This window comes from Mesorhizobium sp. WSM4806 (assembly GCF_055811635.1).
Window position 1 is genome coordinate 1 of sequence record NZ_JBVVQZ010000002.1, and the last position, 53,487, is coordinate 53,487.

Below are 53,487 nucleotides of genomic sequence, written 5' to 3' on the forward strand. Positions count from 1 at the left end.
TATCACCGCCGCCGTCACCATCGCCGTCACCATCGCCGTCACCATCGCCGTCACCATCGCCGTCGCCGTCGCCGTCACCATCGCCGTCACCATCGCCGTCGCCGTCACCGTCGCCGCCATTGCCGCCATTGCCGCCGCCGCTGCCGCCGTCACCATCGCCGCCATCGTTCAAGGCGGCGGTGATAAGGGCCGTGGTAACCGGCGGGCACATGTCGATTTGCGCGGCGGAAAGAATGCTGGTGCGGTTGGCTGCAATACAGCAAAGCGCGAAATTGGCTTCAGTGAGAGGTTGGCACTGTGCAGCCGCAAGCCGAGGACGTTGACTCTGCTGTGCGGTTGCCGGTGTGATCATTGCCACCGTGAAGGCAGCGGATGAAAGGAGCAGTATTCTTAGAATCGTGCTTGAGACGTCAGGGTACAGGTGCATTTTCTTCCTCCTTGAGGGAAAAAAAGGCGCTCCCGTCCCCTTTGGTTGCGCGAAGAGTCAATATTACCGACCATCGGTAACACTTTGTTAAGTATGGCAAACAATTTGTTCCTGCGCAATCGCGATTCTCAGGATTGATTTACCAACCCCCATAAGGATTATGACGACCCACCAAAAGGGGACACTCAGTGATTCGTTCAGCGGCGCTTCTCGCGGCGGCCATTTTGTTGGCCGGCTGCAGCAATCAAACAACTGGAACAGCAACGAAGATGGCCACGCAAGGCTACGCCTTTGCACCGGCCGCCTTCTACAAATTCTGCGCCAGCGATCCGGCGCTGTGCAGCACCCGCGGCAAGGTCAAAGCGGTCGAACTCACGCCGAGGCTGGAAGCGGAACTTGCGAGCGTGAACAAGTCGGTCAATCGCCGCATCAAGGAGAGAGGCGACAGAGACTCCGCAGGCCGAGCCGACGTCTGGGGCTTGCCGACCGGCGAAGGCGATTGCGAGGATTTCGCCATCCTCAAGAAAGCCGAGTTGTTGAAACGCGGGTGGCCCGCATCCGCCATGTTGCTGACCGTTGCAACGCTTGGCGGCGCAGGTCATACGGTCCTGACGGTGCGGACGAACCAGGGCGATCTGGTGCTGGACAACAGGACGGGCGCGATCAGGAATTGGTCACGGACGTCGTACCGTTATTTTGCTCGGCAGTCCCAGTCCGAAAACGGCAAGTGGACGCGGATAAGAACCTGACACCCGTGCCTTGATCGCCCCGCGTCGATTTCACTCGCCGATTTTCCCGGGGCGCAAACCAGGTCTATCTTCGATCTGGCGTCCTCAGCCCGGCGGTTGGCCGCGACCGTCACCAGTTCCAGTTCTGCGCGATAATGCGTCCACGCAGACGTCACGGCGGCCCGATCGTGGCCTAGTCAACCTCGATGCGCGCGTCACAGGACAGCGACAGCGTTCAATGCGGAAAGGAATGGCTTTCGACGACCCGCCAAATATCCTTGTTGATTGCGCTGATCGCCTGGATGGAGGCGCTGATCCGCTTCATCTCGGAATCGTCGAGCTCCTCGATCTTCCCATATTTGATTGCATCCTTGCTGTCGAAGATGCGCATGAGTTGCGTGCTCGCATGCGTTCCCGTTTCGTCGAACGAATAGATGCAGTGGCTGTATTTGTTGCGCAGCTTTCCCTGCCGGGTAAGCTGGCTGGCGATCTCCAGGACCTGGCGTCGGCATTCAACCGGTGTTCCCGCCATCTTCGCCAACCGCTCGACCAACTCGATCCGTGCACGCGTGGTGTTCAGCGTCAGGAAAATGACGATCGCAGTCTCCTTGTCTACTTTCGCCAGACCGGCAATCAGGTAAATCAGCAAGCTTTCTGTGTTGGTCCATGTGTAGTTCAATTGACCAACAAGCAGTAAAATCTCCTGGAAGCGTGGCATCGACCTGCTCACGTGAGAGTTGAGATCACCGGGCGATCCGCACCGGGAACCATTCCAGCGGCCGCAACCCGTCTGGCATGAAAAAGGGCTGCGGCTTCAGTCCTGTTGTGGGCGCCCAGCTTGTTGATGATGTTGTGCATGTGAATTTTGACGGTGTGTTCGGAAAGGCGAAGTGCGGCGGCTATGGTTTTGTTCTGAAGTCCCTGCGACGCCATCTCCAGGATCTGAATCTCTCGACATGTCAGTTGGCCAGACTCCTCGAGTGCGGCTTGCCGTTTGATGGCGGGCTTCGCTTCCTTCGCGTCGCTATGCGGCATGCCGTTGTTCAGGTACGGCTGAAACATGGCCAAGGGAAAATACTCGCCTCCGCGCAGCATGAGCCTGATCACGGAAAGCCACACATCCAGCTTCAGGTTCATGGGAAGCACGCCTCGCACCACTCGCGACGCAAAGACCTCATCGGGGGAAAGCGGCCTCCTGCCGTCGTCCTGCATCACAGCGGTCATGGCTGCCGGGTGGAAGCGGGCCAGCTGGGCGGAACAGGAATCGATCTCGCTCAGAAACACCGCATCGATCAGAATGAGGGAAACCGAAGGATCGAACGCAGCCCAGGTGGCGGACAGGTCGCGAACGCGCTCAGCCCCGATCCACGGGAATTCCCTTTCGACGGCATGCACCAGGCTATCGGAGATCGTGTCGTCAGGGGCGATGAACAGCAAGGTTCGTCGGGCCCAGGATTCTCTATCGGCTGTATCAGCTCGACCTCGTCCGCTCGCCTCCACCCCATCCACCCCATTCATGGCCCACCCCGTTACTAACACTCGCTAAAGGCCGGGAACCCCTAACCCGGACGACACACGTTAACGACTTCCTAACTCAAAAATAGGCGAAAAAATATAGTCCTGACGAGCTAGGCAATTGCTAGCGCAACCCGTGCTGGCAGCGGCGCGGCGCGCAACTGTCCGCCATTCACGATTGCTGCCGACCTAGTCACCGTCCAGGATTTAACCCTTCATGGCGAGCAGTTCGTCCCAAACGGGCTAGCTCCAACTATCAGCTTACAATTTACGGCTGACGGTCACAGACTTCCAATGTTCCGAATTGGGAGCTTGGGGAACATCCAGAGAGTCACGAGAGCAGCGAGCGACCGCACCGTTGGGCGGCGCAGGCGGAAACTCGTGCGCAACCTGGCTGCCTCGCTCCCCCGTCAAAGGGAGGTGACGCCATACAAACAGACGATGACCGGATCTCCGGCCTTAGTCCCCTAGGCGCAGGCGATCCAAAACCAACCACATGAAAACTTAACGGCCGCGAGCAGCCCAAGACCACGTCAGATTGAATGTGGTTCGGTTGTCGCGGCCTCTAACCGAGGGAACGACAATGACTACTCGCAACAGCAATAACTCCAACACCGGTTGGCAGTTCATCGGCGATGTCTCCGATGACGACACCACAATCGATATCGGAGGTGGCGATGCCAAGAGCGACGCCAGCGCCGACGCCAAATCCGACGCCAGCGCCGACGCCAAATCCGATGCCGATGCAAAATCCACCGCGGATTCCAAGAGCGACGCTGACGCCACCGGCGTCGGCGTAGGTGTGGGTGTCGGAGCAGGTATCGGCATTGGCGACGCTACGGCCAATTCGACCAGCAACAACACCAACAATAACGGCAATAACAATAGCAATTCGAGCAGCAACAACAATAACAACAACAACACCAACACCAACAACGTTAACACCAATGTTAACGCCAGTGTTAGCGCCAGCGCGACGTCGGACGGAAAGCAGGACGACGATTTCGCTGACCTCGACGACGTGAATGTCGGCCTCGGCGGCGTCATGATGTTCAGCCGCGACGGCGACATCAGCTTCGATCCGGGCGATGACGTTAGCTTCTCGGACGTCCTGAACGGCGCGTTTGCCGGGGCTGGCAATGGCCACAGCGCCACCATCATCAACCAGACCGGCGACATGAAGGACAACGACTATCTCGGCAGCGCGACGGTCCAGAATAACGGCTACTTCGGCAACAAGGGCGACGCCAAGGGTGGTTACGCCAAGTCCGAGGAAGGCATTGATGCCGGCGGCGACGGCGGCCATGCTGGCGATTCGGTCGCTTTCGGTGGCTTCGGCGCCAAGGGCGGCGATGCCGATACCGGCAGCGCCAAGGGCGGCGATGCCAAGGGCGGCGGTGTGGCGGTGAGCGTGCCGATTGTCGTCGGCTCCGCTGACGCCAAATCAGACGGTGGCAGCGCTTATGGCGGCGACGCCGTGCCGATCGCGGTTAGCGGCGACGCCAAGGGCGGCGACGCGACCGGCGTGGCTGTCGGCGCAGGCCTCGGCGGTGACGGCAAGGGCGGCGACGGCGACAGCGGCGAAGCCTATGGCGGCTACAGCGGCGACGCCAAGGGCGGCGACGGCGGCGACGGCGTCGGGCTCGGTCTGGGCCTCGGCCTGGGCGTCGGCGTCGGCGGCGACTCCAAGGCCGACGGCGGCGATTCCGACGCCAAGGGCGGCGATGCTGGCGCGCTTGGCTTTGCCGACGCCAAGGGCGGCGACGGCGGGTCCGGCGGCAATGGCGGCAACGGCGGCAACTCGACCGCGGTACCTGTCGCCCTGGCGCTGATGGACGATGCCGAGGCTGGCAGCGACAACGATCCCTGGGGTGGGAACAAAAGCAATGACAACGTCGCCGTAGCTATCCCGATCGCCGCGAATGGCGACACCGATGCCGGTAACACCGGTGGTGGCGGCGGCGGCGGCGGCGGCGGCGGTGGCGGCGGCGCGAATGCCGGCAACTTCGCCGATGTCGATGGCGGTGCTGCAAGCTCGATTGGCGGCGGCGCAGGCTCGACCGGCGGCGCTGGCTCGGGTTCCGGCTCCGGCACTGGCTCTGGCTCTGGCGTCGGTGGCGCCGGCGGCGGCGCGACTAGCGGTGCGGGTGGGGCTGGCACGAGCGGCGACGCAACCGGCGGTGCCGGCAGCGGCGGAGCCGGCAGCGGCGTGGCGAGCAACATCAACACCGGTGGCGCAGCCACCAGCGGTGCGGCCACGGCCGGCGACGCGACTGGCGGCGATGCGACCGGCGGCGCTTCGACGGCGACCGGTGGAACGGGCGCAGTTGCTCTCAGCGGCGCTTGGGCTGACGGAGCGGACGGTGGCTATGCCTGGAGCGGCGACGCCACCGGCGGTGCTGGTGGCAACGGCGGCGCAGCGACTGCGACCGGCGGCGCGGCTGGCGATGGCGGCGGCGGCGGCAGCTGGGGGTCGAATATCGGCCACGACCAGCACATTGAAGCCATAAGCCAGGCCAACGCCAATGGCACCATCGACATGAACGGCTTCAACCAGCAGATCGTGATGGGCGCCAACCTGCAAGGCCACTCGGTCGACATGACTGTAGTGGGCGGCAACCTCACCAGCTCGGTGGTTGGCGAAGACGACGCGACATAACTGGCGTGGCCGGTCTCGCCGAGCGAGACCTGCAAAAAAAGGGGCTGCGCGGGGGAAAACCCCGCGCAGTCTTCCCAACCAGAGAAGAGAAGCGCGACCCGGCAAGGGCGCGGATGATCTCGAAAACCGGAGGAAACTTCCGTGTATATGGACAAGATCACCGAGGCGATCAGCCACTTTGTGGGACTCTTTGAAATCACACTGGAGCAAGCCCGTCTCAGGAAAGCCTATGACGAATTCAAGGCGGCCCAGGCGGTCGAGGAAGAAACGCCGGAGCTTGTCAGTCAAACGGTCAACGTCGACGCAGGATACGATCTGGAGGATTTCGTTCCCTCCATCGAGTATTCGCCAGTTCCACCCAAACTTGTCCTGACGACACCCTGGTCGGATTTCCAATTCGTTCCTCCAGACATCCCCGCGATCCCGCAGCCGGACGTCGCCTATCCAGGTTTCCTGTTCCACCCGGACGCGCCGCCGATGGGGAGTGCGCCTTCACGCCTGATCCTGCCCCAGATCGAGCCCCCTGGCTCGGTGGCGGTCTTTGTCAATCAGGAGCTTCGGCTCTCCGATAACGACTATGTAGGCGCTGGCGGACATGGCCTGAAATTCTCTCCCGCAGCAGCGGACCATGCTGCCGAAATGGCGACCTTGCTGGGCGCGGCGGCGGATCTGTCGCCGATCGACGATCTGGAAATGCCGGGTTCGTCCGAGGAGATAGTGGCTGTCATCAAGACAGCCGGCGAACGGCTCAACGGCTATGCGGAGGAAACGGATGGCGAAGCCGATGTTTTCGTCGTCAAGGCCGACGTCATCGAAGGCACTTACGTCAATGGGCAGTCCGTCGACGAAGCGCCCAAGCTCGACGATCACCTCCCGGAGAAGCACCGTCGAGCCGATGAGGAAGAGGACGAGGAAGAAGAGGCCGAGCAACCCTCCTACACGCCTGGGTCCGGCAGCATCGACATCGATGTTTCGGTCGAGCTGGAAGCCGGCGGCAATCTCCTCGTCAACAGCGTGGCGATGGCCAACAATTGGCTGCAGTCGCCGGTTTGCGCGGTGATGGGCGACCATGTCGAACTCAACGCGATCATTCAGATCAATGTCGCGTGCGACAGCGACCTCGTCAGTTCCTCCATCAACGGTTGGGGCCTGAACGCCACCGATCCGACCCAAGGCTTCAATATCGCGATGTTCAAGCGCATCGATCCGTCGGCGGAAGCTGCGGCGTCGCAGGCCAAGCAGGGTGACTTTCCCAAGCACTGGGTTGTCACCGAGGTCGAAGGCGACCTGCTCATCATGAACTGGATCCAGCAATACGCCTTCATGATGGACAATGACGTTTCCGTCCTGTCGTCATCGGGAGTCAAGACGCTGGTGACAGCCGGCGGCAACACGGCGGCTAACGACATTTCGCTGGACGAACTGGGCTTCAATTACGACCTGATCGTCGTCGGCGGAAGCATTTATGACGCCAACATCATCCATCAGTTGAACGTGCTCCTGGACAACGACCTGATCGGCGCGGTCGATGGTTTCCAGACAACCGGCGAAGGCGCGGCCTCCACCAGCGACAATCTGCTTTGGAATCAGGCCAACATCGTCAATTACGGCGCCGGCGATCGCTTCGAGGCGATGTCTGAAGCTTATCGCAAGGCGTGTGAAAGCCTGCAGAACGGCAAGGGTGACGTTTCCGACATACTGAACGATGGCGCATTCGCGGGCATCGGCGCGATCCGGGTGCTCTACATCTCCGGCGACATCCTCAATCTGCAATACGTTAAACAGACCACCATTCTTGGTGACAGCGATCAGGTGGCGCTGGCCATGAATGCGCTGGGGCATCCGGAGGCGGACTGGACAATTTCGACGGGAACCAACTCGCTGGTCAATTATGCCTACATTGCCGACGTGGATTCCACCGGCAAGACCTATGTCGGCGGCGGCATCTATTCGGACGAGATCCTCATCCAGGCGGAGCTGATTTCCACCGGCCCCGATCTCGGCGGCCAGAATCCCGACGTGCTGGTGAATGAAGCGGTCGCTTTCCTCGATGACGACATGCTGGCGCCGGAAGCCTCTCAAAACGTGGCGTATCCCTCGCTCGTGCCTGAGACCTATTCCGATCCGATGCAAAGCGTTCTCGCGTGATTTTCGAACCGGGGTGGCAGCAATGACCGAAGATCGCGATCAAACCGGGCGCGCTTTCGCCCAGGAACCAGAATGGGATCGGCCGGATGACGGCGACGAAGCAGTCGGGCGAAGCGCCGCCGAACCGATCGCACAGTCTTTGTTTCGTCACAGCAGGGCGGTCGATCGTTCGGTGGAAAAACTGGACGATGTCGTTGCCGAATTGTGGCGCATAGTGGACGCCCGGCCAGCCGAAACGCCGACATCGCTTCGCGACGCGACGCCAGCCAAGGTCACCGAACAAGCGCGCCCTTCAACCGCGCCTTTACCTGGTGATAGAAGCGCTCAGCAACGCGAGGTGCAACCTCCCTCCCCGCAAGCAAAAGCGCCTTCGGCTCCGTCGCCAGCCACGCCCACTGCTCCAGCCGCAGACAGCATGAGAAGGCCCGACCCCATCCGGCCACCGAGCCCTCGGATCTCCGAGTTGGCACAGCGCGCCGTAGCGCCAATGGAAGAACCGGCGCGCAGGCCCGGGCCGGAAATACTGGAACGGAAGACGCCGAACGCACCGAAGGACCCACCCGCCAAGCAGGACCAGCCGAGCGCGCGAGGAGGCGAGCCGCCCACTCAGGAGATCCGGCCACCAAGCCCTCGGATCTCCGAGCCGGCCCAGCGCGCCGTACCACCAAAGGAAGAGCCCGCGCGCAAGCCCGAGCCGGAAATACTGGAACGGAAGACGCCGAACGCGCCGAAGGACGCGCCCGGCAAGCAGGACCAGCCGAGCGCGCGAGGAGGCGAGCCGCCCACGCAGGAGATCCGGCCACCGAGCCCTCGGATCCCCGAGCCGGCCCAGCGCGCCGTACCACCAAAGGAAGAACCCGCGCGCAAGCCCGAGCCGGAAATATTGGAACGGAAGACGCCGAACGCGCCGAAGGACGCGCCCGGCAAGCAGGACCAGCCGAGCGCGCGAGTAGAGCCGCCCACGCAGGAGATGAAGAACAAGCCGGTTCTGCCCGGCGTGACAATCGAGGGCGACCGCGGTCCCTTGCTTGCCCGGGAAGTGCCTGGCGGCGGTGGTCCGACCGGAACCGGCAAGGGGAGCGGCGGCGGCAATGGCGGCGGCGGCGGCGCGTTCCACAAGCGTCTCGGCCCAGTCGATCTCTCGGCAAGCCTCACAGCCGGCCTTCGCGCGGTCAAGAAGAACCTCATCGCGGTGATGATCTTCACGATCGCGACCAACGTGCTGGTGCTTGCGATACCAGTCTACCTCTTCCAGATTTCGGATCGCGTCCTGACGAGCCGCTCGGTCGACACCCTGGTGATGCTGACGATCGTGATCGTCGGCGCAGTCATCCTGCAGTCGGTATTTGACGCCATCCGGCGCTTCATCCTAATGCGCACAGCGGTCGAGGTCGCCGCGCAATTGGGCGGACCAATCCTCAGCGCAGCCGCCAGGGCTTCACTGCACAGCAACGGGCGCGAATATCAGACGCTGGGGGATCTTCAGCAGCTGCGTACGTTTCTGGTGTCCGGCACGTTGCTGTCTCTTCTCGACGCGCCGATGGCCCCGTTGTTCATGCTGGCGATATTCCTGATCCACCCCGACCTCGGCTTTATCGTCGTGGCTACGGCGCTGATGCTGCTGGCCATCACGCTCGCCAACCAGCGCGCAACCGCCAAGCCGTTCGGCGAGGCCAACACAAGCCAAACGAAAGCCAACCTCCACGTCGACTCGATGTCGCGCAACTCGCAGATCATCAACGCGCTTGCGATGATCCCGGAAGCCGTGTGGATCTGGGGCAAGGATACCGGCAACTCGCTCAAATGGCAGGTCATAGCTCAGGACCGAAACATAGCCTTTGCTTCCCTTTCCAAGGGCGTCCGGCTGCTGACCCAGGTCGTGATGCTCGGCTGGGGCGCCTATCTGGCCATCGAAGGCTCGGTCACAGGCGGCATGGTCATCGCCGCGTCAATCATTGCCGGTCGCGCGCTTGGCCCGATCGAGGGCGCGATTGAAGGGTGGAACCAGGTTGTGCAGTCACGCGCCGCCTTTGGCCGCATCAGTGCGCTGCTGAAGGAATCCCCGCTGAACTTCGAACGTCTGAAGCTGCCGCGTCCGGAAGGGCGCCTCGATGTCGAGCGGCTGCTGTTCGTGCCGCAAGGAACCAAACGAGTCGTGCTCAATGGCATCGGCTTTGGCCTGGAGGCCGGAGACTCGCTTGCGATCATCGGCAATTCGGGCGCCGGTAAAACGACCCTGGGCAAAATGCTCGTCGGCTCGATCCTTCCAACTTCGGGAAGCGTGCGGCTCGACCTGATGGACCTGCGGAACTGGGATCAGCGGCAATTTGGTGAAAGCATCGGCTACCTTCCCCAGGACGTGCAGCTTTTCCCGGGGTCGATCAAGGCGAACATCGCCAGAATGCGCGAGGACGTCGACGATGGCGCAATCTACGAAGCCGCCAAGCTGGCCGACGTTCACGAACTGATCGCCTCGCTTCCGCATGGCTACGAGACCTTCGTCGCCGCCGATGGCTCGCCGCTTTCTGGCGGGCAGAAGCAGCGGATCGCGTTGGCGCGCGCCTTTTTCGGCAGCCCGAAATTGGTGGTCCTCGACGAGCCGAATTCGAACCTCGACACCGCTGGCGAGTTGGCTTTGTCGCGCGCTCTACAGCAAGCCAAAGAGCAAAAGATCACGATGGTCACGATCACGCAGCGGCCTGCTTTGCTGCAGACCGTGGATAAGATCCTGGTGCTCGTCAACGGCACCGTGGCTCTTTTCGGGATGCGTCGGGACGTGCTCCAGGCTTTGGCGGCGCGCGGCATGAGCCTCGATGGCGGCCATTTTGCCAATATTCAGGTCAAATGAGAGAGAGCGGCCGTGAAGGAAATAGCCAAGATCGAAGACGCTCAATGGTATGGCGCCGTTCCGCGTTCCATTTGGAAGCAGACGACCGCCGGATTGCTGCTGATGGCCGTCACCTTCGGCGGATTTGGCACCTGGGCATTCACGGCACCGCTCGCAGCCGCGATCGTCGCGCAAGGAAGCTTCGTGGCCACTGGGCAGAACAAGATCATCCAGCACCTCGAAGGGGGTATCATCAAGCAGCTTCTGGTTAGCGAAGGCGACCATGTCGTAACCAATCAGCCTTTGGTGCTGCTCGACGAAACGGCCGCGCGGGCAAAGGAACGGCAGTTGTTCTTCCGCCAGGCGCGCCTTGAAGCGATCGTGGCGCGCTTGACCGCCGAGGTGCACGGGGCGGAGACTATACAGTTCCCGGCCACAATAACCGAAAATCGCGACAACCCGGAAATTGCTTCGATCGTGCATAGCCAGCGTCTCAACTTCGAGGGCTCGCGCACCAAAATGAGCAGCGAGATCCGATTGCTCGACCAGAACATCGGCGCCCTGAAGTTCCGGGCGGGCGGTTATGAGCAGTTGCTGAAAGCGGTCACGATACAGCTCGGTCTGCTACGCGAGGAGTATACCGGCAAGAAGACCCTGCTCGACCAAGGATTGATCCGCGCGACCGAGATCAAGGCGATTCAGCGCGCCATAGCAGATGCCGAAGGGCAGATGGGGCGGCTCTCAGCCGAGATATCCGAGACCGGCGCCCAGGTCATCAAGCACGAACAGGAGATGCGGCAGACAGAAAACGCCTACCGCCAGGCGGCGCTCGACGAGCTCGAGGGCGTTGAAACCGAACTGGACAGCATCCGTGAACAGTCCCGCGAGGCGCAAAACGTGCTGCGCCGAGCGACGATCAATGCGCCGGTTTCGGGCACTGTCGTGCGGTTATTCTACCACACGTCCGGCGGCGTGATCGAGAGCGGCAAGAGCATCATGGAGATCTTGCCGGCGAATGTGCCGCTTATCATAGAAGCGCAGGTGCCTCGCACCGAGATCGACAATGTCAAGGTCGGACAAAAGGCGACGGTACGGCTGGTCGCGCTCAACGCGCGCACGACGCCGGTTCTGAACGGCGAAGTTTACTACGTCTCGGCCGACTCGCTCCCCGACGCCTCCGGCCCGACCGCAAAGGAGGTTTATCTGGCGCGCGTCAACCTCCCAGTCAGCGAACTGGCTCGCGTGCCTGGATTTGTTCCGACGCCAGGCATGCCCGCTGAAATTCTCATCCAGACGGCGGAGCGGACCTTTTTCAGCTACCTGTCCAAGCCGATCAAGGACAGCATGGCTAGGGCATTTAATGAGCGCTGACCGTAGAGGCGGGGGGTAAGTATGCAGATCGACGTCTTGACACGCCCACAAGAACTGAACGGGCTTCGCGACAACTGGGACGACCTCTACGCCAGGGATCCCGACGCGCATTTCTTCGTCTCGTGGGACTTTCTTTCCCACTATCTTCGACGCTTCGACGGTGAATGGTTCATTTTGGCGGCACGCAAGGGGCCGCCGGGCTCTCCCTATGTCGCGCTTCTGCCGCTCCGGCTGCGCACCAGCATGAGGAAAAAAACCGGCGAAATCTACCATGAAGTGTATATGGGGGGAAACCTTGCAGCCGATTATACCGGCATCCTCTGCGCGCCGGAATACGCCTACCGGGCAATCGCGGTTTTCGCGAAGCATCTGAAGACGATGCATTGGGCCAGCCTGCATCTGGAAAACCTGCGGATGTCGGAACGCAGGATAGGCTGGCTGATGGAGCAGCTTTCCGACAATCGGCTGACGATGCGTCGAATGAGGCGCGTCAACCAGGTTGACAATGTTGACAACTGCATATGCCCGGCGATCGACCTCCCGTCCTCATGGGAAGATTATCTTCTGCACAATCTCAGCGCTAACACCCGCCAAAAGATGCGGAGATTTCTCCGGAAGCTGGAGAACTCTGACGAGTTTCGCATAACGCATGCCGACGCCTCTACCATCGAGCGCGATGTCGACATCCTGCTCGAGTTCTGGCGCATCAAGTGGACGCCGCGAAAGGGGAATCTCGTTCCCGGCCTGGTCAAGAGCAACCGACTGCTTTTCAGGCAAGCTTTCGAACGGGGCACGCTGTTTGTGCCTGTGCTTTGGCACGGCGACCGGCCCTTGAGCGCTCTCGCGATCTTCCTCGATCCGGTCAAGAAGAGCATGCTGTTCCACATGGTCGGGCGCGACGAGACGGCCGACATGCTGCCGTCGGGACTGGTCCTGCACGGTTATTGCATCCGCCGCGCGATCGAGAACGGTTTCCGGACATATGATTTCCTGCGCGGCAACGAACTTTACAAATATTCCTTCGGCACCCACGAAACCGTCCTCAACTGCACTCTTGTGCGAACCAAAACCGGCCGGAACCTTGGCGATCAGCTGGACAGGCGATCCTTGGTCGGCGCGTTGCAGCAGGCGGCCGGCCTCCACAAGAAGGGTTGGGTCATCCAGGCCGAAAACATCTATCGCCAGATCCTGAACACCGAGCCGACGCATGATCAGGCTCTGTACGGACTCGGTCACGTTCTGGGCACCAAGGGCGATCACCGTCAGGCTGCGGAATGCTTCGGCGCGCTTGCAGCCATGTCGCCGCAATCTGTAAACGCCTGGCTTTGCCTGGGCATTGCCCAGCAGTCGCTAAACGACCACTCCGCAGCCATCGAGTCGTTTGGGCGAGCAACGGACCTCAATCCAGGCCTCATTCTGGCGCGTTATGCCCTGGGCCGCAGCCTTCTCGCCCTGCAGCGGACGGATGAGGCGGCCCAGGCTTTCACTCTGGTCCTCGAGAATGGATCGCCCGCCGCCGCGGAAACCGCCCTGCGCGCCAAGGCCCGGCGACAATTGCAGCAGTTGAGGACAGCCAAGCCGCTCTACATTCTAAAGAAACCTGAGCGCGAGAAGCCCGTCATCCAGCCGTCGCTGCCGCTGGGGCTGACCACTCTGCTCACGGTTGCGCGGCCGGCAACCGTAAGCCGCTCCACCTCTTCTGTCACTTGACGGGGGCTTCGTTGTCTGCCTGCCGCTGCAAGTCGCTCAAACGACTCGTGCCGCCTCCTCAGAAGCCGATTGAGGCCAGCGCTGTAGCGCAGCACGGCCAACGTCGGTAAGCGCATAAACGCCGCGCTCGGCCCTGGCGAACCAGCCATAGACATTGTGAAGCAGGATATTGGCGGCGCGTGGCGAAATGGTTTTCAGATCGCGCGGGCGTTTTGGGCCGTCGACCATGGCAGCGGCGCAGGCCAGCGCGTCCTGCCGGTAAGCGGTCATGACCGGCGTACGCGAGCCGCCGCCGACTACAGGGTCGCCGCGCCGGCGCCGATGCTCGTCCACCAGGCGCGATCTTCGCCTCGGGTCTCGCCGGGGCGGCAAGGCGGCCGGACTGAGCAGCAATTCGACGTTGCCGGCGGAGCCAACCCCGAGAAGGCCGAAGCCGAGCCGCCGGCACAGCGCACGGAACCGGCGATCGTGCTCGCGGCCCTTGCCTCGACTTGACATCCTCGCCGCGAGCCAGACCTCATCGCATGACGCAGCACGGTCAACACCTTGAAGAATGAGTTCGAGGTTGAACTGCAGCTTCAATTCGCAGATGACGAGCACGGGCGGCTCGCCGTCACGCAGTCCAACGACGTCGCAGCCGCCAACCTCGCCTTTGACAGTGAAGTCCAGACTCTCAAGAAACCGCTTCACCGGCATGTAAAGAGACGTTTCCTGCATGCGCGACGCATAGCCGATTCGTGGCTGGTTGGCACAGCATCACCGACAGGCGTTGCCACCGAGGGCAAGCTATGCATCAAGCAATTTGCTGGGACTTGCCCGCTCGGCGTTAAGCCCTCAGCCCCCTCGCCTCGCCTCCGCGCTTGCGCGGAACCATCATATCCCTGGCCAGCAGGCGGCTCACCCGGCAGAATGCCATGAACGCCCGGCAAGCCTCCTCGGTCTCGATCAGGTCGACGGTGGCGCCGAAGCAGGCGTTGAACGCAGCCTGATAGACTGGGCCCTGGCGGCGAACCGGCCAGCCTTGCAGGAAATCCAGCGCCTGTTCGACGCTGTATATTTCCTCGACTGGCAGGCCAGCCGCGGTCGTGATGCGCACCGGCACCTCGAATTGCAATCTGTCCATTCCTGTCTCGCCAGAACGCGGTCCCGCGGCAACGCCGCTCGTCGCAAAAAGTTGCTTTGACCGGCTTTCCGCTCAGGCCCACATCTTGTTCAGAAATATGTCGTCAGTGCGGACGAACGGCCCGGCATGGGGCCGGACACGCACAAGATGAAGCCGCAAAGCGTGAATATCGCCGGCTTGAGCCCAATCGCCGGCAGTTCGTCCTTGAACCTGGCGCCGTCCGGTGCCAAATCTGAGGGACTTTTCTCGCGGGCTCAACAGAGGCCCTTTCACCCGGCAAGACGGACACAATGGTCACCTATCTCGAAGCCGCCACGGCACCGCTCAGAAACACCGGCCAGATCCGCCTCTATGGCGAAGAAGGCTTTGCCGGCATGCGCAAGGCCTGCGATCTCACCGCGCGCTGCCTCGACGAACTGGTGTCGATCGTCGCGCCGGGCGTCACCACCGAAACCATCGACCGCTTCGTCTTCGAGTTTGGCATGGATCACGGCGCATTGCCGGCGACGCTCAACTATCGCGGCTACACCAAGTCGTCCTGCACCTCGATCAACCACGTCGTCTGCCATGGCATCCCCGACAGCAAGCCGTTGAAGGACGGCGACATCGTCAACATCGATGTCACTTACATCCTCGATGGCTGGCATGGCGATTCCTCGCGCATGTATCCGGTGGGCACGATCAAGCGCGCCGCCGAGCGCCTGCTCGAGGTCACGCATGAATGCCTGATGCGCGGCATCGCCGCGATCAGGCCCGGCGCCCGCACCGGCGCCATCGGCGCCGCCATCCAGACCTATGCCGAAGCCGAGCGCTGCTCGGTGGTGCGCGATTTCTGCGGCCACGGCGTCGGCCAGCTCTTTCACGATGCGCCGAACATCCTGCACTATGGCAGCGCCAGCGAGGGCGTCGAGATGCGGCCGGGCATGATCTTCACCGTCGAACCGATGATCAATCTCGGGCGGCCGCACGTAAAAGTGCTGTCGGATGGCTGGACGGCGGTGACACGCGACCGCTCGCTGTCGGCGCAGTACGAGCACACGATCGGCGTCACCGAGATCGGATGCGAGATTTTCACGCTGTCGCCAAAAAACCTCGACCGCCCCGGCCTGCCAGCATAGTGTTTGCGCGAGGGCCGGATCTTTCCGGTCAAGAAAATGCGGGCGGCCTATGGGAAAGACCAGCGACGATGACGAACGGATCTTCTTTCCCGAAACACCGATAAAACCGCTCGCGAAAGCCAATTCGGTCGATAAGTCGCCCGAAAAGCCGCACTATCTTGGCCATCGCGACCGCTTGCGCCAACGGTTTGCGGCCGGTTCCGACGCCCTCCCCGACTACGAATTGCTGGAGCTCTTGCTGTTTCGCCTGATCCCCCGCGCCGACACCAAGCCCGTCGCCAAGGCATTGCTGGCACGCTTCGGCACGCTGGCCGAGGTGCTTGGCGCGCCGGTCGCGCGGCTTGAGGAGGTCAGCGGTATCGGTCCGGCAGTGGCACTCGATCTGAAGATCGTTGCCGCGGCCGCCCAACGCGCGGCACGCAGCGAGATAAAAGGCCGCGAGGTCCTGTCGTCCTGGACGCAGGTTCTCGGATACTGCCGGTCGGTCATGGCTTTCGAGGAGCGCGAGCAGTTCCGCATTCTGTTTCTCGACAAGAAGAACGCGCTGATCGCCGACGAGGTGCAGCAGGTCGGCACCGTCGACCACACGCCGGTCTATCCGCGCGAAGTGGTCAAGCGCGCGCTCGAACTCTCCGCCACCGCGATCATTCTGGCGCACAACCATCCGTCAGGCGACCCGACGCCGTCGCGCGCCGACATCGAGATGACCAAGCTGGTCATCGAGACGGCCAAACCGCTCGGCATCGCCGTCCACGATCACATCATCATCGGCAAGAAGGGTCATGCCAGCATGAAGGGCCTGCTGCTGATCTGACGCCCTGTTTGGACAAGCATCGGCCCCAAAAGCGCCCTGTCTCGTGTCATGACACGCCAGGCAGCGACGGGCGTGCCGCGACAGCGCGACCTCCGACCGCGACGGCGAGCGCGACGACAATCAGTATTGCCGCGACCGCAAACGTGATCCGCATACCGGTGGCGACGGCGTCGGGCCGCGCCGTTGCGATGTCGATAGCCTCTGACGCGAATGCGAACACGGCGCCCATGACGGATGCGCCGGTGATGAGCCCGAGATTGCGCGACAAATTGAGCAAGCCGGAAATGACGCCCCGCTGGTCCGGGCGGATATCCGACATGACAGCGGTGTTGTTTGCCGTTTGAAACAGCGCATAGCCAGATGTGATGACGGCGATCGGGGCGATGTAGCCAGGGATGCCCGATATTGCCGGCATCACGGATAGAATGAAGCAACCGGCGGCTATCGCGATAAGCCCAATGACGGTCATGCGCCCAGCGCCAAAACGGTCGGCTATGCGACCAGCCGGCACACCTGTCAGCGCGGCGACAAGCGGACCGACCGACATGACGATGCCAACAACAGCGGCGTCGAGCCCGAGCGCACGAGACAGATAGAACGGCCCGACCACCAGTGTCGCCATCATCACCGTCGCCACGAGCGCGCTCGTGGCGAGGCTCGCGCTCAACGTCGTATTGCCGAAAGCGGCCAATCGGATCAAAGGCGACGCCACTCTCGCCTCGACAAGCACAAACAAACCGGCCGCGAAGACTGCAGCCACGAATAGAGCCAGGTTGAGCTGACCAAAACTGCCACGCCCGATCGTCATCGCGAGCGCATAGGCGCCAAGCGTCAGGGCAAGCAGCAGCGTGCGGACAACGTCGAAGCCGGCCCGATCTGTCTTCGGCTCCCGGCGATCAGCCGGCAGATAGCGGTAGGCGAGACAAAATGCCAGCAAGCCCAGTGGCACGTTGACGAGGAAGATCGCCCGCCAACCGGCTCCGGCAATCAGCAGACCGCCGAGCGAGGGACCGAGAGCGGTGCCGATCGCCGACATCGTTCCGAGCAGCCCCATCGCGCTGCCGGTCCTTGCCTTCGGCACCGTCTCACCGACAAAAGCCATGGTCAGGGTCATCATGATGGCCGCCGCCAAGCCCTGGGCCGCCCGGGCTGCAATCAGCAGCCAGAGCGTCGGCGCGACGCCACACAGGACCGAGGCCACCGTAAACAGGAACAGCCCGGCCAGCAACAGCCGCCGGCGACCGGTGATGTCACCTAGTCGCCCGACGCTGACGATCAGGGTGGTGATGGCGAGGAGGTAAGCCAGCACGATCCACTGGACCTCCTGGAACGAGGCGTCGAACGCCTGCGTCAACGTCGGCAAGGCGACATTGGCGATGCTGATGCCGAGCGAGGACAGCAACATCGATAGCGAAAGGCCGGCGAGCGCCCACCGAACCGCAGGTGCCCGTTCTGGATTTTCGGCGACTGCCCGTCCTGCATCGATTGGCTTCAACATGAACTCCGTTTTCTGGCGCGACTCCCGAAACGGAGCTGGCAGACAGGTAGTCCTTTGCTTGAGATGGCGGAAGGCGCATCATTTGCACGTAATCATTGCGTTTGACGCCGTGTCAGATCGTGCCGGCCATGCTAAGATCATCATATGTCGCATCCCGACCTCAATCTGCTTGTCACGCTTGACGTGTTGTTGACGGAAGGCAGCGTGGCGCGCGCCGCCAGAAGGCTGCGGCTGAGCCCGTCGGCGATGAGCCGGGCGCTGGCGCGATTACGAGAGACGACGGGCGATCCGCTGCTGGTCAGGGCCGGACGCGGCCTCGTTCCGACGCCTCGGGCCCTCGAGCTCCGCGAGCGCGTCGGTTGGCTTGTGCAGGACGCCGAAGCCGTTTTGCGCCCTGTTGAGATGCTCGACCTGAAACGGCTTGTGCGGACCTTCACGCTCAGAAACCAGGACGGCTTTGTCGAGAATTTCGGGCCGGATCTCATTGCGCGCGTCGGCGAACAGGCACCGGGCGTGCGGCTGCGTTTTGTGCTGAAGCCGGACAAGGACAGCACGCCTCTGCGCGACGGCAGCGTAGACCTGGAGACCGGCGTTGTCGGAAAGGCCACGGGACCGGAGATTCGCGCGCAAGCGCTGTTCCGTGATCGTTTCGTTGGCGTCGTGCGAATGGGACATCCATTGTGCGAGGTGATGATGACCCCTGCCCGCTACGCAGCCGGACGGCACATCCTCATCTCCCGTCGCGGGCTCGACAGGGGACCGATCGACGATGCCCTTGCGCCGTTAGGGTTGAAACGGGAGGTCGTGACGGTCGTCGGCGGCTTTTCGGAAGCTCTGGCTCTGGCGCGTGCCTCAGACCTGATCGCCAGCGTTCCCGAACGCTATACGGGAAACCTGCGCGATGGAATGTTCTGTTTCCCTCTGCCGGTTCCCCTGCCGGAAATCTCGGTCTCACTTTTGTGGCACCCGCGGCTGGATGCCGATCAGGCGCACCGCTGGCTGCGCGGCTGCGTTCGAGACGTTTGCGCCGGAATAACCCGCTGGATCTCTTAAAGCGCAGCGGTCAAGGCGAGCGTTGCTGATCCGATCGCGGCAACTCGGCGTTGCAGCTGCGGCGATTCCGGCCGACCGCCTCGCTGAACCCGGTTAGGTCGAAATCGGCCTTGCCTCGCCCCGACAGCAGCCCGAACCGTCAGGACAGCAGGAGCCGGTCTGCTCAAAAACCAATCGCCTGATCCCGTCGGCACCATCCCGAACCAGCCTCAGCCCACGCGAGGGGGCGGCCTTTCACGATCCGGCAGAACGCCGTGTTGTTCGGTGGGCCAGCAGGTTTTTTCTTCGCCGCAGCCGTCTTCTTCTTGGGTTCTTCCACATCATCGCCATTGCGTTTTCGGCTGACGGGAAGACCGCACTAGAATTTCGACCGGAAATCGAGCTATGATGCATTTGGCATTTCCTGGGACGGCTTCGCGCCCTTGGAATGCCGGGAGGAACGGGATATGGCCATAGCGCTTGTACTCGTTTTGGTAGTTGTGGGCTCAGTGTTGTTCCACTTCCTGAGCCCATGGTGGTGGACGCCGATTGCCTCTAACTGGGACTATATCGACAACACCATCATCATCACCTTCTGGATCACCGGCGTCGTCTTCGCCGCCGTCGTCCTATTCATGGCTTATTGCGTCTTCCGCTTCCGTCATCGGGAAGGCAATCAGGCGGCATACGAACCCGAGAACAAGCGGCTCGAATGGTGGCTGACGATCGTCACCGCAATCGGCGTCACCGCCATGCTGGTTCCCGGCCTGTTCGTCTGGAACCAGTTCGTCAGCGTCCCAAGCGACGCAACAGTGGTCGAAGTCGTCGGCCAGCAATGGCAATGGAGTTTTCGCTTGCCCGGCAAGGACGGCAAGCTCGGCACGTCCGACACCCGCAACGTCAGCCCTGAAAATCCCCTCGGCGTGAACGCCAGTGACGCCAACGGCCAGGACGATGTCGTCGTCGAAGCCGCCGATCTGCATCTGCCGGTCGGCAAGCCGGTCAAGATGCTGCTCCGCTCGATCGACGTGCTGCACGATTTCTACGTGCCGGAATTCCGCGCCAAGATGGACATGATCCCCGGCTCGGTCACCTATTTCTGGTTCACCCCGACCAAGACCGGAACTTTCCAGGTCCTGTGTGCCGAACTTTGTGGCCAGGGGCACCCGTTGATGAATGGCGTGGTCATGGTCGACACGCCGGAAGACTATCTGGCGTGGCTCGGCGAACAGCAGACTTTTGCGCAATTGTCGGCCCCCCAGCAGGTGGGCTCGGCAGATTAGACGCCGGCAAAGACGGCGATTTGGATTGAAATTGCGGCAGGGCTCGAAACTGTCGAACCTGGCCGAAAAGGACACGGAGGTGTTCCTATATGGTCGATGTCACACCTGCAGATGCGGTACCGCCAGCCGAAGTCGCGGAGATGGAACTCTATCATCCGCACAGTTGGTGGACGAAATACGTCTTTTCGCAGGACGCCAAGGTCATCGCCATCCAGTATTCGGCGACGGCGACGGCAATCGGCATGGTGGCGCTGGTGCTGTCTTGGATGATGCGGCTGCAGCTCGGCTTCCCCGGCACGTTCGACTTCATCACCCCGGAAGCCTACTATCAGTTCATCACCATGCACGGCATGATCATGGTGATCTACCTGCTCACGGCGCTCTTCCTGGGCGGCTTCGGCAACTACCTGATCCCGCTGATGGTCGGCGCGCGCGACATGGTCTTTCCCTATGTCAACATGCTGAGCTACTGGATCTACCTGCTCGCCGTGCTGGTTTTGGTCTCGAGCTTCTTTGCGCCCGGCGGACCGACCGGCGCCGGCTGGACGCTCTACCCGCCGCAGGCGATCATGACCGGCACACCAGGCGGCCAGGACTGGGGCATCATCCTGATGCTCGTCTCGCTGATCCTGTTCATCATCGGCTTCACCATGGGCGGCTTGAACTACGTCGTGACGGTGCTGCAGGCCCGCACGCGCGGCATGACGCTGATGCGCCTGCCGCTGACCGTCTGGGGTATCTTCACCGCGACAGTCATGGCGCTGCTCGCCTTCCCGGCGCTGTTTGTCGCCTGCGTGATGATGCTGTTCGACCGTGCGCTCGGCACCAGCTTCTTCATGCCGGCCATCGTCGAGATGGGCGAACAACTGCAGCACGGCGGCGGCAGCCCGATCCTGTTCCAGCATCTGTTCTGGTTCTTCGGCCACCCCGAGGTCTACATCGTGGCGCTGCCGGCCTTCGGCATCGTGTCCGACCTGATCAGCACCCATGCGCGCAAGAACATCTTCGGCTACCGGATGATGGTCTGGGCCATCGTCGGCATCGGCGCGCTGAGCTTCGTGGTCTGGGCGCACCACATGTATGTCAGCGGCATGCATCCCTATTTCGGCTTCTTCTTCGCCACCACGACACTGATCATTGCCGTCCCGACCGCGATCAAGGTCTACAATTGGGTGCTGACACTGTGGCGCGGCGACATCCACCTCACCGTGCCGATGCTTTTTGCGCTGGCCTTCATCGTCACCTTCGTCAATGGCGGGCTGACCGGACTGTTTCTCGGCAACGTCGTCGTCGACGTTCCGCTGTCGGACACGATGTTCGTCGTTGCCCATTTCCATATGGTCATGGGCGTCGCCCCGATCCTGGTGATCTTCGGGGCGATCTATCACTGGTACCCGAAGGTCACTGGCCGGATGCTGAACGAGGCCATGGGCCAGTTCCATTTCTGGGTCACCTTCCTCGGTGCCTATCTGATTTTCTTTCCCATGCACTACATCGGCCTGATGGGCGTGCCGCGCCGCTACCACGAACTGACCAACACGGCGGTGATGACCGAGTCGGCCCACGATCTGAACGCGTTCATCAGCATCATGGCGTTCCTCGTCGGCTTTGCCCAAATCGTGTTCCTGTTCAATCTGATCTGGAGCATCCGCCACGGCCGCGAGGCCGGCGGCAATCCGTGGCGCGCCACGACGCTCGAATGGCAGACGTCGGAAACACCGCCCCCCCATGGCAATTTCGGCAAGGAACTGCCGATCGTCTATCGCTGGGCCTATGACTACAGCGTTCCGGGCGCCAAGGAGGATTTTATCCCGCAAAACGTGCCGGGCTCCTTCGGATCCTCCAGGGAGCCGGCATGAGCGTCATTCTGGTCTTCCTCCTCGTCATCGTCGGCTTTGCCGGATGGTGGCTTTCCCATCAGCGGCTGATGGCCAAGCCATGGCTCGAGCAAGGTGTGATCGGGGATATTATCGGCCCGGAAGGATCAGCGCTGCCGACCGCCAAGATCGGCCTCGGCGTCTTCCTCGCCGTCGTCGGCTGCCTGTTTGCGCTTTTCACCAGCGCCTACTTCATGCGCATGGCGCTGTCGGACTGGCAGGCGCTGCCGCTGCCGCGCGTGCTCTGGTTCAACACCGGCGTGCTGGTCCTGAGCAGCATCGCGCTTCAATGCGCCTCGGTCGCTGCGCGCCGGGGCGAGATCGACGCGGTCAGACTCGGCCTCGTCACGGCTGGGCTCACCGCGCTTGCCTTCCTGGTTGGACAGCTTGTGGCTTGGCGGGAACTGACCGCCGACGGCTACTTGCTAACCGCCAATCCGGCCAACAGTTTTTTCTACCTGATAACCGGGATGCATGGGCTGCACATACTGGGCGGGCTGGTGGGCCTGGGCAGAACAACTGCCGGCGCCTGGAACGGAGCACGGCCGGAGCGGCTTCGCCTCAGTGTCGAACTGTGCGCCATGTACTGGCATTTCCTGCTTTTCGTCTGGCTCGCCATTTTTGCACTTCTGGCCGGCTGGGCCGCGACTTTTATCGAGATTTGCCGACAGCTGCTGACCTAGGAGGGCCGGACGGATGGCAGACACGACAGTGACGCATACCGGCCAAGCACAGGCGCGGCCAGCTGGTTTGCAAGGCGTCGCCGCCGATTGGTCCTCGGATCAGCGCGCGTTCAAGAACGTGTCCTGGGGCAAGGCCATGATGTGGATCTTCCTGCTCAGCGACACCTTCGTCTTCGGCTGCTTCCTGCTCTCCTACATGACCGCGCGCATGTCCACCCGAGTGCCGTGGCCCAATCCGAGCGAGGTCTTTGCCCTTCATATCGGCGGCTCGAATATTCCACTGATCCTTATCGCGATCATGACCTTCGTGCTGATCTCGAGCAGCGGAACGATGGCCATGGCGGTGAATTTCGGCTACCGCCACGACCGCCGCAAGACGGCGATCCTGATGCTTCTGACCGCAGCACTCGGCGCGACCTTCGTCGGCATGCAGGCCTTCGAATGGACCAAGCTGATCTCCGAGGGGGTACGGCCCTGGGGCAATCCGTGGGGTGCGGCGCAGTTCGGGTCATCCTTCTTCATGATCACCGGCTTTCACGGCACCCATGTGACGTTCGGGGTGATCTTCCTGATCATCGTGGCGCGAAAGGTCTGGCGCGGAGATTACGAAACCGGGCGGCCCGGGTTCTTCACCAGTCGCAGGGGCAGCTACGAGCACGTCGAGATCATGGGGCTCTACTGGCATTTCGTCGACCTGGTCTGGGTGTTCATTTTCGCATTCTTCTATCTTTGGTGAGAGGCAGACATGGCTTTGGTGAGAGGCAGATATGGCTGAAGCAACCGCAAACGGTCTGGGGCAACATACGCTGCACGGAACCCAAGCGCATGATGCGGCAGCAGCAGCAGGCATCGCCCCTGCGGAGGTTCATCAGGAGCACCCGATCAAGCTCTATCTGGTGGTCTGGGTATGGCTGTTCATCCTCAGCGCCTGCTCCTATCTGGTCGATTATGTCGGCCTCCAGGGCTATCTCAGATGGTCGCTGATCCTGATCTTCATGATGCTCAAGGCCGGGCTGATCGTCGCGGTCTTCATGCACATGGCTTGGGAGCGGCTGGCGCTGACCTATGCGATCATATTGCCGCCGATCCTGGTGCTGGTGTTCGTGGCAATGATGGTCTTCGAATCGGAGTACACGCTTATCACCCGGACGCTGTTTTTTGGGACCGAGCCCTGACGCGCAATCCGGGTCGGGCAGCATTTCCCGCCGAGGACCGGAGGGGCTGTTCACGGCCCGCTCCGCCTTGCCTTGAAACGGTCGACAGCTGGCCCATTTTTGTCACCACCGGAAAACGACAGAAGGAGAATGATTTTCGTCGTTTCTCCGTCGCGAACTCCAGGAAGGGAGGCTCAAGATGACGATCGCAAACAGATTGAAGGACTTTATCGACGAGAAAGGAATTTCCTACGATACCGTCGAGCACCACCGCACGTCGACAAGCAGGCAGTCCGCCTTAGCGGCGCATGTGCCCGGCAGCATAATGGCCAAATCGGTGGTGGTTCACCACGACGGTGGCTATGCGCTGGCCGTGGTGCCCAGTACGCACAGGATCGAGCTCGGCACATTGCAGGACGTCATGCACCAGCGTATCGGGCTCGCCTCCGAGGACGAGGTGGTTTCGCTCTTCGAGGATTGCGACACCGGCGCCATCCCGCCGATCGGCGCGGCCTACGATGTGCCGGTGATTGTCGATGAAAGCCTCGGCAATGCCGGCGATATATATTTCGAGGGTGGCGACCACAGGACGCTCGTGCATGTCAGCGGCAAGGATTTCCGCAACCTGACCAGCGACGCACAGCAAGCCCGCTTTAGCTACCCGGCTTACTAAACGCTCTTGCCAACCTGCCGCAGCGGCCTCTCGCTGGTGCGGCAGGGCAGAATTCTTTCTTTCAGTCCGCCGGTCTGGTGGAGGCCGGCGATTCCACGACTTTCCGATAGACGTGCCAGGTGGCGTGACCGAGGATCGGCAGCACCACCGCCAGCCCGGCGAACACCGGCAGCGAGCCTATGATCAGGGCGACGGCGACGATCAGGCCCCAGACAGCCATCACGATCGGGTTCGCCAGGACCACCCGCACCGAGGTATGGATAGCTTCGTAGGCGCCGACGTCGCGGTCGAGCAACAACGGGAACGCGACGACCGTGGTGCACAACACGACCGCGGCGAAGACGAAGCCGATCGCGTGGCCAACGATAATCAGCGTCCAGCCGCGTCCGGTGGCGAATATTTCACTGATGAAGCTGGACAGTGATTCCGGCGGAGCCGAACCGAACACCTGCTGATAAAATATCTGCGCGGTCAACAGCCAGGCGATGAAGATCGCAAGCAGCATGATCCCGACCGCCGCGATGGCCGGCAGCGCTGGAGAGTTCCTGACCTCGAAAGCGTGGCTCCATGAGGCGTCGAGCCCGGCCTCTCTCCGCCGGCTGATTTCATATAGGCCGAGCGCCGCGAATGGACCGATCAGCGCAAAACCAGATACTAGCGGAAACAACAGCGGCAACGCGTTGTTGCCCGACGTCCAGACAGCGAGCACGACGCCGACAAGCGGATAAATCAGGCAGAGGAAAACGATGTGCGACGGTTTGACCATGAAATCATCGACGCCACGCTTGAGCGCGTCGAAAAGGTCGGAAACGCCTATCTTTCGAATTCTGGTGTGCTCCAGCGTCTCGCTGGCGCCTGCAATCACGTGAAAACTTGCCATGACCATTTCCTCCAGACCAGGTCCGGTAAAGGTCGCGATTTCACGGTGCTGTCGTTCAGCGTGACTGGCCACGCAAAACCGCGACCTGCACCATGATCAACATACGCTCTTGCATGGCATTTGTCGCCGCCCTTTGTCTGCGGGGACGGCTCCGGTGATCCCGCTAGCTCTAACGGCCTTTCTTCGCTAGTCTCAAAGCTGGGTTGAAGGGTGAAGGTCATGGATGGAAAGACCGTTCTTATACTCGGCCTTGGCATAGTTATTCTGCTGGTGCTGGGATTCTGCGCAGTGCCAACGTGAGGTTTGGGCAGGTTCGGGCGCACCTCGTTCAGCAATCGCCGATTTTCAACCCGGCAAACAATCCGAGAACATCAGGATTCAATGCAGCCACGAGGCAGGTCATGCCGTCAATTTCCGGCTGAGATGACGACACGCATTGCAACGGTATCGGCAAGCAGCACGGCAAAGATCGCGAAAAGATAGAATATCGAATAGGCAAATAGCGCCTTTGCGCGTTTCATCTCCCACCCTTCAGCCCACCTTTTGTCGACCAGAAGCTTCCAGGCATGCCAGATGAAACCCGCGCCCAATGCGGTCGAAACACTCCCGTACAATCCGCTCGCGAATCCGAAAGCCCAAGGGAGCACGCCGATTGGTGCCAGGATCAGCGAATAGACGAAGATTTGCTTTCTGGTCGAAGCCTGGCCGGCCACATTCGGCATCATGGGAATGCCGGCCGCGGCATAGTCGCCGATCTTGAACAGCGCGAGCGCCCAGAAATGCGGCGGCGTCCAGAGGAAAATGATCAGAAACAGGACGAGACTTTCAACCCCGACGGCGCCGGTGGCGGCCGCCCACCCGATGACCGGAGGAAGCGCACCCGCGGCGCCGCCTATGACGATGTTCTGCGGCGTCGAGCGTTTCAGCCACATCGTGTAGATGACGACGTAGAAGAAGATGGTGAAGGCCAGCAGCGATGCGGCGAGCCACCCCACCAGCACGCCGAGCGTCATGATCGCAAGTACGGAAAGCACCAGGCCGAAGCCGAGCGCTTCGCCTGGCGTGACCCGACCTGACGGGACCGGCCGCTTTGACGTGCGCGACATCAACGCGTCAATATCGGCATCGTACCACATGTTGAGTGCCCCGGCCGCTCCCGCTCCAACCGCAATTGCACCGATTGCAATCACGGCGATGACCGGATTCATCGCCCCGGGCGCCACCATCAGGCCGACGAAAGCGGTAAAAACAGCAAGCGCCATGACGCGTGGTTTCAGAAGCGCGAAGAAATCACTGACCGTCGCTTCAGAGATCTGGATACCGGTATCCTTGAAGCCGCTTTCCCTGGCCGACATTTCAGGCAACCACCGATGGGGGCAGGCAATTTGGCCGGCCCATCGGCCGGCGGAAGAACCGGGTCATTTGGAGAATTGCTTCAGGTAGGCGATGACGTTGGCGAGATCCTCGTCCTTCTTGAGACCGGGAAACGCCATCTTCCCACCTTTGATCATGGCCTTGGGATCGCGAAGATAATTCGTCAGCGTGGCGTCGTCCCATTTGACGCCGGATGCGCCCGCCTCGGTCATGGCTTTGGAATACTTGAACCCCGGATGCGTGCCGGCCGTCCGGCCGATCACGCCGCTCAACGACGGACCGATCTTGTTTTTGTCCTCGTCGACGACGTGGCAGGCCTTGCATTTGGCGAAGACCTTCTCACCCGCGGCGGCATCCTGTGCCTGAGATTGGTTTGTGATGAACGTCGCAACGGAAGCGACGGCGAAAAACGCGATTGCACGCATGGCATTCCTCCCCGATCGCCAAATCTGCCTTGGACGATCTGCGCCTGCCGACACTTCGCCAGCATGCGCCCCTTGCACGACAGAGCGGAATATCCGCGTCTCCCGCATGGAATTGCGGCATCTACTTACCACAGAATCCGGCCGGCAGATAGATTGCCCCGAAGCGATTAGGAAGCTCGATCGGCGTCGAGCGCGATCGGAACGCATACCGTGTAAAGGCGTTAGACCAGCTACGGTTCAGCGTCCACGAGATCAAAGATCAGAGAAGTGTCCATGAACGACAGGAGCGTCCTGGAGGTGCGCCACGGCACCCGCACGATCGATGGCGAGACGGTGTTTTACAGAGAAGCAGGTCCTGAAACCGCGCCGGTGTTGCTGCTTCCGCATGGCTATCCCTGCTCATCCTTCCAGTATCGCCGGCTGATGCCGGCGCTCGCCGATCGGTGGCGGACGGTCGCGCCGGATTTCCCCGGCTTTGGCTACAGTGGAACCCCCGATCCGGCACGGTTCGGTTTTGATTTCGACGCCTATGCAACTTTCCTGGAGCGGTTTACCGACGCGCTGGAGCTCGGCAGCTACGCCCTATGGCTGCACGATTACGGCTCGCAGATCGGCCTGCGCCACGCTATAGCGCACCCATCGCGGATCAGGGCCCTGATCATCCAGAATGGCGATATCTACGCGGATGCTCTTGGCCCGAAATACGAAACGATCCGGCGTTTCTGGCGGGATCCTTCACCAGCAAACCGTGCACCGCTCGAACAGGCGGTGAGCGAAGACGGCTTTCGCTCCGAGTTTGTAGGCGAAGTCGATGACGACGTCGCTCGACGTGTCCCGCCCGATATGTGGAAGTTGCATTGGCCGCTAATGAATACGGCTGTGCGCCGTGCGCTCTCAGTCGGACTGATGGAGAAGCTCAAGGCTAATCTCGACTGGTTCGCTCGTTACCAGGAATACCTGCGCGAGCAGCGGCCGCCGGCAATGATCCTTTGGGGGCCGAGGGACGAATACATGCCCGAGCCGGCGGCGCGCGCCTATTTGCGCGATCTCCCCGAGGCCGAGCTGCATTTGCTGAACGACGCAGGGCACTGGCTGCTGGAGACCCATTTCGAGGTCGCCCTGCCGTTGGTGCGACGGTTTCTTGGCAAGGTCCTGCATTAATCCCCGCGCAGAGGAGCATTTCATGACCGACAACGTCACAATTGCCCGGATCTGGCGGGGAAGGACACGCCGCGATCTGGCAGACGCCTACGAGCCATATCTGCGCCGCGAAGGCATTCCGCCGCTTCAGGAGAAGGCACTTGGCGTGCAGTCGTTTCGCGAAGATCGCGAAGAAGAAACAGAGTTCGTGACGATCTCGTACTGGCCTGACGTCGAAGCCATGGCGAGCTTCACCGGCGGCGACCCGCACAAGATCCACCACCTGCCGCGTGACGAAGAGTTTCTCATTGAACTACCCAAGCGAGTGACGGTGATGCGGATCCTCGTCAATCAATTGCCTCGCGACTAGGGCAGCGGCGGCCTTGCGACGTCGGCAGCAACGAAAAGGCCGCCCCGTGGGCGGCCTTTCACATCCAGCAGAATGCCGTGTTATTCGGCGTCCTTGGCAGCTTTCTTCTTCGGCGCGGCCTTCTTCTTGGGCTCGTCCGCATCGTCGGCCTTCTTGGCGTCGGCCGTTTTCGCAGCGGCTTTCTTCGCCGGCTTTGCCTTGGCCGTCTCGGTGTCCTCGTCGTCGGCCATCAACTCTTCCTTGCTGACCTTGACGTCGGTGACGGAGATCTGGCTGAGCAGATGGTCGACCACCTTCTCCTCGAACATCGGCGCGCGCAGCGTGTTTAATGCTTCGGGATTGCTGCGGTAGAATTCGAAGGCTTCCTGCTGCTGGTTGGCCGGATAGCGGCGCACCTGCTCGAGCAGACCGCGCTGCAGTTCCTCGTCCGAGACGGTGACGCCGGCCCTCTCGCCGATCTCGGCGAGAACCAGGCCGAGACGCACACGACGCTCGGCAAGCCGCATATACTCGGCGCGTGCCTCTTCTTCCGTCGTCTCCTCGTCGGCGAAGGTGCGGCCGGCGGCTTCCAGATCACGGTTGACCTGGTTCCAGATGTTGTTGAACTCGGCCTCGACGAGCTTCGACGGCGCCTCGAACGAGTAGGCGGCATCGAGCTGGTCGAGCAGCTGGCGCTTGATCTTCTGGCGCGTCATCGAACCGAACTGGTTCTCGATCTGGCCGCGCACCACTTCACGCAGGCGCTCCAGCGACTCCAGGCCGAGATTTTTGGCCATCTCGTCGTTGATTTCCAACGCACCGGGCTTGGATACTTCCTTGACGGTGACATCGAAGGTGGCTTCCTTGCCGGCCAGATGCGCCGCCTGGTAGTTTTCCGGGAACGTGACCGTGACCTGCGTCTCGTCACCGGCCTTGCTGCCGACGAGCTGGTCCTCGAAGCCGGGAATGAATTCCTTGGAGCCGAGCACCAGCGGCTGATCCGTGCCGGCGCCGCCGCTGAAGGCTTCGCCATCGATCTTGCCGACGTAGTCGATCGTCACGCGGTCGCCTTCGGCGGCCTCGCCGGCCTTCGGCTCGTAGGTGCGCGCCGATTCGGCGACACGCTGGACCTGCTCGTCGATTTCGGAATCCGGCACGTCGAACACCTGACGCGTCACCTTGATCTCGGAGAAATCCTTGATCTCGATCGGCGGAATGATCTCGTAGTTCAGGCGGAACTCGAAGTCGGCACCGCCGGCAAGGATCTTCTCGGCTTCCTTCTCGTCCTCGGTCATGATCACTTCGGGCTGCATGGCAGCCTTTTCGCCGCGCCCGGTAATGATCGAACGGGTCGAATCGTTGAGGATCTCGTTGACCACTTCGGCCATGAACGACTTGCCGTAGACCTTGCGCAGGTGCTGCACCGGCACCTTGCCGGGGCGGAAGCCGTTGATGCGGACCTTGTTCCTGGCATCGGAAAGCCGCGCCATCAGCTTGGCTTCCATATCACCGGCCGGCACGGTGATCTTGATCTCGCGCTTGAGACCGGAGTTGAGCGTTTCGGTGACCTGCATCATAGAACCTTTGTTTCCACCAATGAGCAGCCAAACGGCTCCTGCCGTTTACAGCCTGCCGGTATTATCTTGCCGGGAATGGCTTTTGGTGCGGGACTTGGCGATCTGTCCGCCCAATGCGGCTCAAATCCTTCAGAAATACGCTCCAAAATGTGAATAAGCCCTTGTTTTTCCTACTTCTTATCACATTCTGCAGAAGCGGATCGTCGCATCCCGTCACATTCGACACGCCTTTTGTCACAGGCCCGGCTAATTTTCAACCATCTTCGCATCTACAGCGCCGCGCGTCCTCTTGGACGCACAAAGGACGCTGTAGGACCTTCATTTTGGCGCGTGATCCTTTCCGAAAATCGCTTTTCCGATTTCGGGATCATGCGCCGGCGAACGGCCCTTATTTTGACCGCGACATTGACAGAATGATGACTACATGGGATTGCCGGGCGACGCGGATGTGGCGGAATTGGTAGACGCCCTGGATTTAGGTTCCAGTGCCGAAAGGCGTGGGGGTTCGAGTCCCTTCATCCGCACCAAGTTTTTCACCTGAAAGCCTGGAACGCTGGCGTCTCTAGATGGCGCGTTGTTCGGCAGAGCATCAATTGGCCCTTCTGAAAGCTGACCTGCTCAAGATGGCTGCCGGGAACCAGCCTCGGCGAGCCACGTTGCTAGGTCATGGACCTTCACAAAAGGATCGTGCAATGGCGAAAGACCTACCCCGCGAGGAAGAGCAACGCGGCACCGGAAAGGTCCTCATGTGGGGCGCCGCGATCATCGCTATGCTTTTTGTCGCCCTAATGGCCGTGTTCATCCTCGGGCCGTTCTGGTCGTAGCCACCATTGGCATTGCGAAACTCCAGGCCGCCTACTCCTCGAAGACCTGGCAGGTGAACCATTCGGTCAAAGTCGCAAGTTCAGGTCCCAGCACGCGATCGTCGCCGACCGGCGGCACGATGCTTCTTATATCCGCGACGAACGACTGAAGCGCCGGAGGAGCCACGCGCTCGGTGACATGCAATGCCTGCGAAGCGATCACCGCCAGCATCGCCATCGCGGCATCGAGACAGCGGCCGGAGCGTGCTTCCTTCGTCCAGGCGAGGAACACCGTCGTGGCGACATCGTCCTGTCCGGCACCGGCCGATTCCGTTCCCGGGATGAAGGTGCGCTGCGCCGAAAGTTTCGCCTGCTCCAGATAACCCGTGATCGCCATCGGCACATAGCCGACATTGCCGTGGCCGTCGCTGTCGCTCCAGTCCCGCCCTGTCAAAAGCAGATCGGGCAGGAGCGAGACCTTGCCGTTCAAAAGCTTCGAGGCGTGGCGGTCGCACAAGAGGCAGATGTCGGCCCATATCGCCGCCAGATCGTCCAGGGCGGGTGTTGCCATGGCATTGTGATAGCCGCCCGTGCTGATGCAGCGCCCGAGCGGATACCCGTCGTCAGGCGGGATGTAGACCGGATTGTCCGATACCGAAGCGAGCGACACGGTGGCCGCCCGCTCCGCCGATGCCAGCGCGCGATGCGCGTGCCCGAGGATGCGAGGGACGATGCGGTAGCTGACCGGTGCCTGGTAATTGCGGCGCCCGGTGCCGGCGCCGGCAAGGAACTCCCTCAATCCCCTCAGGGCCGCCGCTTCGTGTTCATCGCCCCAAAGCGCATCGAGCGCCGGGTCGTAATGTTCGAGCGGCGCGCGAAACGCCTCGATCGAAAGCGCAAAGACTTTTTCGGCAAGGCGAATGCGGCGGCGAGCCGCCAAGGCCGCGTCGGCCACGAGTGCGGCAGCGCAAGGCGAACCGTTGATCAGCGAGCCTCGTTCCTTGACTTCCAGGTCGAAGCGCGTCGAAAGCTCCGCAAACAGCGGATAGAGCGCGAGGATTTCACCGGCACCGCCCTGACCGGAGGATGGCACCATGGGCATGGGTCCGCCGTCCAACATCGCGGCGACGGCGAGCGCCATGCGCGGTGTCGTCGCGGCATTTCCCTCGAGGAAATTCGCCAGCCGGGCGAGCACGATCGCCCGTACCACGCGGTCTGGCAAAGGCTCGCCGAATGATGTTGCGGCTGCGAACGCCTTGATGCGCGCATGGCGACCCCGCTCGCTAAGTTCGAGCCGCCTGCTTGCCAGTTCTCCCATAGCGGTGGTTACGCCATAGATGACCGGAACAGGGTCGGTTTCAATGAGACGCAGGAACGACGCGCGACACTCTGCGATGCGCTGCAAGGCCTTGCCGCTGATTTGTACCGTGTCTTTTTTCCAGGCGACGCGGAAAACGGAGCTGAGATTTATGTCTTCTCGTGTCGTCAGGATAGTTGTCATGTTTGATGCTGTCCGAGCGGCCACGCTTTCCCAATTCTAATCCGGGCCAATTCTAATAAAGTGGTTCCTCGAACAGCGTCTTGTCGCCGTCCATCAGCGCCTTGATCTGCGCGGCGCCATCGGCTGCGATTGCGACGCGGACGCCGAACGGCCGCACCCGCATGTCGTTCTGGATCGCCATCCCCTCGCCTTCCGGCAGATAGAAGCGCTCGATGCCGTAATTCGGCGCGATCGTCGTGGCTGCGCTGAGATCCCACCCTTCTGACACATTCCCGACGATATCGACTGCATCGGATGCTGCCGGCCCAGGCGCTTGCCCGAACCAGGCCGTGGTTGCGCCCCAATAGCCGCCGGCGCCCTGTCTCAGCCTGACAACGATCGGCGTATCGTCGCTCGTCAGCTTGCCGGTCGGAACGTTGGCGATCAGCTTCACCGGCAGGCGCGAAATATCATAGCTGAGTATAATGTAGTCGCCGCGCAGCAGATCGCGCGGATCGATCGGTTCGACCCTCAGCAGCACCTGCTTGCCGTCGCGCAGGATCGCCGCCCGGCCGGCGATGATCCACATCAGGAAGCCGATCTGGACGAACGCCAGCACCAGCGCTGAAATGATCAGTTTTTTGCCGGTCATCATGCCGCTGCTCCTTCTACGCTCGGGAGCCTCATGCGCTTCTCCACGCGGAGGATGACAAGGGCAAGCAGGCCAAGAAGCACAGCGGCTGCAAGGAAGAAGCCTGCCGTGTCGAGCATCGACTGCAGCATCACCACATAGATGATGGCGAGTTCGAAGGCGAAGCCGGCATAGGCAACCCAGCGCAAGCCCCTGCTCTCGCGGCCGCCCAGCACGATTGCCGCGACAATGCCGGCAAGCGCAATGGCCGAGGCAATGCCAAAGCCGCTGTTATTGCTTTCACTGGCCAGTTCGAACTGGATCATCGCCAGGCCGGTGAGAAACCCGATCAGCGCGTGCAAGGGCAGACGGCCGCCAAGCTGCGATATCCGGTCGACGGGCTCGGCAGCGAAGATCGCAGCCGCGAAAAGCAGCGCCGACACGACAATGAGCGGGACGGCGACCTGCAGCGTTTCGTATTCCGTAAACAACAGCACGAGATAGAAGATGACCGACAGGATGATCAGATGCCGCGCCGCCTGGCTGCGGGTCCAGAACGAAATGGCGAACAACACGATCGCCATGGCGACGAAGAGGTGCGGAAATTCCGTGCGCCTGAAATAATCGAACCCTCTCAGGAACAGCCACGCGTCGGCAATGCCGACAGAAGCGACGGTCAGCAGGTTCGAGCGCAGCGCGACTGCCGCCAGGGCGGTGCCCGCGCCCCAGGTGATCAGGGCCGACGCTTCGTCGCCGGACAAATGGTACATCTGGCCGATCAGCGCGATCGATCCGCCAAATGCCGCTGCGGCGACGATCCAGAGTGCCTCGCCGATTGCAGCATGGTCGCGTGTCTTCAGCACGGCGCCGCCGACATAGCCGGCGAAGATGATAGCGAAGAGCGCTGCCACCCGCGCCAGCCGCGGGATGGCTTCCCAGTTGGCGGCGACGAAGATCAGGACGGCCGCACCAAAAAGCAGCGCCGCCATCATCGCCAGGATCGAGCCGAAGCTCAGTGATTTGCGCTCATTGGCCTCGACGTCGCGCCTCAGCGCGTCGGCCGTCGAGGCGTCGATCAGGTCAGCCTGCAGCCATCGTGCGATATCAGCCCTGACCCGCGACGAATAGCTCGCCATGCCTTTCTCCTCCAGCTTGGTCGTTTCTTCAGCCGACCCGGACAAACCGTTGACGCTACGGCATTTTCCGATTGGGCCTATCTATGTCGAAGACGAGAATTGCCGGTGATTGTGCATTGCACAATTTGCATTGCTGCTATGCACCAATAGCGCTTTTAAATCGATATGACCCGACCTATCTTCCGGTCGTACACAAAGACGGAATGATCCGGAAGAAAGACGAAACGAGAATACCATGAACCTGATCCGCAACTACCGCAACTGGCGCCGCTACCGGGACACCGTTTCCGAGCTGAGTCGCCTGAGCAACCGCGAACTGACCGACCTCGGCATCAGCCGCAGCGACATCCACTACGTCGCCCGCAAGGCGGTCTAATCCTCTTCGGACCGCAAATGGTCCGAACCAGTTTGACTTGAAAAGAGAACGACAATGAACCTGATCCGCAACTATCGTAACTGGCGCGTTTATCGCTCGACGGTTACCGAGCTGGGTCGCCTTTCGAACCGCCAGCTGCATGATCTCGGCATCGTCCGCGAAGAGATCAAGAGCATCGCCCGCAAGGCGATCTAGTCAGAATTTCGCCAGGGTCGACCTCCTCCCCGACCCTGACGGATACGGTCAGCCTTCACCTCCTCCCGAGGGTTGACCACAAAAACGGCGCTCGCCGCACCTCCTCCCGCGGCGGGCGCTGTTTCCCCAGGGCGAAGCGATTTCGTCCAAAAGGGTTCGCCCCCTTTCATCAGGCGAAAGGAATTTCGTCAAAGCCGACCTCCTCCCCGGCGATGGCGAATACGGTCGATCTTCACCTCCTCCCGAGGATCGACCAGCAAAACGACACCCGCCGGATCCTCCCCCGGCGGGTGTTGTTGCTTTTTCAGGGTCGACGCACACTCTGAGAATCGTTCTGGGAATTCGTCCTGGCGGGGAAGTCCCTGTCGTCAGTCGAGCGCACCGCTTTCCAGCACGCCCCTCTTCTTCCACTGGCTGAGCGGAAAAATGTCCGGTGCGCCGCCCATCGGCGCATACCAGGAATCCACCACCCACTCGGTGCCTCTGCGGTCGCTGATCACCGCCGTCCAATGGGGATAGCGCCCGTCGACAAACAAGCCTCGCGAGGCCTTGTCCTCGACCTTGTGGAACCTGAGCAATTTTCGCTCGGCAAGATAGACCAGCAGCGCATGGGTATTGGTCGATTCGTCGACACAATCCATCTGGCCCCTGATGCGCGATGCGCCGAATTCCGACTGCGGCAGATCGCGAATGCCGGTGGCCCGGAAAATGCGCTGCTCGAAATAGCGAACAGCCTTCGAAATAGCCGCACGCTCGGCTTGGGGCGAACCGGCGCCGGCACGCAGGATAGAGCGGAAACGCGCGCCGTCACCGGGGCCAAGCGCCAGCATCGTGCGATAGTTGCAACTGTAGCCGTGGCAGATGGGGATCCGCTTGGAAGCCGTCGCGGCCAGTTCGCCGGCGGCCGCTGATCCACCCACGGCGATCACGACTGTCAGAAATGTCGCTCTGGCAAACATCCCAAGCACCCCGTCCATTCTCCGACAGTAGACGATTGCAGCGCTTGGCGGCAACAACGCGGCCGACACGGCCGGCTCCTGTAATTGCAATCGCAGCTACAAAGGATTATTTCGGCGCTCATGAACAAGAATCCCATTCACGTCATCGGCGGTGGCCTGGCCGGTTCTGAAGCCGCCTGGCAGGCGGCCGAAGCCGGCGTTCCCGTCGTGCTGCATGAAATGCGTCCCATCCGCGGCACCGATGCGCACAAGACGGATGGATTGGCCGAACTCGTCTGTTCCAATTCCTTCCGCTCCGACGATGCGCAGACCAACGCCGTCGGCCTGCTGCACGCCGAAATGCGGCTGGCCGGTTCGCTGATCATGAGCGCCGGCGACGCGCACCAGGTGCCGGCCGGCGGAGCGCTGGCTGTCGACCGCGACGGGTTTTCCGGAGCGGTGACAAGAAAGCTCGAAGCGCACCCGCTCATCACCATCCAGCGCGAGGAAGTGCTCGGCCTGCCGCCGGCGGATTGGGACCAGGCGATCATCGCCACCGGCCCGCTGACCGCACCTGGGCTCGCCCAATCGATCGCGGAAGTGACCGGCGCCGATGCGCTCGCCTTCTTCGACGCCATCGCGCCGATCATCCATTTCGACACGATCGACATGGACATCTGCTGGTTCCAGTCGCGCTACGACAAGGTCGGACCTGGCGGCACCGGCAAGGATTACATCAACTGTCCGATGGACAAGGAGCAATATCTTGCCTTCGTGCAGGCGCTTGTCGACGGCCAAAAGACCGAATTCAAGCAATGGGAAGGCACGCCCTATTTCGACGGCTGCCTGCCGATCGAGATCATGGCCGAGCGCGGCGTCGAGACGCTGCGCCATGGGCCGATGAAGCCGATGGGGCTGACCAATGCGCACAATCCGTCGGTAAAGGCCTATGCCGTCGTGCAGCTTCGCCAGGACAATGCGCTGGGCACGCTCTACAACATGGTCGGTTTCCAGACCAAGCTGAAGCACGCCGAGCAGGTTCGCGTGTTCCGCACCATCCCGGGCCTCGAAAACGCCGAGTTTGCCCGCCTCGGCGGCCTGCACCGCAACACCTATATCAATTCGCCGACGTTGCTTGACCAATCGCTGCAGTTGAAATCACGGCCCGGCCTGCGCTTCGCCGGCCAGATCACCGGCTGCGAGGGCTATGTCGAAAGTGCCGCCATCGGCCTGCTTGCCGGGCGCTTTGCCGCCGCCGAGCGGTTGGGCCACGCGCCGGCGCTGCCGCCGATGACCACAGCCTTTGGCGCGCTGCTCAACCATATTACCGGCGGTCATATCGTTTCCGACGACGAGCCGGGAAAGCGCTCATTCCAGCCGATGAACATCAATTTCGGCTTGTTCCCTCCGGTGGAAGCGCCGAAAGCGGAGGGAAAACGCCTGCGCGGCAAGGACAAGACCGTCGCCAAGCGGCGTGCGGTGACATCGCGCGCGCTGGCCGCCTGCCGCGAATGGCTGGGGCTGCCTTCCCAGGCGGAAGCGGCGGAGTAGCCCGCCTGTCTGTCCTTGTCGATCGGTCGACAGGAGAGTAGGATAATATCCTACTATAGGGAGCAATTCCATGGAACCCGCAGAGAAACTGTCCGTCACTGTCACGCCCGCCATGGCGCGCATGATCCGCGAAAAAGTCGAGGATGGCACCTTTGGATCGGCGAGCGAGGTCATCCGTGCAGCCCTTCGCGCCTTCCAGCGCGAGGAGGAAGAGCATGCCGAGCGCATGGCCTCGATCAGGGCGCGCGTGAAGGCATCGATCGAGGATACAAGGCCGGGCTATTCAGGAGAAGAGGTTCGCGCTCACCTTCGGGGATTCGTCGCCCGACTTTCGAGCCGTTCTGATGATTCAGCGGCTTGAAGTCGAGTATCGAGAAACCGCCAGGAATGATCTGGCCGACATTTTCAGGAACATCGTAGAGGCTGGCGGAAGTCCGGAAGTTGCGCTGAAATTCGTCTTGCGTATCGAAGACCGCTGCCAGAGCATCGGCAATGCGCCTCGGGGTGGCCGGTCGCGCGATGACATTGCGCCGGGATTGCAAACAGTGCCGTTCGAGCACTCTGCCATCATCGCTTACGTTGTCGATGACGATGTCGTCCGCATCGTCAACATCTTCCATGGCGGTCGCGACTACGAGGCGCTGATGCGCGATGGCGGATCGAGCGACCCATCGTGACAGACGTCTACGGCTGCCGTGATAGTTCCAGCTTTCCGGATTCCTTCATGCTTGGCAGCCTTCAGGCGTCCGGCCAGCCTCGCGTCGCGCGGCGCAACAACAGAAAATGCCGGCGCCAGGCCGAGAGCCGCGCCACCTCGTTCAGAGGTGACTGACGAGAACTTTCCATCTTGCCGAGATAGGCGCGCGACAAGGCCAGCGGCAAAAATGCTGGTCTGAGCGAATCCGGCAACGACGCTGCGCCCTGCTCGAATGCTGCAAGATGTTCTTGCGCCAGCGCGATCATCGCGGCGACAGCGCGTTTTGCTCCAGGCCCGTCATCGCCCGCAACGAACTCCTCGGAAGACGATCCTGCCGCGGCCAGAATGTCGGCCGGGACAAAGCATTGCCCACGCTTGCGATGCAATGGCAGCAGCAGCAAAAGGCCGGTCATCGCTTGTGCGCAACCTGCCCTGCCCGCAAGTTCGGCGAAACGCGGCGCTTCGACGGGATCGAGCACCATCGCTGCAAGCTGGATGAGCGCCGCTGCTGTCTCGCCGCAATAGCCTTCCAGATCGGTGCGCGACGGCATGGGGTCGTCATAGAGATCGAAAATACGGGCTTCGAGCATGTTCTCGAAGGCGGGCTTCGGCAGGTGATGGGCGGAAATCGTCGCCTTCAACGCGTCGGCGACGGGATGGCCTGTGCCTACCCCGGCGTCCTCGGCGGCGATGACATCGCGCCACCATTGCAGTCGCACCTCGCCGGGCAGTGCCTCGCGGATACGGTCGCGAATGCCTGATATCTCGGCATTGAAGGCATAGAGCGAAAATAGCGCGTCACGCTTGTCCTCGGGCGCATAGAGCGCGCAAACATAGCGATCATGGTCGGCGGCGCGCACCGTTTCCATGACGATTTTGGCGTTTTCGCTCACGTCACTCGACGGCAATCAGCGCGGCGGCCACCGCACGGTTTTCCGCCAGGAGAACATTGTAGGTCCGCACGGCAGCACCAGTCGACATCGGATCGGCCGCAATGCCCGCCGCCTTCAACACAGCACGCAGCGCCGCCGGCAACGGCCTGAGATCCTTGCCGGCGCCGACCAGCAGGATCTCGACCTGGTCAGCCTCGTTGAGCAGCTTGGCGAAATCCGCCGCCGTCAGTGCCAGGGGATCAGCCGGCTCCCAGCCATAGATGCCCGACGGCAGGCACAGGAGCGAGCCGCGATGCGACATGTCGGCGAACCGAAACCCGCCATTGCCATAGGCCTCGATCGGCGCACGGCCGGGGAAATGCGCTTCACGGATGACAATGCCTTTGGTCATCCCGCTGGCCGCCCGTCAGGTTGCTATGGCTTTGCCGCCGCTCACCGGCTTCTCCACATCGGCCGTCGCGGTTTCCGGCCGCAGCTTGAACAGGATGAGCAATGGCGCGGCGATGAAAATCGACGAATAGGTTCCGAAGACGACGCCGAACAGCATCGCCAGCGTGAACGAGCGGATCACCTCGCCGCCGAATAGCACCAGCGCCAGCAGCGCGAGCATCGTCGTCACCGCGGTCAGCGTCGTTCGCGACAGCGTCTCGTTGATGGCGTTGTTCAACAATTGTGGCAACGGCATCCTCTTGTATTTTCGCAAGTCTTCGCGAACACGGTCATAGACGACGATCGTGTCATTGAGCGAATAGCCGATGATGGTGAGTATCGCCGCAAGCGACGATTGGTTGAATTCGAGACCGGTGATGACAAAGAAGCCGATGGTCATGACCACATCGTGGACCGTGGCGATGATGGCGCCGACCGCGAACTGCCATTCGAAGCGGAACCAGACATAGACCAGGATTCCGAGCAGCGCGATCAGCATGGCGATGGTGCCTTGCTTGGCAAGCTCGCCGGAAACCGTCGGTCCCACCACCTCGACGCGGCGGAAATCGTAATGGTCCTGCAACTCGCCACGCACCTTGTCGATGACGGTCTGTTCGGCGTTCTCGCCGCCCTCCTGCGTGCCGATGCGGATCAAGACGTCGTTCGGGTCGCCGAACTGCTGCACCTGCACTTCGCCGATATTGAGTTCCGAAAGCCTGCCGCGGATGTCGGCAATATCGGCGGTGCCATCCTTGGCCTGGACCTCGATCAGCGAACCGCCCTTGAAGTCGATGCCGTAATTGATGTCGACGGTCATGAACAGCACGACCGCCAGGATCGACAGCACGCTGGACAGCGCGAATGTCCAGCGGCGGATGCCCATGAACGGAATTCGCGTGCCCGGCGGGACGAAGGTCACCGGCGCGCGCGGCAATTCCTTCGGGCGGGCGCGGCGAAGCCAGATCGACACCAGCAGGCGGGTGAAGGTGAAGGCGGTGAAAACGGTGGTCAGAATGCCGATGGCGAAGGTTACGGCAAAGCCCTTCACCGGCCCGGTCCCGAGCCAGAACAGCACCACGGTCGCGATCAGCGAGGTGACGTTCGAATCGACGATGGTCGCCAGCGCTTTGGAAAAGCCCGTGTCGATCGCCTGGATTACCGAGCGGCCGTTTCGTCGCTCCTCGCGGATGCGCTCGTAGATGAGAACGTTTGAATCGACCGCCATGCCGATGGTCAGCACGATGCCGGCGATGCCGGGCAATGTCAGTGTCGCGCCAAGCAATGACAACAACCCGATGATCATCGCGACATGCACCGCCAGCGCGATGTTGGCAATGAAGCCGAGAAAGCCATAGGCCACGAACATGAACACGACGACGAGGATGGAGCCGATCACGCCGGCAACCTTGCCGGCGTGAATGGAATCTTCGCCGAGCCCAGGGCCTACCGTGCGCTCTTCGATCACCGTCAGCGTCGCCGGCAGCGCGCCGGCACGCAACAGCACGGCGAGATCGTTGGCGCTCTCGGCGGTGAAATTGCCTGAGATCTGGCCGCTGCCGCCAAGGATCGGTTCGCGGATCTGCGGTGCCGAAATCACCTGATTGTCGAGGATGATGGCAAACAGCTTGCCGACATTCTGCGAGGTGGCCTGGCCGAAACGCGCCGCCCCTTTGGAATCGAACGTGAACGAAACCACCGGCTCATTGGTCTGGGAATTGTACGTCGCCTGCGCATCGACGAGATTCTCGCCAGAAACGATGACGCGGTTCTCGATCAGATAGGGAACCGGCGGATCATCCTGCGAATACAACACCGAGGATCCGGCCGGTGGACGACCGTTGAGCGCGTCCTGCACCGGCATCGACTGGTCGACCATCTGGAAGGTCAGCTTGGCGGTCTGGCCTAGAATGTCCTTCAGCCGTTGCGGATCCTGCAGGCCCGGCACCTGCACCAGAATGCGGTCGTCGCCTTGGCGTTGCACGATCGGCTCGGTGGTGCCGAGTTCGTTGACGCGGCGCTCGACGACTTCGAGCGACTGCGCCAGCGCCGTCGACGTGCGATATTTGATGCCGGCATCGGTGAAGGCGAATTTGAGCAGACCGGACTCGGTATCATCCAGCGACATTTCCTGGACGGAGCCGCCGCTGAACAGGCCGGCGGCCACCGGATCGGTCAATGTCTTCAGCGCCGTCTTGGCGGCTTCGACCTGACCAGGATCGGTGATGCGGACCTGCACGGCCCGGCCTGATCCGGCAAGGCCGGTATATCCGATCTTGGCATCGCGCAGCCGCGTTCTGATTTCGTCGCGCGTCGTCTCCAGCCGATCCTTGATCAGATCGTTCGGATCCATCCTGAGCAGGATATGCGAGCCGCCCTGCAGATCGAGGCCGAGCGTCATCTGGCGCTTCGGCACCCAGTCGGGAAGCTTGGCGACCGTGCTTGCCGAAAAAAGATTGGGCGCAGCCAGGATCACTGTGGCGGCCACGGCCAGCCAGATCAGGATCATCTTGAAGCGCGAGAAATAGAGCATATGGCGTCGTCCGTCACGGCATTCGGGCGGATCGTTCCGCCTGGAATTGGGTTATTTATAGGCGCTCTGGTTCGCCACTGGCTCGCCGTGGTCCGCACAAAGGTTGATGTCAGCACAAGGCAGTTCACTTTGATGCTGCCATCGGGCTTTCTTCAACTATTGTCAATCTTGCCGGCATGGGACCAGCGCGCAATGGCATCACGAGATCGTTGGCGCCCCGTGATACCGGCGGCCAGCCAGATCAGGTTCATCCTGAAGCGCGAAAATACAGCAAATGGCGTTTGTCGGTCTGGGTGTATCCGCAGATCGTTCGCCGACAATCGGTTTATTTCTTGGCGTTCTGGTTCGCCACTGGCTCGCCCTTGACGCGCACATCGGCGATCGTCGAGCGCAGCGCCGTTACCTTGGTGCCACCGCCGAGATCGATCTCGAGCTCGTTGTCATCGATGACCTTGGTCACCTTGCCGACGAAACCGCCGCCAGTGACGACCGTATCGCCGCGGCGCACCGCCGCCAGCATCTCGCCGCGCTTCTTCAACTGCGTGCGCTGCGGCCGGATGATCAGAAAATACATGATCACGAAAATCAGGACAAACGGCAAAATGCTGATGAACATATCCGGGGAGGTGCCGACGCCTTGGGCATATGCCGGTGTCACGAACATCGAAGTACTCCTGAATTTTGAAAAACAGCCGCCAAACGGGTAATTTGGCGGCCCCGTGAAATTTGGCCGGAATATAGTCGGTAAAGTTGCCAATGCAACTGCGGCCGAGCATTTCAGCTGCTTTTCCGGCTGGTTGAGCCGTGTTAGAGCATGGTCCCGAAAGACGGAGCGCGGTTCTCGAAAAAGATCGTGCCCTAACAAAAGGTTGGAGCCGGTTCCGAAACCGCCGGAATCAATAGGTTCCGTTGCTTCGTGAATGCAAAAACAAAAGACAAGAATGACCGACAGCACCATCGAAGCCCTGAACAGGAAGCTCGACCGCCTGATCGAGGCGGTCGCCCGCCTCGCCCCGCCTCCGGTGCCGGAAACCGATCTCGGCGGGGCCGACTGCTTTGTCTGGCAGGCTGATCCCGGCTATCTGGAGCCGGTGCGCAAGGTCAACCGCGTCGACATCGGTTTGATCCGCGGCGTCGACCGCGTCCGCGACATACTGGTCGACAACACCGAGCGTTTCGCGTCCGGTTACGCAGCCAACAACGTGCTGTTGTGGGGCGCACGCGGCATGGGAAAATCCTCGCTGGTCAAGGCCGTGCACGCGGCGGTCAACGCATCAGCAAAGCTGGACCTGCCACTCAAGCTCATCGAGATCCACCGCGAGGACATCGACACGCTGCCGAAGCTGATGGCGCTGCTGAAGGCAGCGCCTTACCGTTTTATCCTGTTTTGCGACGACCTCTCATTCGACCACGACGACACGTCCTACAAGTCGCTGAAGGCGGCGCTCGAAGGCGGAGTCGAGGGCCGCCCGGCCAATGTGATCTTCTACGCCACGTCGAACCGGCGCCACCTTTTGCCGCGCGACATGATCGACAATGAGCGCTCGACCGCCATCAACCCGTCGGAAGCGGTCGAGGAAAAAGTCTCGCTCTCCGACCGTTTCGGCCTCTGGCTCGGCTTCCACAAATGCTCGCAGGACGAGTATCTCGACATGATCGACGGATATGTCCGCCATCACCGACTTGCCATCGATCCCGAGACGCTGCGCGCCGAGGCGCTGGAATGGGCGACGACGCGCGGCAGCCGTTCGGGCCGCGTCGCCTGGCAGTACACCCAGGATCTGGCAGGCCGGCTCGGCAAGTCGCTCCAGGATTAGACCATGATCCCGAACCGTGGAGCCCGGTTTTTGACAAGATCATGGTCCGGAAAAGCCCCTGAAAAAGCCCGCCCCTTGCGGAGCGGGCTGAGCCGGCGGGCCGGACTGGAGGTCAGGCGGCCCGCAATCGCTTTTCTTGTTCTATTCAAGATAGGTCGAAGGATCGACTTTCTTTATTCAAGATAGGTCGAAGGATCGACCGGCGCCGAATTCTTGCGCACTTCGAAATGCAGTTTCGGCGAGTCGGTGGTGCCGCTCATGCCGGACTGCGCGATTTCCTGGCCGCGCTTGACCTTCTGGCCGCGCTGGACCTCTATCGAACGGGCGTGACCATAGACTGTGACCAAACCGTTCTCGTGGCGCACCAGCACCGTATTGCCGAATTCCTTGAGGCCATCGCCGGCATAGATGACGACGCCGTTCTCGGCCGCCTTGACTGGCGTTCCTTCCGGCACGGCGATGTCGACACCGTCCTTGCCGCCGCCGAAACTGGAGATCACGCGGCCGCGCACCGGCCAGCGCATCTTGCCGATACCGGTGGCGTTCGGCGCGACCGCGTCGTCGTCCTCGGCCTGCTGGATGACCTTTTCCTTCTTCGGCGGCGTGTAGGCGGCGAGCGTTTCCGACGGCGTCGTCTTCGCCGCAGGCGGGGTGGTGGCAGTTGTTACCGGATCGACCTTTGCCGGCTTGGCGTTGGCAACTGTCGCGGTTCCGCCGGCCGGCACCTTCAATGTCTGGCCGATCTTGAGCAGACCGTCCTGCATGCCGTTCGCCTGCTTCAACGCAACCACGCCGACGCCGGTCTTCCTGGCGATGGCCGACAGCGTATCGCCCTGCTGCACGGTGTAGGAGCCACCGGCACCAGCCGCCTTGGGTGCGGCGTCCTTCGGCTGGCTTGCTGCGGCCGATGCATCCACCTGCGCGGTGGACTTGCCCTCTTTGAGCTTGGGCTGCTGCGGCAGCACGGCGACCATCTCCGGCGCCTTGACCGGCACATCGTGTTTTGTGTCGTTCGCAGGCTTGGCGTCGGCAAGCTTCGGCGCCGGTTTCTTGCCCGAATAGGCATAGGCCGGGATGACGATCTTTTGGCCGGTCTTCAGCCCGTTGGTCGCGCTTAGCCCATTGACCTTCATCAGGGCGTCGGCGGGCACGCCGTAGCGCCGCGACAGGCCGGAAATGGTCTCGCCGTCCTTGACGATGATCTCGGCTGCACGCGGTTCGCCGCCCGCCGTCGCCATGCGCGGAGCATCGGGCTGTGACTCTTTGAACGGCTTTGCCACGGTTCCGGTCGCAGTCCGGTCGACCCGGGGAGCGGCTGGCGCCGAAGCGGTGCGGGCCGGACTGGCGGCGGGCGCCGACGCGGTAGCCGGCTGCGCCTGGTCGACCGGCGGCAATTGCTGCGTCGTGACCGGTTCGAGGCTTGAACGGCTTACCGACTGGGTGTGGCTGCCGTCGAGCGGCGCGGCCGAAACCGCCGCGTCATCGCCGGGATAGGGCTGGGCGGCGTCCTGCTTGTCGATGATGGCGCGCTGGTTGTTTGTCGACGACGTGAAGACATCGTCGACGCTGTTGAACCGCGAGACCTGGGAACTGCATCCCGCCGTAGTGCCCGCAACCATCAGGACGGCGATACCCCGCGCCAGGTTGCGTCCGTTTGCCTTCAAAATACTGAATTGCATCGCATTTACCCGCAGATACCCGGTACAGACTGACCGTGATTAAAGCGCGTTAATGTTACCGGCCGGTTAAACCTCTAGAATCAGACGCAAATTTTCTTAAAATATTTAAAGCTGCATTGGACGGGCGTGATTCAGCTGAGGTAAGCCGGAGACGGACCAGACAGGTGAGTTGCGGGCAACACCTGAATATCGACGGATCCTAGATGACGGCGGCCACGCTGCGCAGGATCGGCTGCAGGCGTACGAGACCGATGTCCTCGCGTTCGAAGCGGCTGCCGACCTTGGTCAGCTTGGCCAGCACCTGCTCGCCCTCCTCGGGTCCGATCGGGGCGATGACGATGCCGCCGCTCGACAATTGATCGAGCAGGAAGCGCGGCAGGCTGTCGAAGGCCGCCCACGCGACGATACGGTCGAACGGCGCTTCATTGGCCAGTCCGTTGGAGCCGTCCGCCTGCCGCACGATGACATTGCCGATGCCGAGCGCCTCGAAGCGCTGTTTGGCCTGCTCGACCAGCGTCTTGTAGCGATCGATGGTGACGACGCGCGCGGCGAGCCGCGACACCACCGCCGCCGTGTAGCCCGACCCGGTGCCGATCTCGAGCACGCGGTTGCCCGGCTCGATGGCAAGTGCTGCGATCACCGCAGCTTGCAGATCGGCGCCCTCGATCGCCTCGCCGCATTCGATCGGCAGCATGCGGTCCGACCAGGCGATCGGATGGAACGGTGCGGAAAGGAAGCCGCGCCGCGGCGTCGCCTCGAAGGCGGCGATCAGCGCCTTCGGCACCACGCCCTTGCCACGCAGGCGGAGCAGGAAAGCGGCGAAGCCTTCGCGGTCATCGGCCGTCGGACCATGGTTCAGGTTCATGCGAGCGCCTTGGTCAGTTGATCGCGGATTTCGTGCGCTGTGAGATCGAGCTGCAGCGGCGTCACCGACACCAGCCGGTTGCGCATGGCATGGAGATCAGTGCCTTGCTTGCCCTCGACCGGCTCGCGGCCGAAGCGCAGCCAATAATAGGGAAGCCCGCGGCCGTCGCGGCGCTCGTCGACCCACAGGCTGTGGACGAGCTTGCCTTGCGAGGTGACCACCGTGCCGGCGATCTCTTCGGGAAGGCAATTCGGAAAATTGACGTTGAGCAGCACGCCATCCGGCAGCGGCATGGCGACCAGTTTTTTGAGCAGCGCCGGCGCCAGCGCCTCGGTGGTCTCGTAAGGGACGAGGCGATCCTCGCCGACATAGGAATAAGCCTGGCTGAGCGCGATCGAGCGCACGCCGAGCAATGCGCCTTCCATGGCGCCGGCAACGGTGCCCGAATAGGTGACGTCGTCGGCGATGTTGGCGCCGGAATTGACCCCGGACAGGATCAGGTCTGGTGCTGCGGGCAGGATTTTTTTTACGCCCATGATGACGCAGTCGGTCGGCGTGCCGCGCACGGCAAAGTGCTTTTCGCCGATCTTTCTCAGGCGCAGCGGCTCCGAGATCGACAGCGAATGCGCATAGCCGGACTGATCCTGCTCCGGCGCCACCACCCAGACATCATCCGACAGCGTGCGGGCGATGCGTTCGAGCGATGCAAGGCCCTCGGCATGGATGCCGTCATCATTGGTCAGGAGGATGCGCATTATCTCGATTCGATCTTTTCCAGACCGCCCATGTAAGGCCGAAGCGCTTCAGGAATGGTTACGCTGCCATCCTCATTCTGGTAGTTTTCGATGACGGCAATAAGGGCGCGGCCGACGGCGGTGCCGGAACCGTTCAGCGTGTGGACGAAGCGGTTGCCCTTGCCGTCCTTATCCTTGTAGCGGGCATCCATGCGCCGCGCCTGGAAATCGCCACAGACCGAGCAGGACGAAATCTCGCGATAGGCGTTCTGGCCCGGCAGCCAGACCTCGATGTCATAGGTCTTGCGCGCGCTAAAGCCCATGTCGCCGGTGCACAGCGTCACGGTGCGGAACGGCAGGCCGAGCCGCTTCAGCACTTCCTCAGCGCATTCGGTCATCCGATCGTGCTCGGCAAGCGAGGTGTCCTGGTCGGTGATCGACACCAGTTCGACCTTGTAGAACTGGTGCTGGCGCAGCATGCCGCGCGTATCGCGCCCGGCCGAGCCCGCTTCCGAACGGAAGCACGGCGTCAGCGCGGTATAGCGCAGCGGCAGTCTTTCATGCGGCGTGATGTCTTCGCGCACGAGATTTGTCAGCGGCACTTCGGCGGTGGGAATGAGGCCAAGCCTGCCGTCCCCATGCGGGGCGAAGAACAGATCCTCCTCGAACTTCGGCAGTTGCCCGGTGCCGAAAAGCGCTTCGTCGCGCACCATCAGCGGCGGCTGGACCTCCTCGTAGCCATGCTCGGTCGTATGCAGGTCCAGCATGAACTGGCCGAGCGCGCGCTCCATCCGTGCCAGTCCGCCCTTGAGCACCGTGAACCGCGAACCGGACAGTTTCGCCGCCCGCTCAAAATCAATCATGCCGAGCGCTTCGCCGATCTCGAAATGCTCCTTCACCCAGTTCGGGCGGGCCGGCACCTTGCCGACGGTGCGCTTGACGACGTTGTCGTGCTCGTCCTTGCCGACCGGCACGTCGTCGAACGGCACGTTGGGCAGCACCGCCGATGCGTCGTTCAGCGCCTTGTCGAGCTCGCGTTCGCGCGCCTCGCCGTTCTGGATGAAGGCCTTGATCTCGCCGACCTCGGCCTTCAGTCTTTCGGCAAGGGCGGCGTCGCCCGAGCGCATGGCGTTCCCGATTTCTCTCGAGGCGGCGTTGCGGCGCTCCTGCCTGGTCTGCAGCTCGGTCAGATGTTCGCGCCGCGCCTCGTCCCTGGCGATCAGATCATCGACCGTGGACTCCGCCTCCGCAGCCGACCACGAGCGCTTCTGGAGCGCCTCGACGAGGGCCTTCGGATTGTCGCGAATCCATTTGATGTCAAGCATGGTCTGTTCGTCCTCAAGTAGGCTAGAGGGGGCGTAAACCGCATCCTTGACCGATGCAAGATGTGAAGATCGAGTTCCCTCGCGCCCCGCGCTGTCCCGCAAACCTCAAGATAACGGCGATGCCGCTAGGTCGACGACGCGTCCGCCGGCTTCTCGGCCGCCGCTTCCGCAGCCTCCCGCTTCTCGCGCGCCAGACGTTCCCGTTCCTTGCTGCGCTCGATCAGCCGGGCCGACCAGATCGAGACCTCGTAGAGAAGGATCGTGGGAACGGCCAGGCCGATCTGGCTTATCGGGTCGGGCGGCGTCAGAATAGCCGCGACGACGAAAGCGATGACGATTGCCCATTTGCGCTTTTCGACCAGCGCCTCGGACGACAGCATGCCCACCCGCGTCATCAGGCTGGTCACCACCGGCAACTGGAACACCAGCCCGAAGGAGAAGATCAGCGTCATGATCAGGCTGAGATATTCCGACACTTTCGGCAGCAGCGAAATCTGCACCTGGTCGTCGGTGCCGGCCTGCTGCATGGCGAGGAAGAACCACATCACCATCGGCGTGAAGAAGAAATAGACCAGCGACGCGCCCATCAGGAACAGGATCGGCGAAGCGATCAGGAACGGCAGGAAGGCGTTGCGTTCATTCTTGTAGAGGCCGGGCGCGATGAATTTGTAGATCTGGGTGGCGATCAGCGGAAAGGCGATCACCATGCCGCCGAACATCGCCAGCTTGACCTGGGTGAAGAAGAATTCCTGCGGCGCCGTGTAGATCAGCTCGACCTTGTGCGGGTCGAGCCCTGCCCATTGCGTCGCCCATTTGAACGGGATGACCAGCAGGTTGAACAACTGCTTGGCGAAGAAGAAGCAGAACAGGAAGGCGACGAAGAACCCGCCGATCGACCACATCAGCCGCCGGCGCAACTCGATCAGATGCTCCATCAGCGGAGCCGCCGACTTGTCGATCTCGTCCTTTTCCGAAATGCTCACTTGGCGGCTCCCGCCGTCTTTTTGGCGGCTGCGGCCGGCTTCTTAACCGTTGCTGGTGCGGGCTTCGGCTCGGCCTTTTTAGCCGCGGTCTTTGTCACAGCAGGTTTTGCCGCTGGCTTCGCTGCGGCCTTGGAGGCCGGCATCGCTTTCGCTGGCGCGGCACCCGTCTTCGCCGCCGAGGCCTTTGGCGATGCGGCCGGCGCCGCCGTCGCGACAGGCGGTGTCACCGAACCATCGGTCATCGCCGGAAAGGTCGGCGCCGCCGGCGCCGCTTCCGGGGCATCGACGCCCGGCAGCACCGTCGCGCCATTGTTCAGCTCGGTATCCTGCGGCGTCGAAGCAGCCGGCGCGACCGGGTCTGCGGCCGGCTTCGGCTTCATCACCGCGTCGACGCCTGAACGGACGTCGGCCGCCGCCTGCTCGAACGGGTTGAGCTGTTTCCTGATCTCGGCGGCCGGGTTGAGGCTTCTGAGTGAATCGACCGACTTCTTGACGTCGTCAAGCTCGGCCTCCTTCAGCGCATCGTTGAACTGTTTCTGGAAGTCGGCGGCCATGCCGCGCATCTTCGCCGTCGTGCGGCCAAAAGTGCGCAGCATCTTGGGCAAATCCTTGGGCCCGACGACCACGATCATGACGATCGCGATCACCAGCATCTCGGTCCAGCCGATGTCGAACATGGCGATACGTTCCGACTAAAGTTTTGGGCTCAGCTCTTGCTGGCCTTTTCCTTCGCTGCCGAAACGGTTTCGTCGGCACGGTGCTCGACGGTGCGCTTGTCCTCGGCAACCTCGTCGTCGGCGATGCCCTTCTTGAAGCTCTTGATACCCTTGGCCATGTCACCCATCAGCTCGGGAATCTTGCCGCGACCGAATACCAGCAGCACGATCACCAGCACGATCAGCCAATGCCAAATCGAAAATGAACCCATAACAATCTCTCTCGAAAGTTTTCTCTGACGATGATCTATGCGCTTTCGCGCCGGGATTCAAACACAACCGCGACAGAGTTTATAAATGAGTGGCCGAAGTCACGCAGTTTCGGCGCCTCAGCCCGCTACCTATCGGCGCAGCCGCTAAATACCATCGCTTTCGGCACGTCGTTTGCGGTCAATCTTCCTCGACACGCGGCGTCAACAGGCCGAGTTCCTCAAGGTCGATGTCGGTCAGCGGATCCTCGTCATCGGTCAGCACGTCCGGGTCGGCCGGCGGCATCGGAATGGAAAAATTCGACGGCATGCGGCCCGAAAGCAGCCCGGCACCCTTCAATTCCTCCATGCCTGGGAGATCGCGAATCTCCTCCAACGCGAAATGGTCGAGGAAGATGTCGGTGGTGCCGTAGGTGACGGGACGGCCGGGCGTGCGGCGCCGGCCGCGCATCTTCACCCATTCGGTCTCCATCAGCGTGTCCAGCGTGCCCTTCGAGGTCTCGACGCCTCTGATATCCTCGATCTCGGCGCGCGTCACCGGCTGGTGGTAGGCGATGATCGCCAGCACTTCGAGCGCCGCACGGGAAAGCTTCTTCTGCTGCACCGTGTCGCGGCTCATCAGGAAAGCGAGATCGCCGGCGGTGCGGAACGCCCAGGCATCGCCAACGCGCACCAGATTGACGCCGCGCCGCGCATAAATCTGCTGCAATTCAGCCATCGCCGCGGCAATATTGATGCCGTCGGGCAGGCGCCCAGCAAGCTGCTTTTCGCTGACCGGCTCGGCGCTGGCGAAAACGATCGCCTCGGCCATGCGCACGGCTTCCGCCATATGCAGCCGCTCGCCAGGATTCTGGGACAAGTTCTGGGCCTGGCTTTCTGCCGGCACATCGGCGAGCACGCCGTCTTCGGTCTCGTCGTCGACCTTGAACGGAATGACCGAAGCGTTGCCGCGCTCGCTCATGATGCCACCTCAACTGCCCTGATGCCTTGCGCACGGCCGCGCAGATAGAGCGGCGCGAACACCTCGTCCTGCCGCATTTCCATTTTGCCTTCGCGCACCAGTTCCAGCGTCGCCGCAAACGAACTGGCAACCGCGGTACGCCGCTCGTCCGGGTCGGTCAGATATTCGACCAGGAAACTGTCCAGCGCCGTCCAGTCGGCAAGCGTGCCGATCAGCCTGTTCAGGATGTCGCGCGCATCCTTGAGCGACCACACACCGCGCCTGGCGATCGTCACATTGGTGATCGCCTGCTTCTGGCGTTGCGCCGCATAGGCGGTCAGCAGATCGTAGAGCGAGGCCGAATAGGCGTTGCGTTTCTCGACGATGACCATTTCCGGCATGCCGCGGGCGAACACGTCGCGCCCGAGCCGGTTGCGGTTGACCAGGCGTGCCGCCGCGTCGCGCATCGCTTCCAGCCGCTTCAACCGGAATTGCAGCACCGCCGCCAGTTCCTCGCCGCTTTCGCCGTCGTCGCCGGGTTGCTTGGGGATCAAAAGCTTCGACTTGAGAAACGCCAGCCACGCCGCCATCACCAGGTAGTCGGCGGCAAGTTCCAGCCTGAGCGCCCTCACCTTCTCGACGAAGGCCAGATATTGCTCGGCCAGCGCCAGGATCGAGATGCGCGACAGATCGACCTTCTGGTTGCGGGCAAGATGCAGCAGAAGATCGAGCGGGCCCTCGAAACCGTCGACATCGACGACCAGCGCGGGATCGCCGGTCAGCCGAGAATCGTCGTTCTCGGCCCAAAGACGGCCCATCGGTGCGGCCTTGCCGGCCTTGCTGTCCAATGTTTCCGCCACTTCCTGTCGCGTCCTTTGCTTCTATCTTCTTGTTTGACCGTGATCTGTTCCGAAAAACCGGCTCCCACCTTTCGGCATCATGGTTTAGGCCACCGCATCGAAATAGGTGGCGAATTCGGCGCGTATCTCGGCTTCATCAGCCTGATCGCGGTTCTTGATATAGGTCAGCGCCCGTTGCGCGCGTTGCAGCGACGTGCCTTCAAGCCCCGTTGTGCGCGACGCAATGCCGACCATCTCCTCGAAAACGCCGTTGCAGTGAAGGACCAGATCGCAGCCCGCCGCAAGGATCGCAGCCGCCTTTGTCGGGAAATCCCCAGAAAGTGCCTTCATCGAGGTGTCGTCGCTCATCAGCAGCCCGTCGAAACCGATTTCGCCGCGGATGATCTCGTCGATGACCTTGCCGGAGGTGCTGGCCGGGTTCTTCGGGTCGATCGCGCTGTAGACGACATGCGCCGTCATCGCCATCGGCAAATGATTGAGCTCCCTGAACGGGGCGAAATCATGCCGCTGCAAGTCGCTCATCGAGGCATCGACGGTCGGCAGTTCGAAATGCGTGTCGGCAAAGGCCCGTCCATGCCCGGGAATATGCTTCATCACCGGCAGCACGCCTCCCGACATCAGGCCCTCCGCCGCGGCGCGGCCCAGTTCGATGACGGCACGAGGCTCCTTGCCATAGGCGCGCGCGCCGATGACGTCGCTGGCGCCCTCGATCGGCACGTCGAGCACCGGCAGGCAATCAGCCGTGATGCCGTAGCGCAGCAGGTCGAAAGCATGCAGCCGCGCCATCAGCCATGCTGCGCGGTTGCCGGCATCGTGGTCATTGCGCCACAAGGCGCCGAGCGCGCCACCGGCCGGATAATTCGGTGCCAGCGGCGGCCGCAGGCGCTGCACACGGCCGCCTTCCTGGTCGATGAACACCGGGGCGTCCGGGCGCTCGACACAATCGCGCATCGCGGCGACCAGATCGCGGATCTGCTCGGCCTCGCCGATGTTGCGGGCAAACAGGATGAATCCCCACGGGCATTCGCTTCGATAGAAACTGATTTCGTCGCGTGTGAGCGATTTCCCGGCGCAGCCGAGGATCATGGATTTTGATTCGGTCATGGGCCGGAGTTTAGAGCTTCACGGAGACAAAGGGAATCGCATCGAGCCACATCGCACGAGCCGGAATCCCTTCCACACAAGGAACTCCTTCCACCATAGAAAACCGGGGCGGGGGGGTGGACCGCCCGGGGGTTTTGGCCCCACGGGGGGGGTTTTTTAAAATTTTTTGGCGCCCCAAAAAAATTTCCCCCCCCCCCGGTGTTTTTTGTGG

At 61.9% G+C, this 53,487-nt stretch carries 52 protein-coding genes and 1 tRNA gene; 26 read left to right on the top strand and 27 right to left on the bottom strand.

Annotation, left to right across the window (positions count from 1 at the left end):
* Both AC0L2M_RS02640 and AC0L2M_RS02645 read left to right on the top strand, forming a co-directional pair.
* Positions 1 to 376 (top strand): hypothetical protein (locus AC0L2M_RS02640; protein WP_473533953.1); only part of this gene is annotated, 376 nt, incomplete at its 5' end.
* Positions 377 to 648: 272 nt separating this feature from the next.
* A complete protein-coding gene (locus AC0L2M_RS02645) occupies positions 649 to 1,176 on the top strand; it encodes a transglutaminase-like cysteine peptidase (protein ID WP_236389063.1) in 528 nt (175 codons plus the stop codon).
* Positions 1,177 to 1,390: 214 nt separating this feature from the next.
* Here the strand turns inward: AC0L2M_RS02645 and AC0L2M_RS02650 are convergent, their stop codons facing one another.
* Together AC0L2M_RS02650 and AC0L2M_RS02655 are read right to left on the bottom strand one after the other, a co-directional pair.
* Positions 1,391 to 1,873 (bottom strand): hypothetical protein, encoded by a 483-nt coding sequence (locus AC0L2M_RS02650; protein WP_287068788.1) that lies wholly within the window; start codon positions 1,871 to 1,873, stop codon positions 1,391 to 1,393.
* Between the two features lie 8 nt (positions 1,874 to 1,881).
* On the bottom strand, positions 1,882 to 2,592 hold the full coding sequence (locus tag AC0L2M_RS02655; RefSeq protein ID WP_473533954.1) for a helix-turn-helix transcriptional regulator: 711 nt from the start codon (positions 2,590 to 2,592) through the stop codon (positions 1,882 to 1,884).
* A 661-nt stretch (positions 2,593 to 3,253) separates the two neighbouring features.
* Here AC0L2M_RS02655 and AC0L2M_RS02660 point away from each other — a divergent pair.
* The 5 genes from AC0L2M_RS02660 (at position 3,254) to AC0L2M_RS02680 (ending at position 13,385) form a co-directional block, all read left to right on the top strand.
* Positions 3,254 to 5,329, top strand: coding sequence for a hypothetical protein (locus AC0L2M_RS02660; RefSeq protein ID WP_473533955.1), 2,076 nt, complete (start codon positions 3,254 to 3,256; stop codon positions 5,327 to 5,329).
* 147 nt (positions 5,330 to 5,476) lie between these two features.
* Positions 5,477 to 7,477, top strand: coding sequence for a type I secretion protein (locus AC0L2M_RS02665; protein WP_473534267.1), 2,001 nt, complete (start codon positions 5,477 to 5,479; stop codon positions 7,475 to 7,477).
* Positions 7,478 to 8,177: 700 nt separating this feature from the next.
* A complete protein-coding gene (locus AC0L2M_RS02670; protein ID WP_473534268.1) occupies positions 8,178 to 10,325 on the top strand; it encodes a type I secretion system permease/ATPase in 2,148 nt (715 codons plus the stop codon).
* Between the two features lie 12 nt (positions 10,326 to 10,337).
* A complete protein-coding gene (locus AC0L2M_RS02675) occupies positions 10,338 to 11,675 on the top strand; it encodes an HlyD family type I secretion periplasmic adaptor subunit (RefSeq protein ID WP_287242083.1) in 1,338 nt (445 codons plus the stop codon).
* Positions 11,676 to 11,696: 21 nt separating this feature from the next.
* Positions 11,697 to 13,385 carry a GNAT family N-acetyltransferase gene (locus AC0L2M_RS02680; protein ID WP_473533956.1) on the top strand — a complete coding sequence of 563 codons (1,689 nt, stop codon included), beginning with the start codon at positions 11,697 to 11,699 and terminating at the stop codon, positions 13,383 to 13,385.
* A gap of 36 nt (positions 13,386 to 13,421) precedes the next feature.
* On the opposite strand, the gene AC0L2M_RS02685 is transcribed toward AC0L2M_RS02680, so the two are convergent.
* Entirely contained in the window at positions 13,422 to 14,102 is a 681-nt protein-coding gene (locus AC0L2M_RS02685; protein ID WP_473533957.1) for a DUF2161 domain-containing phosphodiesterase, read from the bottom strand.
* A gap of 109 nt (positions 14,103 to 14,211) precedes the next feature.
* Positions 14,212 to 14,508, bottom strand: coding sequence for a DUF982 domain-containing protein (locus AC0L2M_RS02690; RefSeq protein WP_128176546.1), 297 nt, complete (start codon positions 14,506 to 14,508; stop codon positions 14,212 to 14,214).
* Positions 14,509 to 14,798: 290 nt separating this feature from the next.
* Here AC0L2M_RS02690 and map point away from each other — a divergent pair, with 290 nt between their 5' ends.
* Together map and radC are read left to right on the top strand one after the other, a co-directional pair.
* The gene (map, locus tag AC0L2M_RS02695) at positions 14,799 to 15,626 is read left to right on the top strand and encodes a type I methionyl aminopeptidase (protein WP_473533958.1); all 828 of its coding nucleotides are present in this window, start codon (positions 14,799 to 14,801) and stop codon (positions 15,624 to 15,626) included.
* A 49-nt stretch (positions 15,627 to 15,675) separates the two neighbouring features.
* Entirely contained in the window at positions 15,676 to 16,440 is a 765-nt protein-coding gene (gene radC / locus AC0L2M_RS02700; protein ID WP_023802539.1) for a RadC family protein, read from the top strand.
* 46 nt (positions 16,441 to 16,486) lie between these two features.
* On the opposite strand, the gene AC0L2M_RS02705 is transcribed toward radC, so the two are convergent.
* A complete protein-coding gene (locus AC0L2M_RS02705) occupies positions 16,487 to 17,938 on the bottom strand; it encodes an MFS transporter (protein ID WP_473533959.1) in 1,452 nt (483 codons plus the stop codon).
* A 144-nt stretch (positions 17,939 to 18,082) separates the two neighbouring features.
* Here AC0L2M_RS02705 and AC0L2M_RS02710 point away from each other — a divergent pair, with 144 nt between their 5' ends.
* The 7 genes from AC0L2M_RS02710 to AC0L2M_RS02740 all read left to right on the top strand — a co-directional run bounded on the left by AC0L2M_RS02710 (position 18,083) and on the right by AC0L2M_RS02740 (position 24,640).
* Positions 18,083 to 18,991 carry a LysR family transcriptional regulator gene (locus AC0L2M_RS02710; protein WP_287229341.1) on the top strand — a complete coding sequence of 303 codons (909 nt, stop codon included), beginning with the start codon at positions 18,083 to 18,085 and terminating at the stop codon, positions 18,989 to 18,991.
* Positions 18,992 to 19,437: 446 nt separating this feature from the next.
* Positions 19,438 to 20,253, top strand: coding sequence for a cytochrome c oxidase subunit II (gene coxB, locus AC0L2M_RS02715; protein WP_128169951.1), 816 nt, complete (start codon positions 19,438 to 19,440; stop codon positions 20,251 to 20,253).
* 89 nt (positions 20,254 to 20,342) lie between these two features.
* A complete protein-coding gene (gene ctaD / locus AC0L2M_RS02720) occupies positions 20,343 to 22,112 on the top strand; it encodes a cytochrome c oxidase subunit I (protein ID WP_128169952.1) in 1,770 nt (589 codons plus the stop codon).
* Positions 22,109 to 22,813 (top strand): cytochrome c oxidase subunit 3, encoded by a 705-nt coding sequence (locus AC0L2M_RS02725; RefSeq protein WP_128169953.1) that lies wholly within the window; start codon positions 22,109 to 22,111, stop codon positions 22,811 to 22,813. The genes ctaD and AC0L2M_RS02725 overlap by 4 nt, the downstream gene beginning before the upstream one ends.
* 13 nt (positions 22,814 to 22,826) lie before the next feature.
* Positions 22,827 to 23,549, top strand: coding sequence for a heme-copper oxidase subunit III family protein (locus AC0L2M_RS02730; RefSeq protein WP_128169954.1), 723 nt, complete (start codon positions 22,827 to 22,829; stop codon positions 23,547 to 23,549).
* Between the two features lie 31 nt (positions 23,550 to 23,580).
* A complete protein-coding gene (locus AC0L2M_RS02735; RefSeq protein ID WP_128169955.1) occupies positions 23,581 to 23,988 on the top strand; it encodes a cytochrome C oxidase subunit IV family protein in 408 nt (135 codons plus the stop codon).
* Positions 23,989 to 24,166: 178 nt separating this feature from the next.
* Positions 24,167 to 24,640 carry an aminoacyl-tRNA deacylase gene (locus tag AC0L2M_RS02740; protein WP_023802548.1) on the top strand — a complete coding sequence of 158 codons (474 nt, stop codon included), beginning with the start codon at positions 24,167 to 24,169 and terminating at the stop codon, positions 24,638 to 24,640.
* A gap of 61 nt (positions 24,641 to 24,701) precedes the next feature.
* Here AC0L2M_RS02740 and AC0L2M_RS02745 read toward each other — a convergent pair whose 3' ends face one another.
* The 3 genes from AC0L2M_RS02745 to AC0L2M_RS02755 all read right to left on the bottom strand — a co-directional run bounded on the left by AC0L2M_RS02745 (position 24,702) and on the right by AC0L2M_RS02755 (position 27,319).
* A complete protein-coding gene (locus AC0L2M_RS02745) occupies positions 24,702 to 25,520 on the bottom strand; it encodes a DUF2189 domain-containing protein (RefSeq protein WP_077381723.1) in 819 nt (272 codons plus the stop codon).
* Positions 25,521 to 25,927: 407 nt separating this feature from the next.
* Complete coding sequence (locus AC0L2M_RS02750) at positions 25,928 to 26,875, bottom strand: heme o synthase (protein WP_473533960.1); 948 nt, start codon at positions 26,873 to 26,875, stop codon at positions 25,928 to 25,930.
* A gap of 63 nt (positions 26,876 to 26,938) precedes the next feature.
* Entirely contained in the window at positions 26,939 to 27,319 is a 381-nt protein-coding gene (locus AC0L2M_RS02755) for a c-type cytochrome (RefSeq protein ID WP_128169958.1), read from the bottom strand.
* A gap of 273 nt (positions 27,320 to 27,592) precedes the next feature.
* On the opposite strand from AC0L2M_RS02755, the gene AC0L2M_RS02760 reads away from it, so the two are divergent.
* Positions 27,593 to 28,480: an alpha/beta fold hydrolase gene (locus AC0L2M_RS02760; RefSeq protein ID WP_128169959.1), complete on the top strand. Its 888-nt coding sequence runs from the start codon at positions 27,593 to 27,595 to the stop codon at positions 28,478 to 28,480.
* 22 nt (positions 28,481 to 28,502) lie between these two features.
* Entirely contained in the window at positions 28,503 to 28,829 is a 327-nt protein-coding gene (locus AC0L2M_RS02765) for an antibiotic biosynthesis monooxygenase family protein (RefSeq protein ID WP_473533961.1), read from the top strand.
* 80 nt (positions 28,830 to 28,909) lie between these two features.
* Here the strand turns inward: AC0L2M_RS02765 and tig are convergent, their stop codons facing one another.
* Positions 28,910 to 30,382, bottom strand: a complete 1,473-nt coding sequence (gene tig / locus AC0L2M_RS02770; RefSeq protein ID WP_128169982.1) for a trigger factor — start codon at positions 30,380 to 30,382, stop codon at positions 28,910 to 28,912.
* 445 nt (positions 30,383 to 30,827) lie between these two features.
* Between tig and AC0L2M_RS02775 the strand changes: the two genes are divergently transcribed.
* Both AC0L2M_RS02775 and AC0L2M_RS02780 read left to right on the top strand, forming a co-directional pair.
* A tRNA-Leu gene (locus tag AC0L2M_RS02775) sits at positions 30,828 to 30,912 on the top strand.
* A 165-nt stretch (positions 30,913 to 31,077) separates the two neighbouring features.
* The gene (locus AC0L2M_RS02780) at positions 31,078 to 31,209 is read left to right on the top strand and encodes a hypothetical protein (RefSeq protein ID WP_287176100.1); all 132 of its coding nucleotides are present in this window, start codon (positions 31,078 to 31,080) and stop codon (positions 31,207 to 31,209) included.
* A 31-nt stretch (positions 31,210 to 31,240) separates the two neighbouring features.
* On the opposite strand, the gene AC0L2M_RS02785 is transcribed toward AC0L2M_RS02780, so the two are convergent.
* From AC0L2M_RS02785 to AC0L2M_RS02795, 3 genes are read right to left on the bottom strand one after another with little or no spacing between them, the layout of a single operon-like run.
* Positions 31,241 to 32,689, bottom strand: coding sequence for an aromatic amino acid lyase (locus AC0L2M_RS02785; RefSeq protein ID WP_287345728.1), 1,449 nt, complete (start codon positions 32,687 to 32,689; stop codon positions 31,241 to 31,243).
* Between the two features lie 52 nt (positions 32,690 to 32,741).
* Entirely contained in the window at positions 32,742 to 33,323 is a 582-nt protein-coding gene (locus AC0L2M_RS02790) for a GDYXXLXY domain-containing protein (protein ID WP_473533962.1), read from the bottom strand.
* On the bottom strand, positions 33,320 to 34,435 hold the full coding sequence (locus AC0L2M_RS02795; RefSeq protein WP_473533963.1) for a DUF2157 domain-containing protein: 1,116 nt from the start codon (positions 34,433 to 34,435) through the stop codon (positions 33,320 to 33,322). Before AC0L2M_RS02795 ends, AC0L2M_RS02790 begins: the two co-directional genes overlap by 4 nt.
* Before the next feature lie 235 nt (positions 34,436 to 34,670).
* Between AC0L2M_RS02795 and AC0L2M_RS02800 the strand changes: the two genes are divergently transcribed.
* Positions 34,671 to 34,811, top strand: a complete 141-nt coding sequence (locus AC0L2M_RS02800; protein WP_006335194.1) for a DUF1127 domain-containing protein — start codon at positions 34,671 to 34,673, stop codon at positions 34,809 to 34,811.
* A 54-nt stretch (positions 34,812 to 34,865) separates the two neighbouring features.
* Positions 34,866 to 35,006: a DUF1127 domain-containing protein gene (locus tag AC0L2M_RS02805; protein ID WP_023802557.1), complete on the top strand. Its 141-nt coding sequence runs from the start codon at positions 34,866 to 34,868 to the stop codon at positions 35,004 to 35,006.
* A 368-nt stretch (positions 35,007 to 35,374) separates the two neighbouring features.
* Here AC0L2M_RS02805 and AC0L2M_RS02810 read toward each other — a convergent pair whose 3' ends face one another.
* On the bottom strand, positions 35,375 to 35,965 hold the full coding sequence (locus AC0L2M_RS02810) for a hypothetical protein (RefSeq protein ID WP_287229329.1): 591 nt from the start codon (positions 35,963 to 35,965) through the stop codon (positions 35,375 to 35,377).
* Between the two features lie 120 nt (positions 35,966 to 36,085).
* On the opposite strand from AC0L2M_RS02810, the gene trmFO reads away from it, so the two are divergent.
* The 3 genes from trmFO (at position 36,086) to AC0L2M_RS02825 (ending at position 38,172) form a co-directional block, all read left to right on the top strand.
* A complete protein-coding gene (gene trmFO / locus AC0L2M_RS02815; protein WP_473533964.1) occupies positions 36,086 to 37,495 on the top strand; it encodes a methylenetetrahydrofolate--tRNA-(uracil(54)-C(5))-methyltransferase (FADH(2)-oxidizing) TrmFO in 1,410 nt (469 codons plus the stop codon).
* Positions 37,496 to 37,565: 70 nt separating this feature from the next.
* The gene (locus tag AC0L2M_RS02820) at positions 37,566 to 37,856 is read left to right on the top strand and encodes a type II toxin-antitoxin system ParD family antitoxin (protein WP_236388706.1); all 291 of its coding nucleotides are present in this window, start codon (positions 37,566 to 37,568) and stop codon (positions 37,854 to 37,856) included.
* The gene (locus AC0L2M_RS02825) at positions 37,840 to 38,172 is read left to right on the top strand and encodes a type II toxin-antitoxin system RelE/ParE family toxin (protein WP_287345734.1); all 333 of its coding nucleotides are present in this window, start codon (positions 37,840 to 37,842) and stop codon (positions 38,170 to 38,172) included. The genes AC0L2M_RS02820 and AC0L2M_RS02825 overlap by 17 nt, the downstream gene beginning before the upstream one ends.
* A 61-nt stretch (positions 38,173 to 38,233) precedes the next feature.
* Here the strand turns inward: AC0L2M_RS02825 and AC0L2M_RS02830 are convergent, their stop codons facing one another.
* The 4 genes from AC0L2M_RS02830 to yajC form a co-directional block, all read right to left on the bottom strand.
* On the bottom strand, positions 38,234 to 39,085 hold the full coding sequence (locus tag AC0L2M_RS02830) for a phytoene/squalene synthase family protein (RefSeq protein WP_287345735.1): 852 nt from the start codon (positions 39,083 to 39,085) through the stop codon (positions 38,234 to 38,236).
* A 1-nt stretch (position 39,086) separates the two neighbouring features.
* Positions 39,087 to 39,476, bottom strand: coding sequence for an Mth938-like domain-containing protein (locus AC0L2M_RS02835; RefSeq protein WP_023802563.1), 390 nt, complete (start codon positions 39,474 to 39,476; stop codon positions 39,087 to 39,089).
* A 15-nt stretch (positions 39,477 to 39,491) separates the two neighbouring features.
* Positions 39,492 to 42,044 carry a protein translocase subunit SecDF gene (secDF, locus tag AC0L2M_RS02840; protein WP_473533965.1) on the bottom strand — a complete coding sequence of 851 codons (2,553 nt, stop codon included), beginning with the start codon at positions 42,042 to 42,044 and terminating at the stop codon, positions 39,492 to 39,494.
* Positions 42,045 to 42,369: 325 nt separating this feature from the next.
* Positions 42,370 to 42,708 (bottom strand): preprotein translocase subunit YajC, encoded by a 339-nt coding sequence (gene yajC / locus AC0L2M_RS02845; protein WP_023802565.1) that lies wholly within the window; start codon positions 42,706 to 42,708, stop codon positions 42,370 to 42,372.
* A gap of 277 nt (positions 42,709 to 42,985) precedes the next feature.
* Between yajC and AC0L2M_RS02850 the strand changes: the two genes are divergently transcribed.
* On the top strand, positions 42,986 to 43,861 hold the full coding sequence (locus tag AC0L2M_RS02850; protein WP_473533966.1) for an ATP-binding protein: 876 nt from the start codon (positions 42,986 to 42,988) through the stop codon (positions 43,859 to 43,861).
* Positions 43,862 to 44,034: 173 nt separating this feature from the next.
* Here AC0L2M_RS02850 and AC0L2M_RS02855 read toward each other — a convergent pair whose 3' ends face one another.
* The 10 genes from AC0L2M_RS02855 to nagZ all read right to left on the bottom strand — a co-directional run bounded on the left by AC0L2M_RS02855 (position 44,035) and on the right by nagZ (position 53,276).
* Positions 44,035 to 45,540, bottom strand: coding sequence for a peptidoglycan DD-metalloendopeptidase family protein (locus AC0L2M_RS02855; protein ID WP_473533967.1), 1,506 nt, complete (start codon positions 45,538 to 45,540; stop codon positions 44,035 to 44,037).
* A gap of 199 nt (positions 45,541 to 45,739) precedes the next feature.
* Positions 45,740 to 46,405, bottom strand: a complete 666-nt coding sequence (locus tag AC0L2M_RS02860; RefSeq protein ID WP_473533968.1) for a protein-L-isoaspartate(D-aspartate) O-methyltransferase — start codon at positions 46,403 to 46,405, stop codon at positions 45,740 to 45,742.
* Positions 46,402 to 47,160 carry a 5'/3'-nucleotidase SurE gene (gene surE / locus AC0L2M_RS02865; protein WP_027156218.1) on the bottom strand — a complete coding sequence of 253 codons (759 nt, stop codon included), beginning with the start codon at positions 47,158 to 47,160 and terminating at the stop codon, positions 46,402 to 46,404. Before surE ends, AC0L2M_RS02860 begins: the two co-directional genes overlap by 4 nt.
* On the bottom strand, positions 47,160 to 48,464 hold the full coding sequence (gene serS / locus AC0L2M_RS02870; RefSeq protein ID WP_473533969.1) for a serine--tRNA ligase: 1,305 nt from the start codon (positions 48,462 to 48,464) through the stop codon (positions 47,160 to 47,162). The genes surE and serS overlap by 1 nt, the downstream gene beginning before the upstream one ends.
* A 125-nt stretch (positions 48,465 to 48,589) precedes the next feature.
* On the bottom strand, positions 48,590 to 49,399 hold the full coding sequence (gene tatC, locus AC0L2M_RS02875; protein ID WP_051407946.1) for a twin-arginine translocase subunit TatC: 810 nt from the start codon (positions 49,397 to 49,399) through the stop codon (positions 48,590 to 48,592).
* A 44-nt stretch (positions 49,400 to 49,443) separates the two neighbouring features.
* Entirely contained in the window at positions 49,444 to 50,124 is a 681-nt protein-coding gene (tatB, locus tag AC0L2M_RS02880) for a Sec-independent protein translocase protein TatB (protein WP_287229317.1), read from the bottom strand.
* Between the two features lie 29 nt (positions 50,125 to 50,153).
* Positions 50,154 to 50,375: a twin-arginine translocase TatA/TatE family subunit gene (locus AC0L2M_RS02885; RefSeq protein ID WP_023802572.1), complete on the bottom strand. Its 222-nt coding sequence runs from the start codon at positions 50,373 to 50,375 to the stop codon at positions 50,154 to 50,156.
* A 178-nt stretch (positions 50,376 to 50,553) separates the two neighbouring features.
* Positions 50,554 to 51,333: an SMC-Scp complex subunit ScpB gene (gene scpB / locus AC0L2M_RS02890; protein ID WP_473533970.1), complete on the bottom strand. Its 780-nt coding sequence runs from the start codon at positions 51,331 to 51,333 to the stop codon at positions 50,554 to 50,556.
* The gene (locus AC0L2M_RS02895; RefSeq protein ID WP_473534269.1) at positions 51,330 to 52,130 is read right to left on the bottom strand and encodes a segregation and condensation protein A; all 801 of its coding nucleotides are present in this window, start codon (positions 52,128 to 52,130) and stop codon (positions 51,330 to 51,332) included. The genes scpB and AC0L2M_RS02895 overlap by 4 nt, the downstream gene beginning before the upstream one ends.
* Positions 52,131 to 52,256: 126 nt before the next feature.
* Positions 52,257 to 53,276 (bottom strand): beta-N-acetylhexosaminidase, encoded by a 1,020-nt coding sequence (gene nagZ / locus AC0L2M_RS02900; RefSeq protein ID WP_473533971.1) that lies wholly within the window; start codon positions 53,274 to 53,276, stop codon positions 52,257 to 52,259.
* Positions 53,277 to 53,487: the final 211 nt, after the last annotated feature.

Bases quoted from the DNA above. Each gene is read 5' to 3' on its own strand.
- AC0L2M_RS02790 (WP_473533962.1), bottom strand. From the start codon at position 33,323: ATGATGACCGGCAAAAAACTGATCATTTCAGCGCTGGTGCTGGCGTTC.
- AC0L2M_RS02800 (WP_006335194.1), top strand. From the start codon at position 34,671: ATGAACCTGATCCGCAACTACCGCAACTGGCGCCGCTACCGGGACACC.
- AC0L2M_RS02805 (WP_023802557.1), top strand. From the start codon at position 34,866: ATGAACCTGATCCGCAACTATCGTAACTGGCGCGTTTATCGCTCGACG.
- scpB (WP_473533970.1), bottom strand. From the start codon at position 51,333: ATGAGCGAGCGCGGCAACGCTTCGGTCATTCCGTTCAAGGTCGACGAC.
- AC0L2M_RS02685 (WP_473533957.1), bottom strand. From the start codon at position 14,102: ATGCAGGAAACGTCTCTTTACATGCCGGTGAAGCGGTTTCTTGAGAGT.
- surE (WP_027156218.1), bottom strand. From the start codon at position 47,160: ATGCGCATCCTCCTGACCAATGATGACGGCATCCATGCCGAGGGCCTT.
- AC0L2M_RS02650 (WP_287068788.1), bottom strand. From the start codon at position 1,873: ATGCCACGCTTCCAGGAGATTTTACTGCTTGTTGGTCAATTGAACTAC.
- AC0L2M_RS02785 (WP_287345728.1), bottom strand. From the start codon at position 32,689: ATGACAACTATCCTGACGACACGAGAAGACATAAATCTCAGCTCCGTT.
- AC0L2M_RS02665 (WP_473534267.1), top strand. From the start codon at position 5,477: ATGGACAAGATCACCGAGGCGATCAGCCACTTTGTGGGACTCTTTGAA.
- yajC (WP_023802565.1), bottom strand. From the start codon at position 42,708: ATGTTCGTGACACCGGCATATGCCCAAGGCGTCGGCACCTCCCCGGAT.
- AC0L2M_RS02860 (WP_473533968.1), bottom strand. From the start codon at position 46,405: ATGAACCTGAACCATGGTCCGACGGCCGATGACCGCGAAGGCTTCGCC.
- AC0L2M_RS02705 (WP_473533959.1), bottom strand. From the start codon at position 17,938: ATGTTGAAGCCAATCGATGCAGGACGGGCAGTCGCCGAAAATCCAGAA.
- AC0L2M_RS02825 (WP_287345734.1), top strand. From the start codon at position 37,840: ATGATTCAGCGGCTTGAAGTCGAGTATCGAGAAACCGCCAGGAATGAT.
- AC0L2M_RS02850 (WP_473533966.1), top strand. From the start codon at position 42,986: ATGACCGACAGCACCATCGAAGCCCTGAACAGGAAGCTCGACCGCCTG.
- AC0L2M_RS02745 (WP_077381723.1), bottom strand. From the start codon at position 25,520: ATGGCAAGTTTTCACGTGATTGCAGGCGCCAGCGAGACGCTGGAGCAC.
- AC0L2M_RS02725 (WP_128169953.1), top strand. From the start codon at position 22,109: ATGAGCGTCATTCTGGTCTTCCTCCTCGTCATCGTCGGCTTTGCCGGA.
- tatB (WP_287229317.1), bottom strand. From the start codon at position 50,124: ATGTTCGACATCGGCTGGACCGAGATGCTGGTGATCGCGATCGTCATG.
- trmFO (WP_473533964.1), top strand. From the start codon at position 36,086: ATGAACAAGAATCCCATTCACGTCATCGGCGGTGGCCTGGCCGGTTCT.
- AC0L2M_RS02730 (WP_128169954.1), top strand. From the start codon at position 22,827: ATGGCAGACACGACAGTGACGCATACCGGCCAAGCACAGGCGCGGCCA.
- ctaD (WP_128169952.1), top strand. From the start codon at position 20,343: ATGGTCGATGTCACACCTGCAGATGCGGTACCGCCAGCCGAAGTCGCG.
- AC0L2M_RS02895 (WP_473534269.1), bottom strand. From the start codon at position 52,130: ATGGGCCGTCTTTGGGCCGAGAACGACGATTCTCGGCTGACCGGCGAT.
- AC0L2M_RS02820 (WP_236388706.1), top strand. From the start codon at position 37,566: ATGGAACCCGCAGAGAAACTGTCCGTCACTGTCACGCCCGCCATGGCG.
- tatC (WP_051407946.1), bottom strand. From the start codon at position 49,399: ATGGAGCATCTGATCGAGTTGCGCCGGCGGCTGATGTGGTCGATCGGC.
- AC0L2M_RS02660 (WP_473533955.1), top strand. From the start codon at position 3,254: ATGACTACTCGCAACAGCAATAACTCCAACACCGGTTGGCAGTTCATC.
- AC0L2M_RS02750 (WP_473533960.1), bottom strand. From the start codon at position 26,875: ATGTCGGCCAGGGAAAGCGGCTTCAAGGATACCGGTATCCAGATCTCT.
- tig (WP_128169982.1), bottom strand. From the start codon at position 30,382: ATGCAGGTCACCGAAACGCTCAACTCCGGTCTCAAGCGCGAGATCAAG.
- AC0L2M_RS02740 (WP_023802548.1), top strand. From the start codon at position 24,167: ATGACGATCGCAAACAGATTGAAGGACTTTATCGACGAGAAAGGAATT.
- AC0L2M_RS02710 (WP_287229341.1), top strand. From the start codon at position 18,083: ATGTCGCATCCCGACCTCAATCTGCTTGTCACGCTTGACGTGTTGTTG.
- radC (WP_023802539.1), top strand. From the start codon at position 15,676: ATGGGAAAGACCAGCGACGATGACGAACGGATCTTCTTTCCCGAAACA.
- AC0L2M_RS02765 (WP_473533961.1), top strand. From the start codon at position 28,503: ATGACCGACAACGTCACAATTGCCCGGATCTGGCGGGGAAGGACACGC.
- AC0L2M_RS02680 (WP_473533956.1), top strand. From the start codon at position 11,697: ATGCAGATCGACGTCTTGACACGCCCACAAGAACTGAACGGGCTTCGC.
- serS (WP_473533969.1), bottom strand. From the start codon at position 48,464: ATGCTTGACATCAAATGGATTCGCGACAATCCGAAGGCCCTCGTCGAG.
- secDF (WP_473533965.1), bottom strand. From the start codon at position 42,044: ATGCTCTATTTCTCGCGCTTCAAGATGATCCTGATCTGGCTGGCCGTG.
- AC0L2M_RS02795 (WP_473533963.1), bottom strand. From the start codon at position 34,435: ATGGCGAGCTATTCGTCGCGGGTCAGGGCTGATATCGCACGATGGCTG.
- AC0L2M_RS02735 (WP_128169955.1), top strand. From the start codon at position 23,581: ATGGCTGAAGCAACCGCAAACGGTCTGGGGCAACATACGCTGCACGGA.
- nagZ (WP_473533971.1), bottom strand. From the start codon at position 53,276: ATGACCGAATCAAAATCCATGATCCTCGGCTGCGCCGGGAAATCGCTC.
- AC0L2M_RS02855 (WP_473533967.1), bottom strand. From the start codon at position 45,540: ATGCAATTCAGTATTTTGAAGGCAAACGGACGCAACCTGGCGCGGGGT.
- AC0L2M_RS02835 (WP_023802563.1), bottom strand. From the start codon at position 39,476: ATGACCAAAGGCATTGTCATCCGTGAAGCGCATTTCCCCGGCCGTGCG.
- AC0L2M_RS02885 (WP_023802572.1), bottom strand. From the start codon at position 50,375: ATGGGTTCATTTTCGATTTGGCATTGGCTGATCGTGCTGGTGATCGTG.
- AC0L2M_RS02780 (WP_287176100.1), top strand. From the start codon at position 31,078: ATGGCGAAAGACCTACCCCGCGAGGAAGAGCAACGCGGCACCGGAAAG.
- coxB (WP_128169951.1), top strand. From the start codon at position 19,438: ATGGCCATAGCGCTTGTACTCGTTTTGGTAGTTGTGGGCTCAGTGTTG.
- map (WP_473533958.1), top strand. From the start codon at position 14,799: ATGGTCACCTATCTCGAAGCCGCCACGGCACCGCTCAGAAACACCGGC.
- AC0L2M_RS02755 (WP_128169958.1), bottom strand. From the start codon at position 27,319: ATGCGTGCAATCGCGTTTTTCGCCGTCGCTTCCGTTGCGACGTTCATC.
- AC0L2M_RS02690 (WP_128176546.1), bottom strand. From the start codon at position 14,508: ATGGACAGATTGCAATTCGAGGTGCCGGTGCGCATCACGACCGCGGCT.
- AC0L2M_RS02810 (WP_287229329.1), bottom strand. From the start codon at position 35,965: ATGTTTGCCAGAGCGACATTTCTGACAGTCGTGATCGCCGTGGGTGGA.
- AC0L2M_RS02760 (WP_128169959.1), top strand. From the start codon at position 27,593: ATGAACGACAGGAGCGTCCTGGAGGTGCGCCACGGCACCCGCACGATC.